General features: G+C 69.5%; 66 protein-coding genes (2 of these 66 running past the window's edge). 15 read left to right on the top strand and 51 right to left on the bottom strand.

Going from position 1 to position 53,483, the window contains the following annotated elements:
• On the top strand, nt 1-22 hold the 3' end of the coding sequence (locus ACXJKD_RS07200) for a pilus assembly protein TadG-related protein (RefSeq protein WP_457253792.1). The gene continues 1,181 nt to the left of window position 1, outside the view; 22 of the gene's 1,203 nt are visible here — the last part of the coding sequence; its start codon lies beyond the left edge, outside the window; it ends in the stop codon at nt 20-22.
• Nucleotide 23: 1 nt separating this feature from the next.
• Here the strand turns inward: ACXJKD_RS07200 and ychF are convergent, their stop codons facing one another.
• The 6 genes from ychF to ACXJKD_RS07230 all read right to left on the bottom strand — a co-directional run bounded on the left by ychF (nt 24) and on the right by ACXJKD_RS07230 (nt 6,407).
• Entirely contained in the window at nt 24-1,109 is a 1,086-nt protein-coding gene (gene ychF / locus ACXJKD_RS07205; RefSeq protein WP_457253793.1) for a redox-regulated ATPase YchF, read from the bottom strand.
• A gap of 12 nt (nt 1,110-1,121) precedes the next feature.
• On the bottom strand, nt 1,122-1,298 hold the full coding sequence (locus ACXJKD_RS07210) for a hypothetical protein (RefSeq protein WP_457253794.1): 177 nt from the start codon (nt 1,296-1,298) through the stop codon (nt 1,122-1,124).
• A gap of 18 nt (nt 1,299-1,316) precedes the next feature.
• Complete coding sequence (locus ACXJKD_RS07215) at nt 1,317-2,189, bottom strand: thioesterase family protein (RefSeq protein WP_457253795.1); 873 nt, start codon at nt 2,187-2,189, stop codon at nt 1,317-1,319.
• Between the two features lie 69 nt (nt 2,190-2,258).
• Nucleotides 2,259-4,649, bottom strand: a complete 2,391-nt coding sequence (locus ACXJKD_RS07220; RefSeq protein WP_457253796.1) for a hypothetical protein — start codon at nt 4,647-4,649, stop codon at nt 2,259-2,261.
• Between the two features lie 21 nt (nt 4,650-4,670).
• A complete protein-coding gene (locus tag ACXJKD_RS07225; protein ID WP_457253797.1) occupies nt 4,671-5,327 on the bottom strand; it encodes a peptidoglycan-binding protein in 657 nt (218 codons plus the stop codon).
• A 189-nt stretch (nt 5,328-5,516) separates the two neighbouring features.
• Entirely contained in the window at nt 5,517-6,407 is an 891-nt protein-coding gene (locus tag ACXJKD_RS07230) for an NUDIX hydrolase (RefSeq protein WP_457253798.1), read from the bottom strand.
• A 49-nt stretch (nt 6,408-6,456) separates the two neighbouring features.
• On the opposite strand from ACXJKD_RS07230, the gene ACXJKD_RS07235 reads away from it, so the two are divergent.
• On the top strand, nt 6,457-7,653 hold the full coding sequence (locus ACXJKD_RS07235; RefSeq protein ID WP_457253799.1) for a DNA recombination protein RmuC: 1,197 nt from the start codon (nt 6,457-6,459) through the stop codon (nt 7,651-7,653).
• Here the strand turns inward: ACXJKD_RS07235 and ACXJKD_RS07240 are convergent.
• Nucleotides 7,590-8,876, bottom strand: a complete 1,287-nt coding sequence (locus ACXJKD_RS07240; protein WP_457253800.1) for a cytochrome P450 — start codon at nt 8,874-8,876, stop codon at nt 7,590-7,592. The two genes, ACXJKD_RS07235 and ACXJKD_RS07240, sit on opposite strands and share 64 nt — an antisense overlap.
• Nucleotides 8,877-9,095: 219 nt before the next feature.
• Nucleotides 9,096-10,121 (bottom strand): 4-hydroxy-3-methylbut-2-enyl diphosphate reductase, encoded by a 1,026-nt coding sequence (locus tag ACXJKD_RS07245; RefSeq protein WP_457253801.1) that lies wholly within the window; start codon nt 10,119-10,121, stop codon nt 9,096-9,098.
• A 146-nt stretch (nt 10,122-10,267) separates the two neighbouring features.
• Here ACXJKD_RS07245 and xseA point away from each other — a divergent pair, with 146 nt between their 5' ends.
• A complete protein-coding gene (xseA, locus tag ACXJKD_RS07250) occupies nt 10,268-11,530 on the top strand; it encodes an exodeoxyribonuclease VII large subunit (protein WP_457253803.1) in 1,263 nt (420 codons plus the stop codon).
• A gap of 11 nt (nt 11,531-11,541) precedes the next feature.
• On the top strand, nt 11,542-11,808 hold the full coding sequence (locus ACXJKD_RS07255) for an exodeoxyribonuclease VII small subunit (protein ID WP_457253804.1): 267 nt from the start codon (nt 11,542-11,544) through the stop codon (nt 11,806-11,808).
• A 64-nt stretch (nt 11,809-11,872) separates the two neighbouring features.
• Here the strand turns inward: ACXJKD_RS07255 and ACXJKD_RS07260 are convergent, their stop codons facing one another.
• Nucleotides 11,873-12,430, bottom strand: a complete 558-nt coding sequence (locus ACXJKD_RS07260) for a DUF4245 domain-containing protein (RefSeq protein ID WP_457253805.1) — start codon at nt 12,428-12,430, stop codon at nt 11,873-11,875.
• 96 nt (nt 12,431-12,526) lie between these two features.
• Between ACXJKD_RS07260 and glpX the strand changes: the two genes are divergently transcribed.
• The 4 genes from glpX to ACXJKD_RS07280 all read left to right on the top strand — a co-directional run bounded on the left by glpX (nt 12,527) and on the right by ACXJKD_RS07280 (nt 16,873).
• Nucleotides 12,527-13,558, top strand: a complete 1,032-nt coding sequence (gene glpX, locus ACXJKD_RS07265) for a class II fructose-bisphosphatase (protein WP_457253806.1) — start codon at nt 12,527-12,529, stop codon at nt 13,556-13,558.
• Nucleotides 13,559-13,666: 108 nt separating this feature from the next.
• Nucleotides 13,667-14,584 carry a carbohydrate kinase family protein gene (locus ACXJKD_RS07270; RefSeq protein ID WP_457253807.1) on the top strand — a complete coding sequence of 306 codons (918 nt, stop codon included), beginning with the start codon at nt 13,667-13,669 and terminating at the stop codon, nt 14,582-14,584.
• A 76-nt stretch (nt 14,585-14,660) separates the two neighbouring features.
• Nucleotides 14,661-16,340, top strand: coding sequence for a fumarate hydratase (locus ACXJKD_RS07275; RefSeq protein WP_457253808.1), 1,680 nt, complete (start codon nt 14,661-14,663; stop codon nt 16,338-16,340).
• 14 nt (nt 16,341-16,354) lie between these two features.
• Nucleotides 16,355-16,873 carry a beta-class carbonic anhydrase gene (locus tag ACXJKD_RS07280; protein WP_457253809.1) on the top strand — a complete coding sequence of 173 codons (519 nt, stop codon included), beginning with the start codon at nt 16,355-16,357 and terminating at the stop codon, nt 16,871-16,873.
• An 81-nt stretch (nt 16,874-16,954) separates the two neighbouring features.
• Here ACXJKD_RS07280 and ACXJKD_RS07285 read toward each other — a convergent pair whose 3' ends face one another.
• Nucleotides 16,955-17,377 (bottom strand): Ohr family peroxiredoxin, encoded by a 423-nt coding sequence (locus tag ACXJKD_RS07285; protein ID WP_056924248.1) that lies wholly within the window; start codon nt 17,375-17,377, stop codon nt 16,955-16,957.
• A gap of 128 nt (nt 17,378-17,505) precedes the next feature.
• Between ACXJKD_RS07285 and lhgO the strand changes: the two genes are divergently transcribed.
• Nucleotides 17,506-18,762, top strand: coding sequence for an L-2-hydroxyglutarate oxidase (lhgO, locus tag ACXJKD_RS07290; RefSeq protein WP_457253811.1), 1,257 nt, complete (start codon nt 17,506-17,508; stop codon nt 18,760-18,762).
• A 150-nt stretch (nt 18,763-18,912) separates the two neighbouring features.
• Here the strand turns inward: lhgO and glmM are convergent, their stop codons facing one another.
• The 3 genes from glmM to rplM all read right to left on the bottom strand — a co-directional run bounded on the left by glmM (nt 18,913) and on the right by rplM (nt 21,379).
• The gene (glmM, locus tag ACXJKD_RS07295) at nt 18,913-20,271 is read right to left on the bottom strand and encodes a phosphoglucosamine mutase (protein ID WP_457253812.1); all 1,359 of its coding nucleotides are present in this window, start codon (nt 20,269-20,271) and stop codon (nt 18,913-18,915) included.
• A 148-nt stretch (nt 20,272-20,419) separates the two neighbouring features.
• The gene (rpsI, locus tag ACXJKD_RS07300) at nt 20,420-20,926 is read right to left on the bottom strand and encodes a 30S ribosomal protein S9 (RefSeq protein ID WP_457253813.1); all 507 of its coding nucleotides are present in this window, start codon (nt 20,924-20,926) and stop codon (nt 20,420-20,422) included.
• 9 nt (nt 20,927-20,935) lie between these two features.
• Complete coding sequence (rplM, locus tag ACXJKD_RS07305) at nt 20,936-21,379, bottom strand: 50S ribosomal protein L13 (RefSeq protein WP_056923968.1); 444 nt, start codon at nt 21,377-21,379, stop codon at nt 20,936-20,938.
• A 270-nt stretch (nt 21,380-21,649) separates the two neighbouring features.
• Between rplM and ACXJKD_RS07310 the strand changes: the two genes are divergently transcribed.
• Nucleotides 21,650-22,261 carry a helix-turn-helix domain-containing protein gene (locus ACXJKD_RS07310; protein WP_457253814.1) on the top strand — a complete coding sequence of 204 codons (612 nt, stop codon included), beginning with the start codon at nt 21,650-21,652 and terminating at the stop codon, nt 22,259-22,261.
• Entirely contained in the window at nt 22,258-23,541 is a 1,284-nt protein-coding gene (locus tag ACXJKD_RS07315; protein ID WP_457253815.1) for an MFS transporter, read from the top strand. The genes ACXJKD_RS07310 and ACXJKD_RS07315 overlap by 4 nt, the downstream gene beginning before the upstream one ends.
• A 118-nt stretch (nt 23,542-23,659) precedes the next feature.
• On the opposite strand, the gene ACXJKD_RS07320 is transcribed toward ACXJKD_RS07315, so the two are convergent.
• Nucleotides 23,660-24,892: an MFS transporter gene (locus ACXJKD_RS07320; RefSeq protein WP_457253816.1), complete on the bottom strand. Its 1,233-nt coding sequence runs from the start codon at nt 24,890-24,892 to the stop codon at nt 23,660-23,662.
• 77 nt (nt 24,893-24,969) lie between these two features.
• Here ACXJKD_RS07320 and ACXJKD_RS07325 point away from each other — a divergent pair, with 77 nt between their 5' ends.
• Nucleotides 24,970-25,473 carry a MarR family winged helix-turn-helix transcriptional regulator gene (locus tag ACXJKD_RS07325; RefSeq protein WP_457253817.1) on the top strand — a complete coding sequence of 168 codons (504 nt, stop codon included), beginning with the start codon at nt 24,970-24,972 and terminating at the stop codon, nt 25,471-25,473.
• Between the two features lie 32 nt (nt 25,474-25,505).
• Here the strand turns inward: ACXJKD_RS07325 and ACXJKD_RS07330 are convergent, their stop codons facing one another.
• Nucleotides 25,506-28,592 (bottom strand): pullulanase X25 domain-containing protein, encoded by a 3,087-nt coding sequence (locus tag ACXJKD_RS07330; RefSeq protein ID WP_457253818.1) that lies wholly within the window; start codon nt 28,590-28,592, stop codon nt 25,506-25,508.
• 115 nt (nt 28,593-28,707) lie between these two features.
• Nucleotides 28,708-30,390 carry an ABC-F family ATP-binding cassette domain-containing protein gene (locus ACXJKD_RS07335; RefSeq protein WP_457253819.1) on the bottom strand — a complete coding sequence of 561 codons (1,683 nt, stop codon included), beginning with the start codon at nt 30,388-30,390 and terminating at the stop codon, nt 28,708-28,710.
• 191 nt (nt 30,391-30,581) lie between these two features.
• On the opposite strand from ACXJKD_RS07335, the gene ACXJKD_RS07340 reads away from it, so the two are divergent.
• Complete coding sequence (locus ACXJKD_RS07340) at nt 30,582-31,448, top strand: hypothetical protein (RefSeq protein ID WP_457253820.1); 867 nt, start codon at nt 30,582-30,584, stop codon at nt 31,446-31,448.
• A gap of 25 nt (nt 31,449-31,473) precedes the next feature.
• On the opposite strand, the gene ACXJKD_RS07345 is transcribed toward ACXJKD_RS07340, so the two are convergent.
• A complete protein-coding gene (locus tag ACXJKD_RS07345; protein ID WP_457253821.1) occupies nt 31,474-32,118 on the bottom strand; it encodes a TetR/AcrR family transcriptional regulator in 645 nt (214 codons plus the stop codon).
• 71 nt (nt 32,119-32,189) lie between these two features.
• Here ACXJKD_RS07345 and ACXJKD_RS07350 point away from each other — a divergent pair, with 71 nt between their 5' ends.
• Nucleotides 32,190-32,735, top strand: coding sequence for a cupin domain-containing protein (locus ACXJKD_RS07350; RefSeq protein WP_457253822.1), 546 nt, complete (start codon nt 32,190-32,192; stop codon nt 32,733-32,735).
• 18 nt (nt 32,736-32,753) lie between these two features.
• On the opposite strand, the gene ACXJKD_RS07355 is transcribed toward ACXJKD_RS07350, so the two are convergent.
• On the bottom strand, nt 32,754-33,623 hold the full coding sequence (locus tag ACXJKD_RS07355) for a tRNA pseudouridine synthase A (RefSeq protein ID WP_457253823.1): 870 nt from the start codon (nt 33,621-33,623) through the stop codon (nt 32,754-32,756).
• Nucleotides 33,624-33,687: 64 nt separating this feature from the next.
• Here ACXJKD_RS07355 and ACXJKD_RS07360 point away from each other — a divergent pair, with 64 nt between their 5' ends.
• Nucleotides 33,688-34,884, top strand: a complete 1,197-nt coding sequence (locus ACXJKD_RS07360; RefSeq protein ID WP_457253824.1) for an MFS transporter — start codon at nt 33,688-33,690, stop codon at nt 34,882-34,884.
• A gap of 194 nt (nt 34,885-35,078) precedes the next feature.
• Here ACXJKD_RS07360 and rplQ read toward each other — a convergent pair whose 3' ends face one another.
• From rplQ to rpsJ, 33 genes are all read right to left on the bottom strand, one after another.
• Nucleotides 35,079-35,819, bottom strand: a complete 741-nt coding sequence (gene rplQ, locus ACXJKD_RS07365) for a 50S ribosomal protein L17, sunset domain variant (protein WP_457253826.1) — start codon at nt 35,817-35,819, stop codon at nt 35,079-35,081.
• Nucleotides 35,820-35,888: 69 nt separating this feature from the next.
• Nucleotides 35,889-36,923: a DNA-directed RNA polymerase subunit alpha gene (locus tag ACXJKD_RS07370; RefSeq protein ID WP_056923978.1), complete on the bottom strand. Its 1,035-nt coding sequence runs from the start codon at nt 36,921-36,923 to the stop codon at nt 35,889-35,891.
• A gap of 142 nt (nt 36,924-37,065) precedes the next feature.
• Nucleotides 37,066-37,674, bottom strand: coding sequence for a 30S ribosomal protein S4 (rpsD, locus tag ACXJKD_RS07375; RefSeq protein ID WP_056923979.1), 609 nt, complete (start codon nt 37,672-37,674; stop codon nt 37,066-37,068).
• Nucleotides 37,675-37,709: 35 nt separating this feature from the next.
• Nucleotides 37,710-38,114 carry a 30S ribosomal protein S11 gene (gene rpsK / locus ACXJKD_RS07380; RefSeq protein ID WP_140743564.1) on the bottom strand — a complete coding sequence of 135 codons (405 nt, stop codon included), beginning with the start codon at nt 38,112-38,114 and terminating at the stop codon, nt 37,710-37,712.
• Complete coding sequence (gene rpsM / locus ACXJKD_RS07385; RefSeq protein ID WP_457254169.1) at nt 38,114-38,491, bottom strand: 30S ribosomal protein S13; 378 nt, start codon at nt 38,489-38,491, stop codon at nt 38,114-38,116. The genes rpsK and rpsM overlap by 1 nt, the downstream gene beginning before the upstream one ends.
• A 236-nt stretch (nt 38,492-38,727) precedes the next feature.
• Nucleotides 38,728-38,841 (bottom strand): 50S ribosomal protein L36, encoded by a 114-nt coding sequence (rpmJ, locus tag ACXJKD_RS07390; protein WP_010148647.1) that lies wholly within the window; start codon nt 38,839-38,841, stop codon nt 38,728-38,730.
• 76 nt (nt 38,842-38,917) lie between these two features.
• A complete protein-coding gene (gene infA / locus ACXJKD_RS07395) occupies nt 38,918-39,139 on the bottom strand; it encodes a translation initiation factor IF-1 (protein ID WP_006946284.1) in 222 nt (73 codons plus the stop codon).
• A gap of 274 nt (nt 39,140-39,413) precedes the next feature.
• The gene (locus ACXJKD_RS07400) at nt 39,414-39,680 is read right to left on the bottom strand and encodes a hypothetical protein (protein WP_457253827.1); all 267 of its coding nucleotides are present in this window, start codon (nt 39,678-39,680) and stop codon (nt 39,414-39,416) included.
• Nucleotides 39,677-40,474, bottom strand: a complete 798-nt coding sequence (locus ACXJKD_RS07405) for a RelA/SpoT domain-containing protein (RefSeq protein ID WP_457253828.1) — start codon at nt 40,472-40,474, stop codon at nt 39,677-39,679. Before ACXJKD_RS07405 ends, ACXJKD_RS07400 begins: the two co-directional genes overlap by 4 nt.
• Nucleotides 40,475-40,528: 54 nt before the next feature.
• Nucleotides 40,529-41,371: a type I methionyl aminopeptidase gene (gene map, locus ACXJKD_RS07410; RefSeq protein ID WP_457253830.1), complete on the bottom strand. Its 843-nt coding sequence runs from the start codon at nt 41,369-41,371 to the stop codon at nt 40,529-40,531.
• The gene (locus ACXJKD_RS07415) at nt 41,371-41,946 is read right to left on the bottom strand and encodes an adenylate kinase (RefSeq protein ID WP_457253831.1); all 576 of its coding nucleotides are present in this window, start codon (nt 41,944-41,946) and stop codon (nt 41,371-41,373) included. The genes map and ACXJKD_RS07415 overlap by 1 nt, the downstream gene beginning before the upstream one ends.
• Nucleotides 41,946-43,259, bottom strand: coding sequence for a preprotein translocase subunit SecY (gene secY, locus ACXJKD_RS07420; protein WP_457253832.1), 1,314 nt, complete (start codon nt 43,257-43,259; stop codon nt 41,946-41,948). The genes ACXJKD_RS07415 and secY overlap by 1 nt, the downstream gene beginning before the upstream one ends.
• Nucleotides 43,260-43,474: 215 nt before the next feature.
• Nucleotides 43,475-43,960, bottom strand: a complete 486-nt coding sequence (rplO, locus tag ACXJKD_RS07425) for a 50S ribosomal protein L15 (protein WP_056923985.1) — start codon at nt 43,958-43,960, stop codon at nt 43,475-43,477.
• Between the two features lie 2 nt (nt 43,961-43,962).
• Nucleotides 43,963-44,145, bottom strand: coding sequence for a 50S ribosomal protein L30 (gene rpmD / locus ACXJKD_RS07430; protein ID WP_056924254.1), 183 nt, complete (start codon nt 44,143-44,145; stop codon nt 43,963-43,965).
• A complete protein-coding gene (gene rpsE, locus ACXJKD_RS07435) occupies nt 44,142-44,798 on the bottom strand; it encodes a 30S ribosomal protein S5 (RefSeq protein WP_457253833.1) in 657 nt (218 codons plus the stop codon). The genes rpmD and rpsE overlap by 4 nt, the downstream gene beginning before the upstream one ends.
• 40 nt (nt 44,799-44,838) lie before the next feature.
• Entirely contained in the window at nt 44,839-45,213 is a 375-nt protein-coding gene (rplR, locus tag ACXJKD_RS07440) for a 50S ribosomal protein L18 (protein WP_457253834.1), read from the bottom strand.
• Nucleotides 45,214-45,216: 3 nt separating this feature from the next.
• Nucleotides 45,217-45,753 carry a 50S ribosomal protein L6 gene (gene rplF / locus ACXJKD_RS07445; RefSeq protein WP_457253835.1) on the bottom strand — a complete coding sequence of 179 codons (537 nt, stop codon included), beginning with the start codon at nt 45,751-45,753 and terminating at the stop codon, nt 45,217-45,219.
• Nucleotides 45,754-45,764: 11 nt separating this feature from the next.
• On the bottom strand, nt 45,765-46,163 hold the full coding sequence (gene rpsH, locus ACXJKD_RS07450) for a 30S ribosomal protein S8 (RefSeq protein ID WP_056923989.1): 399 nt from the start codon (nt 46,161-46,163) through the stop codon (nt 45,765-45,767).
• Nucleotides 46,164-46,241: 78 nt separating this feature from the next.
• Nucleotides 46,242-46,427 carry a type Z 30S ribosomal protein S14 gene (locus tag ACXJKD_RS07455; RefSeq protein WP_035902511.1) on the bottom strand — a complete coding sequence of 62 codons (186 nt, stop codon included), beginning with the start codon at nt 46,425-46,427 and terminating at the stop codon, nt 46,242-46,244.
• Between the two features lies 1 nt (nt 46,428).
• The gene (rplE, locus tag ACXJKD_RS07460; protein WP_457253838.1) at nt 46,429-47,019 is read right to left on the bottom strand and encodes a 50S ribosomal protein L5; all 591 of its coding nucleotides are present in this window, start codon (nt 47,017-47,019) and stop codon (nt 46,429-46,431) included.
• A gap of 5 nt (nt 47,020-47,024) precedes the next feature.
• Nucleotides 47,025-47,384 carry a 50S ribosomal protein L24 gene (rplX, locus tag ACXJKD_RS07465; protein ID WP_056923991.1) on the bottom strand — a complete coding sequence of 120 codons (360 nt, stop codon included), beginning with the start codon at nt 47,382-47,384 and terminating at the stop codon, nt 47,025-47,027.
• 3 nt (nt 47,385-47,387) lie between these two features.
• A complete protein-coding gene (gene rplN, locus ACXJKD_RS07470) occupies nt 47,388-47,756 on the bottom strand; it encodes a 50S ribosomal protein L14 (protein ID WP_056923992.1) in 369 nt (122 codons plus the stop codon).
• Nucleotides 47,757-47,856: 100 nt separating this feature from the next.
• The gene (rpsQ, locus tag ACXJKD_RS07475) at nt 47,857-48,159 is read right to left on the bottom strand and encodes a 30S ribosomal protein S17 (protein WP_457253840.1); all 303 of its coding nucleotides are present in this window, start codon (nt 48,157-48,159) and stop codon (nt 47,857-47,859) included.
• Entirely contained in the window at nt 48,156-48,410 is a 255-nt protein-coding gene (gene rpmC / locus ACXJKD_RS07480; RefSeq protein WP_056923994.1) for a 50S ribosomal protein L29, read from the bottom strand. The genes rpsQ and rpmC overlap by 4 nt, the downstream gene beginning before the upstream one ends.
• Complete coding sequence (rplP, locus tag ACXJKD_RS07485; protein ID WP_457253841.1) at nt 48,410-48,829, bottom strand: 50S ribosomal protein L16; 420 nt, start codon at nt 48,827-48,829, stop codon at nt 48,410-48,412. The genes rpmC and rplP overlap by 1 nt, the downstream gene beginning before the upstream one ends.
• A 1-nt stretch (nt 48,830) precedes the next feature.
• On the bottom strand, nt 48,831-49,649 hold the full coding sequence (gene rpsC / locus ACXJKD_RS07490) for a 30S ribosomal protein S3 (RefSeq protein WP_457253842.1): 819 nt from the start codon (nt 49,647-49,649) through the stop codon (nt 48,831-48,833).
• Nucleotides 49,649-50,017, bottom strand: a complete 369-nt coding sequence (rplV, locus tag ACXJKD_RS07495) for a 50S ribosomal protein L22 (RefSeq protein ID WP_457254171.1) — start codon at nt 50,015-50,017, stop codon at nt 49,649-49,651. The genes rpsC and rplV overlap by 1 nt, the downstream gene beginning before the upstream one ends.
• 32 nt (nt 50,018-50,049) lie before the next feature.
• Nucleotides 50,050-50,331, bottom strand: coding sequence for a 30S ribosomal protein S19 (rpsS, locus tag ACXJKD_RS07500; RefSeq protein WP_056923996.1), 282 nt, complete (start codon nt 50,329-50,331; stop codon nt 50,050-50,052).
• Between the two features lie 18 nt (nt 50,332-50,349).
• Complete coding sequence (gene rplB, locus ACXJKD_RS07505; RefSeq protein ID WP_056923997.1) at nt 50,350-51,186, bottom strand: 50S ribosomal protein L2; 837 nt, start codon at nt 51,184-51,186, stop codon at nt 50,350-50,352.
• A gap of 35 nt (nt 51,187-51,221) precedes the next feature.
• A complete protein-coding gene (rplW, locus tag ACXJKD_RS07510; RefSeq protein WP_056923998.1) occupies nt 51,222-51,527 on the bottom strand; it encodes a 50S ribosomal protein L23 in 306 nt (101 codons plus the stop codon).
• Nucleotides 51,524-52,579 (bottom strand): 50S ribosomal protein L4, sunset domain variant, encoded by a 1,056-nt coding sequence (gene rplD, locus ACXJKD_RS07515; RefSeq protein WP_457253844.1) that lies wholly within the window; start codon nt 52,577-52,579, stop codon nt 51,524-51,526. Before rplD ends, rplW begins: the two co-directional genes overlap by 4 nt.
• 5 nt (nt 52,580-52,584) lie before the next feature.
• A complete protein-coding gene (rplC, locus tag ACXJKD_RS07520; RefSeq protein ID WP_457253846.1) occupies nt 52,585-53,241 on the bottom strand; it encodes a 50S ribosomal protein L3 in 657 nt (218 codons plus the stop codon).
• Between the two features lie 10 nt (nt 53,242-53,251).
• Nucleotides 53,252-53,483: the 3' portion of a 30S ribosomal protein S10 gene (gene rpsJ / locus ACXJKD_RS07525; protein WP_009775966.1), read on the bottom strand. The gene runs 77 nt beyond the window's last position; only the last 232 of its 309 coding nucleotides appear in the window; the start codon falls outside the window, past its right edge — the gene reads right to left on this strand; the stop codon is at nt 53,252-53,254.

Raw genomic sequence — 53,483 nt, forward strand, 5'->3', positions numbered from 1 at the left:
GCAGGTCCACCTCATCGAGTAGGTCAGACGTTGAAGCGGAACTCCACGACGTCGCCGTCGGACATCACGTAGTCCTTGCCCTCCATCCGGACCTTGCCGGCAGCCTTGGCCGCGGCCATCGAGCCCATGGCGTCGAGGTCTTCGTACGACACGATCTCGGCCTTGATGAACCCACGCTGGAAGTCGGTGTGGATGACCCCGGCGGCCTGCGGTGCGGTCCAGCCCCGGCCGATGGTCCACGCGCGCGACTCCTTGGGGCCGGCCGTGAGGTAGGTCTGCAGCCCGAGGGTGTGGAAGCCGGTGCGGGCCAGCTGGTCGAGCCCGGACTCCTCGGCGCCGAACGACTCGAGCAGCTCCATCGCCTCCTCGGGCTCCATCTCCATGAGGTCCATCTCGAGCTTGGCGTTGAGGAACACCGAGTCGGCCGGGGCCACCAGAGCGCGCAGGGAGTCCTGCAGCGCGGCGTCGGACAGCTGGTCCTCGTCGAGGTTGAACACGTAGATGAACGGCTTGGTCGTCAGCAGGCCCAGCCCCCGCGCCTCGGCGAGGTCGACCCCGGCAGCCGCGCCCGCGGCATACAGGGTGTGGCCCTCCTCGAGCACCTTCTGAGCCGCCACGGCGTTGTCCAGGGTGGCCTTCTTCTCCTTCTGGATCCGCGACTCCTTCTCGAGCCGCGGCACGGCCTTCTCGAGGGTCTGCAGGTCGGCGAGGATCAGCTCGGTGTGGATCGTCTCGATGTCGGACTCGGGCGAGACCTTGCCGTCGACATGGACGACGTCGCCATCCTCGAACGCGCGCACCACCTGGCAGATCGCGTCGGCCTCACGGATGTTGGCGAGGAACTTGTTGCCCAGGCCCTCACCCTCCGACGCCCCGCGCACGATGCCGGCGATGTCGACGAACGACACGGTCGCGGGCAGGATGCGCTCGGAGCTGAAGATCTCGGCCAGCCGCTTCAGGCGCGCGTCCGGCAGCGGGACCACCCCGACGTTCGGCTCGATCGTCGCGAACGGGTAGTTCGCGGCGAGCACGTTGTTCTTGGTCAGGGCGTTGAACATCGTGGACTTGCCCACGTTGGGCAGGCCGACGATTCCGATAGTGAGAGCCACAAGGCCGAGAGTCTACCGGCGGTCGCGAGCGCCCACGGACGCGCCGGTCGTCGAGTCAGTGGAGGTCGTGCGTCGCCTCGATGACGTGGTCGAGGAGGCACAGAGGTCGATGCGGGTGTCAACCACCGGGACGCCGGTGAGCCGCCAGTCCTGGGTGACGTGCGCGGAGGAACCGCTCCCTTCGGTCACGGTCAATACCTCGTGGGGTCAGGTTCGTGCCGACGGTGGTGCGGACGCCCGGGCCAGCTGCCGCGACAGGGCCACGAGCCGTCCCTCGCTGTCCCAGACCTCGGCGTCCTCCTCGAGGAAGCCACCGGCCAGCGTGCGGTTGGTGAGGTTGACCCGCAGCCACCCCGGGGCGGGACGGGCGCGCACGTGCGCCGTGAGCTCGAGGGTGGGCGTCCACCCCGGCAGACCCAGCTCGAACGCGACCGGCGGCAGCGCGTCGACGGCCAGGAGCAGCAGGAGCGGGTCGGGCTCGCGGCCGTCGGCCATCCGCAGCCACCCCCGGATGACGCCGTTGCCCGACGGCTTGCCCATCGCCCAGCCGGTGGTGGCCGGTTCGAGGCGCATGTCGAGCCGCTGCAGCAGGGACGCGTGCTTGAGGAAGTCCGGAGGTGCCTGGGCCGCCGAGACACAGCGGTCCGGCGGCGGCAGGTCCGGCGGCTGCGCCGACGTCGTGAGGTCGCTGTCGACCGAGGCGAGGTCGCCGTAGGTCGCGAGGAAGCGCACCCGCTCCACCTCGCCGCCCTGCCCGTCGTCCTGCAGCAGGGAGGCCTGCCCCGTCGACACCGCCCTGCCCCGGCGGACGACGGAGGTGCGCACAGTGGCCGGCCCGGGGACCCCCGGCGTCAGGTAGTAGGCGCTGATCGCCAACGGGTCGGGGTGGGCGGGACGGTCGCCGTCCGCGGTGCCGAACTCCGCGGCGAGCGCCCGACCGGCGATCGCCAGCAGCACTCCGCCGTTGACTCCCCCACCGATCCGCCACCCCTCGCCGAGGGCCGAGTCATAGACGCCCGCCTCGCCGTCTCGTGCCGAAACCGCTGACCCCGTGTCGAACTCGCTGGCCCCGTTGACCACTCGCTGCTCCCATCCGTGCGCTGCGCGGCATACCTGACGTCACTGGAGGGTATGCCGCGCAGCGGCCGATCAGGGCGTGGCCGTGGCCTCCGCCACGTCCTCGGCGGTAGGCGTCGAGGTCTGCGTCGGCTGGGTCGAGGACCCAGTCGGGTCGGTGTTGCTCATTGGATCCGACGCGCTGCTCGAGCTCGACGACGACGCGGAGGCGCTCGACGTCGAGCCGGTCGACGACGCGCCGCCCGTCGCGGATCCGTCGGCGTCCGTCGTGGGCGACGTCGTGCCGGCCGGCCCCGTGGTCGTCGACCCGGTGGGCGTGCTGCCCGTCGTCGGTTCCACCCAGGCGGGGTCCTTCTGCACGATGGCCAGGATCTGGCGCTCGAACTCGGTCAGCCGCTCCTGGAGCTCGCTGAGGGGGACACCCTGGACGGAGTCCCCGAAGGCCGAGATCTCCTTCCACAGCGCCGCGAGCTCGGCAGAGCTCTCCGCGCTGAGGGGGCCGGACAACGTCACCACGAGCTGCGTCGCGAGCGCCTGGGTGACGCACTGGACGCAGCCGTAGTTGACGGCCGCGGCGACGTTCTCGGGGACCACGACGTTGGCCTTGCCCAGGATGAGGACGACCTGGAAGGCCACCGCCACGGTCTGGCACCCCGTGCAGGACGCCAGGGCATAGGCCTCGTTGGTGTTCGCGACCGTGTCACCGTCCGCCCAGACCAGGGCGAAGGCCACGTCATAGAGCGCGGACCCGTCCTTGGTGTTGACGGCCATCGCCTGGTTGCCCCCCTCACCCGGCGGAAGCGGACGGTTGAACGGGAAGACCCAGGTGGGCAGCTCCTTGCCCGCGGCGGCCGTCTGGCCCCTTCGGGGCACCATGACGACCGCCAGCTGCGGCGACTCCGCGGTCGGCAGCGCGGCGTCGCGGGGCCACACCGCTCGGCCGGCACCCTGCCGACCCTCCTGCAGCGTGCTCGGGGTGGCAGAGCGCAGCGCGCTGGAGACCCCGTCGGCCAGCGTCCCGCGCTCGTACGCCTGGATCGGCCGGTAGGTGCCCGGCTGCGGCCACCAGGACCAGGCCAGCCCGGCCACCACCGCGAGCGCGAGCACGCCGGCCAGCGCCCGGCGCACCGGGCGGTCCTCGGTGGCCCGCCAGGTGCCCGTGACGACCTGCTTGGCGACGCGGCTGACGATGAACACGACGCCCAGCACCGGCAGGGCGATGGCCACGATCGACAGCACCCGCACCAGGACAGCGAGCACGTCACCGTCGGCGAGCTGCAGCTCGAGCCGCGCCCACTGCCGGCCGACGGAGGCCCACGCCGTCCCCGCCACGCGGGGAAAGCTCAGGATCATCATCCCGAGGGAGAACAGCAGGACGGGCACCACGACGACGACCCAGACGGTGACCACGGCCCTGGCCCACGGCTTGAGCACCTTGACGTCCGGGTCGTTCCAGTGCCGGGGAAGCAGACCCACGAGGGTCGGCTTGATCCGGTGGTAGAGGTCGGGCACACCGGTGACGTCGGCCAGGACGTGGTAGCCGTCGAACCGCACGAGCGGGGCCAGCTGACGGACCATCTGGAGCACCTGGGTCGCGATGATCAGCAGGATCGCGTCCCAGCCCGTGCCCCACCAGACGCCGAACATCGCCACCGCGACGATGGCGTTGAAGTAGAGACCACCGAGGTCGGTGCGCACCCGTCCGGCCCGACCGAGCCGGTAGCTGTCGGTGACGTCGGTGTAGAACGCCGGCCAGACGAGGTAGAGGCCGGTGCCCATCGCCCCTGGCGTCGACCCTCCGTAGCGAGCCGCCGCCGCGTGCCCGAACTCGTGGAAACCCGCCGAGACGACCGTCAACGCGAACACGGTGAGCAGCAGCGCCGGCTGGTCGAACGCCTGGTGGGTGGCCGACCCCAGTCCCTTGTGGAGCAGCACCCAGCCGCACACGGCGAAGAACGCAGCCACCAGGACCACCACCACGACGGGCGCGAAGAGCCAGGCGAAGGGTGCGGTGATCCGCCTGGTGGCCTCCGGATCGGACACGACGTACCTGAACCTCAGTGCCAGCAACGGGTTCGAGCGCCGGACCTCGGGTTCCGAACCGTCCGCCTTCGTGAGGACGCCAAGGGTGCGCAGCTTGTCGCACAGCGTCTCCACGTCGGCCTCGGCCACCTGGCGTCCCAGGGCGGCACCCATGGCCTCGGCCACCTCGGCATGGGTGCGCTGCCCGTCCACCTGCTCCAGCACGGCGTAGAGCAGGGGGGTCAGCTGGATCGCCTGGCCGTCGCCCCGGCGCACGAGCGCAGGCGCCACGCGGTAACCCGACCCGGGCACCTCTCCGAGGAGCTGCACCCCGTCGGCCCGCACGGGTGCCGCACCCCCACCGGTCGGTGGGGGTGCGGTCGCCTCGTCGTGGGCGAATCTGGGCGCGTCGGGGGCGCCCGGCCCCTCGAAGGGAGTCACGTCAGCGACAGCTCGCGCCGACTACTGGGAGATGTCGGACGACTGGTCGGTCGTCGCGTTGGCGTCGGCGTCGATGTCCTGGACGATGATCGCGTCCTGCTGGGCCAGGGCCACGGCGTCGGAGTCGATCGACCCGATGTTCGCAGCGACCGCGGCGTCGATGGGTGCCGCCACGTTGGCGTTGGCCGCCACCGCACCGGCGATCGGCGCGGCGAGGTCGAGGTCGGCCGCGAGGTCGACATCGACGTTGAGCAGGTTGCCGTCCACCGCACCGTTGCTGGTGACCGCGTCGGTCGCGCCGCCGGTCGGAGTCGTCGAGGCGTCGGCGGGCGCATCCGTGGCGACGGGCGCCTCGGCGGCCTGGTCGATGGTGGAGTCCTGGCCGGCGTCGGCCACGGCCTCGCCAGTGATGCCCTGGTCGATCACGACGCCCTGGTCTGCCATGGCCTGTGCCTCGGAGCCGACGGACAGGATGTTCGCACCGACCGCAGCGTCGATCGGCGCCGCCACGTTGGCGTTCGCCGCCACCGCGAGGTCGATGGGCGCAGCGGCGTCCAGGCCGATGTCGAGGTCCGCGTTCAGGTCGAGGAGGCTGATGACCTCCTTGTCGGGCAGGGCGGTGCCGCCCTCGGCGGCCAGCTCGTCCGCGGTCAGCGGCGGCATGCTCTGGTCAGTCATGGTGCACTCCGTGTCTACGGTTTCCCCCGGCCCAATGACACCGCGATGGTACCCGTCGCCTGCCCGCGATGCACATCGGCCAGCCCTCTGACCTGCGACGATGCCACACAGGGGGCTGGAATGGCCCGGCTCACCACGGAGCCGGCGTCGATGTCGGGCCGCCACGCGGCATACCTCGGCGACCTCACCTCACAGCGCCGGGAGCCCGTCCTCGAGGTATGCCGTGGGGCCGGCATGGGCGGCGAGGAAGGCGAGCAGGCGCTGGTTGTAGGGCGCCACGCGCTGCTCCCACTCCTCCTCGCGGGCGAAGTGCAGCGAGCGGATCTCCCTGCGCTCGAGGGTGGTCCGCGTGATGAGGTCGTCGTCGGCAACCCCGAGGTCGAAGACGAAGACGGTCGCGTCGCTCCACCCGCGCCACGGCGGCAGCCAGTTGACCGCGAGCAGGGCGCGGACCTCGACGTCGATCGCGAGCTCCTCCCTGACCTCGCGGACCACGCACTCGGCCGGTGACTCCGAGGGGTCGACGACACCGCCGGGCAGGTCCCACTCGGCCTTGTACGTGAGCTCGCACAGCAGCACCCGACCAGCAGGGTCGCGCAACACGCCCTGGGCGATGGCGCGCTTGGTGGGCAGCGAGGAGTTGAGGAGTGCGATGAAGCCGTCGCGGCTGTCGGGCTCGGCGTCCTCGCGCAGCCGGGCGAGCACCATCGTGTCGGCGCGCTCGTCGCGGCCAACCAGGGCGCCGCGGGCGACACCCTCCTTGCGCATCCCGGCGCGCAGCGCCGCCCGGACCCCGGACCGGTCGGCGTCGGGCACCCGTGCCTCGATGCGGTCCACGTCGAGCGTCGCGAACGTCCAGGCGACGACCAGCCGCAGCGCCCGCTCGACGATGCCCACCTCGCGGTACTCGGCGACGACCGCCCAGATCAGGTCGGCGTCACCGGACCCGTCGTCGATCACCTCGACGCGCCCCACCTGTTCGCCCTCCCACACGACCCCGAAGGCAGAGGTGCCGTCGTCCTCGACCGGAAGACCTCGCAGGACGAGGTCGTCACCGTCCGTCAGCTCTGGGGTGGGCACGCGGCCAGCCTAGACACGGCTGTCGGCGCCAGGTGGGATGGTCCTGTCCATGGAACTCGTGGGCATCCTCATCCTCGGTCTGGTCGTCGGAGGCGCCGCCGGCTGGTGGAGCGCGCGCGGTTCCGCCTCCGCCGCCCTGGCGTCGGCGCGCACCGAGGCCGACCTCCTGCGCGAGCGCGTGGTCGACCTCGAGGCAGCGGTCTCCGACGACGCCCAGACCGCAGCGGCCCTGGTGCCCCTGCGCGACGCCCTGGTGCGGGTCGAGCAGCAGGTCGGCACGCTCGAGCGTGACCGCACCAGCCAGTTCGCGGCGCTCGAGACGACCATGGCCGCGGTCCACGAGTCCACCACCGCCCTGGGCCGCCAGACGCAGTCGTTGGCCGGCTCGCTCAACTCCTCGACCGTGCGAGGAGCCTGGGGTGAGGTCCAGCTGCGACGCGTGCTCGAGCACGCCGGCATGCTCGCGCGGTGCGACTTCGACGAGCAGGTGTGCCGGGTGAGCCGGCACCAGCGGCAGGTGCGCCCTGACGTCGTGGTTCGACTGCCCGGAGACAAGTTCCTCGTCATCGACTCCAAGGCCCCGATGGGCGCCTTCCTCGGCGCGCAGGCCGAGGACCTTCCAGCTGGCCAGCGCAAGGAGCTGCTTCGATCGCACGCGTCCTCGCTCAAGTCGCACGTGACGTCCTTGGCGGCCAAGGACTACTGGACCGCCTTCGAGAACTCACCCGAGATGGTGGTCTGCTTCGTCCCGAGCGACGCCATGCTCGCCGCGGCCCTGTCGGCCGACCCGGCCCTGCACGAGGACGCCATGTCCCGCCGCGTCGTGCTCGTCGGCCCGGGCGCACTGCTCGCGCTGCTGCGGACCGTCGCGTTCACCTGGCAGCAGGATGCGCTGACGGCGCACGCCCGCGAGGTCATGACCCTCGGGCGCGACCTCTACGACCGGCTGGGCACGCTGGGCAGCCACACGATGCGCATGGGCACCGCCCTGCAGCGCTCGGTCGAGGCGTACAACCAGATGGTCGGGGCCCTCGAGTCACGGGTGCTGGTCTCAGCGCGGCGGATGCACGAGGCGGGGATCGTCGAGCGGCCGCTGCCCAGCCCGCTGCCGCTCGAGACCGGCCCGCGGGTGCTGACGGCGATGGAGCTCATCGAGGCGGCCACGGCCGACGCGGAGCGCCCTCAGCTGGACTTCGACGACGCCGAGATCCCGCCGAGGTGGACCGGCAGGGAGTCGACCGCGTAGACGATCGACTGGTCGCGGAACTGCAGGCTCTCCGGAGCCGCGGCGAGCGCCAGCTCCGGGAAGCGGCGGGCCAGTCGGGGGTAGGCGATCCGCAGCTCGAGCCGGGCCAGCTCGGCCCCGACGCAGCGGTGGAACCCGTAGCCGAACGCCACGTGCGGCGACGGTGGCCGGGCCGGGTCGAACGTGCCGAGGTCGGGACCGATCCGGTGGTCGCGGTCCGCCCGGCTGAGGGCCGCGATGACGACGTCGCCCTTGTGGACGGTCTTGCCGAACAGGTCGAGGTCCTCCTTCGCGAACCGCGGGAAGGCGATCTGCACGACGCTGAGGTAGCGCAGCATCTCCTCCACGACTCGATCGATGGAGCTGTCGTCGTCGCGGACGAGGTCGAAGTGCTTGCGGTCGCGCAGGAGCACGAGCGCTCCCAGCGCCAGCATGCTGGCGGTCGTCTCGTAGCCGCCGGTGAAGACGCCGTCGGCGAGACCCGCGACCTCCTCGTCGCTGACCTCGTCGCCGACCGCCGCGAGGATCCGGCCCAGGAGGCCGTCGCCCGGGTCGATCCGCTGCTTGCGGGTGGCCTCGAGCAGGAAGAGCTGGCTCTGCGAGATGGCACCGAAGGCGCCCGTGCCCCCGGCCGTGACGTCGAAGCGCGCGTGGCTCAGCGTGCGGAACCGTTCACGGTCCTCCACTGGGAGCCCCAGCAGCTCGCAGATGACCAGGAACGGGATGGGGAAGGCGAAGTGCTCGACGAGGTCGACCACCGGGCCGTGCGCCTCCATCCGGTCGAGCTGGTCATCGACGATGGCCTCGATCCTCGGGGCCAGCCGGTTGATCCGACGCATGGTGAACTCGGGCGTGAGCAAGGCTCGCAGCCGGGTGTGCTCAGGCGGGTCGGTGAACCCCAGTCCCGCGACGCTGGCTCCAGCCGCGCCGACGTAGGGCCGGATGTCGTTGCTGAACCTGCGCTGGTCGGCGAGGACGGCCTTGGCCTCCTCGTGGCCCGAAACCAGCCAGATGTTCATGCCGAACATGTGCGCGAGCCGGTGCACCGGCTCCGGGGCGGTGGTGCCGATCCGGTGCACGGGGTCGAGGCCGGAGCGCCGCAGCGGACGGAGCAGGCGCCGCGGGACGGCGTCGAGGCTCGACAGGTCGACCGGGCCGCCGCCCGTGACACGCACGATGAGCCGCTGCGTCAGGCGCGCCCGCGCAGAGGTCAAGCCGATCATGGGTCTGACGGTACCCGCGTGGCGTCGTCCCGACGGGCAGGCTCGGGAGATCCGGGTGCGCGTCGTGACCGACGCCTCCCACGCCACCCCCGACTTCTGGCCACCCAACCCTCGCCAAACCCCCAGATCACCCGGCCCGTGAGCCACCAGTGGCCACCAGTCGGTCCCCCCTGCGACTTCTGGCCACCCAACCGTCACCGAACCCCGAGCACCCCACCGTCAGTGCAGCGAGCCGGCCTCTTCGAACGCACCGTCGTGGCGCATCTTGTCGCTCAGCCCGCGAGCCTTGAGGTCGCGCCGGATCTCGTTGGGCAGCGAGAAGAGCAGGCTCTCCTCGGCGGCCACGACGGGCTTCACGTCGGCATAGCCACGCTCGCCGAGGTAGGTGAGCACGTCACGGACCAACAGCTCGGGCACCGAGGCGCCGGAGGTCACGCCCACCGTCGAGACGCCCTCGAGCCAGGCCTCGTCGATCTCGTCGGCGTAGTCGACGAGGTGGCCGGCGCGGGAGCCGTGCTCGATCGCGACCTCGACCAGCCGCACCGAGTTGGACGAGTTGCGCGAGCCCACGACGATCATCAGGTCGCACTCCGGCGCCATCTGCTTCACGGCGAGCTGGCGGTTCTGGGTGGCGTAGCAGATGTCGTCGCTGGGCGGGTCCTGCAGTGACGGGAACCGCTCACGCAGCCGCCGCACGGTCTCCATCGTCTCGTCCACGGACAGCGTGGTCTGCGAGAGCCAGACCACCTTCTCCGGGTCGCGGACGGTCACGTTGGCGACGTCGTCGGGGCCGTCGACCAGCGTGATGTGCTCGGGGGCCTCGCCCGAGGTGCCGACGACCTCTTCGTGCCCCTCGTGGCCGATCAACAGGATGTCGAAGTCGTCACTGGCGAAGCGGACCGCCTCGCGGTGCACCTTGGTGACCAGCGGGCAGGTCGCGTCGATCGTCGTGAGGTTGAGGGCCTTGGCCTCCTCGTGCACGACCGGGGCGACCCCGTGGGCGGAGAAGATGACGGTCGCACCCTCGGGCACCTCGTCGGTCTCCTCCACGAAGATCGCGCCACGCTTCTCCAGCGTCGTGACGACGTGCTTGTTGTGCACGATCTCCTTGCGCACGTATACCGGCGGCCCATAGAGCTCGAGGGCCTTCTCGACGGTCACGACGGCCCGGTCGACGCCCGCGCAGTACCCGCGCGGGGCGGCCAGCAGCACGCGCTTGGTGGCCTGGTCTGTCGTCTGGGTCATGACCCCATCGTAGGTGGCCGTCGTCGGCCACCCCAATCCGCAGGCGAGGTATGCCGCGTGGTCACCACGCGGCATACCTCGCCCACGGGGGTGGCGGAGAGGCGTGGCCGCGCTCCGGTGACGGGCCCACCTCCTAGAGTGGGCGCGTGAGCGGCCCAGACCAGCGACCGGCGCTGCCCGAGAAGGCCGCCGACACCTCGGCGGAGTCCCCGTGGCCCGTGCGGCTGCTGAGCATGCGCATCGCCGAGTACGTCGAGAAGATGTCGGTGCTCTGGGTCGAGGGCCAGGTCGTCCAGCTGACCCGCCGCCCCGGCCAGCGCACCGCCTACCTCACGCTGCGTGACCCCGACGTCGACATGTCCCTCTCGGTCGCGATCCAGGTCAACGCCCTCGACGCCATGGCGACGCCCCTCACCCAGGGCGCGCGGGTCGTTCTCCAGGCCAAGCCGGTCTTCTGGACGCAGCGCGGTTCGCTGATGCTCGACGCCCGCCAGATCCGCCCCGTGGGCGTGGGCGAGCTCCTCGCCCGGGTCGAGCACCTCAAACGCACCCTCGCGTCCGAGGGCCTGTTCGACGCCGAGCGCAAGAAGCCGTTGCCGTTCCTGCCCCGCACCGTCGGGCTGGTCTGTGGACGCGCCGGCGCCGCCGAGAAGGACGTCGTCGAGAACGCCCGCCGGCGCTGGCCCACGGTCCGCTTCGAGATCCGTGAGGTCGCCGTGCAGGGCGGCAACGCCGTGCAGGAGGTGATGGCCGCGCTCCAGGAGCTGGACGCCCAGCCCGAGGTCGACGTCATCGTCATCGCCCGCGGGGGCGGCTCGGTCGAGGACCTCCTGCCGTTCAGCAACGAGGCCCTGGTCCGTGCGGTCGCGGCCGCTCGGACCCCTGTCGTCTCGGCGATCGGCCATGACGTCGACACTCCCCTGCTCGACCACGTCGCCGACTGGCGGGCTTCGACGCCCACCGACGCGGGCAAGCGGGTGGTGCCTGACGCCCAGGCCGAGCGACACGGCGTCCGGCACTCGCGCGACCGGGGGCGGCGTGCGCTGCACGCGCGGATCGCCAGCGAGCGCCGCCACCTCATCGCCCTGCGGTCGCGGCCGGTGATGGCTCGCCCGACGGCGATGATCGACGCCCGTCGCCAGGAGCTCGACGCCCTGACCGACCGCGCCCACCGCCGGGTCCTCGCGTCCGTGCACCGGGCGGCCGACCAGGTCGCCCACCTGCGTGCGCAGGTCAGCACCCTCTCGCCGTTGTCCACCCTCGAGCGTGGGTATGCCGTGGTGCAGCACCGCGACGGGCGGGTGGTCATGGACCAGGCCGACGTCACGGTCGACGAGGTGCTCCGGGTGCGCGTGGCGCGCGGTGACTTCGCCGCGACGGTCGTCGGCCTCCCCGGCGCCTCCGGTTAGGCTCCTGCACCATGGCCAAGGGAGCAGACAAGCCGACGCCCGCCGTCGAGACCGCCAGCACCGTGGAGCCCGACGGCGCGTTCGACGACGTCGCGGAGCTGTCCTACGAGCAGGCCCGCGACGAGCTGATCGGCGTGGTCGCCCAGCTCGAGGGTGGCCAGCTCGGGCTCGAGGAGAGCATGCGCCTGTGGCAGCGCGGTGAGGCGCTGGCCGCGCACTGCAGCACGTGGCTCGACGGAGCCGAGGCCGCCCTCACCCAGGACGACGGCGAGGACTGAGGCCGGTCCGACCGACCCACCCCGGGGTCAGGGCTGCCAGCCCGTCGGCCGGCCCACGCGCTGGTCAGCTGGTCGGGACGGGGCGGAGCGTCTCGGCGAAGGCCATCAGCTCGTCGAAGGTGCCCGTGCCCGTCACGATCGTCGTGAGCTCTGCGGCGGATTCGGCGCGGTGGACGAGGCTGTTCTGCACCTTGCCGCTGCGCACGTACGTGCCCCACGTCGTGCCGGCCGCCTGCACCTCACCGGTCTTGGCGGCGCGGTTGGTCTGCGCGGACACCCACTCGTCGGTGGCGTCCTTGGTCTGCTCGATCGCGACGTAGTTGCCCGTGGGCGACTGGTAGCCGGCGTGCCAGGTCATCAGGCCACCGGTGGAGCGCACGTAGCGCACGCTGGTGGCCTTCCACCCGTCCGGCAGCGACTCGGGGCGGTCGATCGGCCACCCGCTCGTCCTGGCCACCTCGACCGAGGTCCCGGCGACGTCGACGGGGGGCTGCGAGACGCTGTTGACTCGGGGCACGATGGCGATGAGGGCGGCCACGATCACGCCGATCACCAACAGCGACCGGACCATGTTGGCCGTGGAGCCGTTGGCGTAGGAACTGCGGGGGGCGGGCGTGCTCACACCCCCATCGTCCACGACCGGGCCACCCCGGCGCCAACTGCCCCCACCACCGATAGGCTGCGGGCGCTCACCCGCCGTCGCGTGAAGGATCGATGCATGTCCGAGCAGCACCTCCCCTCGTCCCTGCGCGTCGGCGTCGAGGCGCCCGACCGCAACCTCGCCCTGGAGCTGGTGCGGGTGACCGAGGCGGCCGCGATGGCCGGCGGTCGCTGGGTCGGCCGCGGCGACAAGAACGGCGCCGACGGGGCCGCGGTCGAGGCCATGCGCGCGCTGATCAGCACTGTCTCCATGAAGGGCGTCGTCGTCATCGGCGAGGGCGGGAAGGACGACGCGCCGATGCTCTACAACGGCGAGGAGGTCGGCGACGGCATCGGGCCCGAGTGCGACGTCGCAGTGGACCCGATCGACGGCACGACGCTGACCGCCAAGGGTCAGTCCAACGCCGTGTCGGTGCTCGCGGTGTCCGACCGCGGCAGCATGTACGACCCGTCCGCGGTGTTCTACATGGACAAGCTCGTGACCGGCCCGGAGGCGGCCGACGTCGTCGACATCCGGCTGCCCGTCGCCGAGAACATCAAGCGGATCGCCAAGGCCAAGAAGGAGACCGTCGAGGACGTCACGGTCGTCATGCTCGACCGCCCGCGTCACCAGAAGCTCGCCGAGGAGGTGCGCGACGCCGGAGCGCGGCTGCGCTTCATCTCCGACGGTGACGTCGCGGGTGCGATCATGGCGGCCCGCGACGACACGGGCATCGACCTGCTGCTGGGGATCGGCGGCACCCCCGAGGGGATCATCACCGCCTGCGCCATCAAGTGCCTCGGCGGGGTCATCCAGGGTCGGCTGTGGCCGCAGGACGACGACGAGCGCCAGCGCGCGGTCGACGCCGGGCACGACCTCGACCGCGTGCTGTCGACCAACGACCTCGTCACCGGCGAGAACTGCTTCTTCGTGGCTACCGGCATCACCGACGGCGAGCTGCTCAAGGGAGTCCGCTACCGCGCGGGCGGCGCCACCACGCACTCCCTCGTGATGCGCTCCAAGTCGGGCACGATCCGGCTGATCGAGAGCCACCACCAGCTGGCCAAGCTGCGCGCCTACTCCTCCGTGGACTTCGACCACGCCGGCTGAGCGCACCCGACCACCCCGACCACCCAAAGCACCTCGACCACCCCGAGCACCACCAGCCCCGAGCACCACCAGACCCGACCCAGCCACATCCCGAAGGAAGGCAGCTCCGTGAACGTCAGGAACCTCGTCATCGGAGAGGCGCTCGTCGACATCGTCCTCGACAGCGCGGGGACCACGGCTGAGCACGTCGGGGGCAGCCCCGCCAACGTCGCGATCGGGCTCGCCATGCTCGGCCACGACGTCGACTTCGCATGCCGGGTCGGGCGCGACGAGCGGGGTGAGCGGATCGCGGCCCATCTGCGCTCGCACGGGGTGACGGTGCTGCCCGAGAGCTTCGGCGACCTGCCGACCTCGACCGCGCTGGCCACGCTCGACGAGCACGCCACCGCCACCTACACGTTCGACCTGCACTGGGACCTGCCGACCATCCCGATCCCGGCAGGGACCGGCCACGTCCACACGGGGTCGCTGGGCACCATCCTGCAGCCCGGGGCACAGAGCGTCACCGACGCCCTGGTCGCGGGCCGCGAGCACGGCACGGTGTCCTACGACCCCAACATCCGCCCCGGCATCATGGGCGAGCTGGAGCCGGTGCGGGCACGGGTCGAGGAGCTCGTGCGGCTCAGCGACGTGGTCAAGGCCTCGGGTGACGACCTGGCCTACCTCTACCCCGACGAGAGCGCGGAGGCGGTGATGTCGCGGTGGCTGGGCGAGGGCCCCAGCGTCGTGGTCGTCACCCTCGGCGCCGACGGCGTCGCCTACCGCGTCGCCACCGATCCGGGCGAGGGCCGGGCGCCGACAGCCGCCCTCACCGTCGTCGACACGGTGGGCGCCGGCGACTCCTTCATGGCCGGGCTGCTTTCCGGCCTGCTCGCCTGGGGGCTGCTCGGGGACCCGGGTGCGCGCGAGCGCCTGCGCACCGCGACACTGGAAGACGTCGGACCGGCCGTCGCGCGTGGCATCGCCACGAGTGGCATCACGGTCGGGAAGGCCGGGGCCTACGCCCCCGCACTGGACGAGCTGTAGCACCACCGCGAGACACCGCCGGGCCGACCAGGACCAGCGCAGCCGCGAGACCCGAGGACAGGAGCACGACGACCCGATGGCCGAGTTCGAGTACGAAGACCTGCTGCCGATCGGTCCGGACCAGACCGAGTACCGGCTGCTGACCACCGAGGGCGTCTCCACCGTCGAGGGTCCCGGGGGCCGCACCTTCCTCCAGGTCGAGCCCGAGGCGCTGCGCACGCTCACCGAGACGGCCATGCACGACATCGCGCACTACCTGCGTCCGGCGCACCTGGCCCAGCTCCGCCGGATCATCGACGACCCCGAGGCCAGCAACAACGACAAGTTCGTGGCGCTCGACCTGCTGAAGAACGCCAACATCGCGGCGGGTGGGGTGCTGCCGATGTGCCAGGACACCGGCACCGCGATCGTCATGGGCAAGCGCGGACAGCAGGTCCTGACGTCGGGCTCCGACGAGCGTGCCCTCGCCGAGGGCGTCTACGACGCCTACACCCGCCTCAACCTGCGCTACTCCCAGATGGCCCCCCTCACGACGTGGGAGGAGCAGAACACCGGCTCCAACCTGCCGGCCCAGATCGAGCTCTACGCCGACACCGCCGAGGGGCACGAGACGGCATACAAGTTCCTGTTCATGGCCAAGGGCGGCGGCAGCGCCAACAAGTCGTTCCTCTACCAGGAGACCAAGGCGGTCCTGAACCCCGAGCGGATGCTGGCCTTCCTCGACGAGAAGCTGCGCAGCCTCGGCACGTCCGCCTGCCCGCCCTACCACCTGGCCATCGTCATCGGTGGCACCAGCGCCGAGTTCGCCCTGAAGACGGCGAAGTACGCGTCGGCCAAGTACCTCGACGAGCTGCCCCGCGAGGGCTCCATCACCGCGCACGGCTTCCGCGACACCGAGCTCGAGGAGCAGGTCCTCGAGCTGACCCGCAACTTCGGGATCGGGGCGCAGTTCGGCGGCAAGTACTTCTGCCATGACGTGCGGGTGGTCCGCCTCCCCCGGCACGGCGCCTCGCTCCCGATCGCCATCGCGGTCTCCTGCTCGGCCGACCGGCAGGCCCTCGGCAAGATCACCCCCGATGGCGTCTTCATCGAGGTGCTCGAGAAGGACCCCGCGCGGTTCCTGCCGGAGACCACCGACGCGCACCTCGAGGACGACGGTGACGACGTCGTGCGCATCGACCTCAACCGGCCGATGGACGAGATCCGCGCTGAGCTCACCAAGTACCCCGTGAAGACCAGGCTGTCGCTCTCCGGACCGCTGGTGGTCGCCCGCGACATCGCGCACGCCAAGATCAAGGAACGCCTCGACGCCGGCGACGGCATGCCGCAGTACCTCAAGGACCACGCCGTCTACTACGCCGGCCCGGCCAAGACACCCGAGGGCTACGCGAGCGGGTCGTTCGGCCCGACCACGGCCGGACGGATGGACTCCTACGTCGACCAGTTCCAGGCGGCCGGGGGCTCGATGGTGATGCTGGCCAAGGGCAACCGCTCCACGCAGGTCACCCAGGCCTGTGCCGCCCACGGCGGGTTCTACCTCGGGTCGATCGGCGGTCCCGCGGCCCGACTCGCCCGGGACTGCATCAAGTCGGTCGAGGTGCTCGAGTACCCCGAGCTCGGCATGGAGGCGGTGTGGAAGATCGAGGTCGAGGACTTCCCCGCGTTCATCGTCGTCGACGACAAGGGCAACGACTTCTTCGCCTCCACGATCAAGCCAATGGCCATGTCCATCCCGAAGCGACCAGGACTACTGTGAGCGAGAACCCAGCCGTGAACGAAAGTCCAACCACCGCAGGCGATTTCGACGACCTGCTCGAGGCCAACCGCACCTACGCGGCGACCGACTTCGCGACGGGCGGCTTCGACGGCATCGCCCACGCCGGCGTCGCCATCGTCACGTGCATGGACTCCCGGATCGACCCGCTGAGGCTGCTCGGGCTGGCGCCCGGAGACGCCAAGATCTTCCGCAACCCCGGTGGTCGCGTCACCGCGAACGCCCTCGAGGCCCTCGTCCTCGGCGTGCACCTGCTCGGGGTCGAGCGCATCCTCATCGTCCCCCACACCCGCTGCGCCATGGCGAGCAACACCGAGGCCGAACTGCGCGAGCGGGTCGGCGCCTCGGCCGGCCAGGACGCGTCGTGGCAGGGTTTCCACGTCATCGAGGACCAGCGCGGGGCCCTGATGGCCGACGTGCGCGCGGTGCGTTCACACCCCCTGATCGGCGACCAGGTCGCCGTCGGCGGCTTCCTGTACGACGTCGACACCGGGCTGCTCGAGCAGCTGGTCTGAGCGACCGCCGCACCGCACGACGACGCGGGGTATGCCGGGTGGTGACCACCCGGCATACCCCGCGTCTGGCTGGTCTCGCCGTCAGGCGAGGGCGACGGTGACGTCGATGTTGCCGCGGGTGGCCTTGGAGTAGGGGCAGCGCTCGTGGGCGGCGTCGACCAGCTGCTGGGCGGTGCCGCGGTCGAGGCCCGGTACCTCCGCGACCAGCGCGACCGCGAGACCGACACCCGTGTCGGTCTTCCCGAGGGTCACGGTGGCGGTGACGGTGGAGTCGGAGGTGTCCAGGCCCATGGCGGTGGCCACCGAGTTGAGCGCGTTGCCGAAGCACGCGGCGTAGCCGGCGGCGAAGAGCGTCTCGGGGTTGGCCTTGGGGTTCGCCTTGCTGCCGGGCTTGCCCAGCTTGAGGTGGACGACGCCATCCGCGCTCGTGACGTGGCCGGCGCGGCCGCCCTGGGCGGTGGCGGCGATCGAGTAGAGCGGTTCGGTCAGGGACTCGTGGGGCATCGGTGGGGCTCGCATTCGGTGTGACGACGGATGAGGACATCCTCGGGGCGGATGCCGCAGAGGACAACGGGGGCGGCGCATCCGTGATTCCGGACCGGGCGCTGCACCAGCCGTCCTAGGCTGTGACGATGCCGACACCGGTGCGCCACCTCGTCATCGGTGGCGGGATCATCGGGCTGGCCGTCGCCGCTCGGCTGTGCAGCGAGCATCCCGGCGCAGCGGTCACCGTGGCCGAGAAGGAGTCGACCTGGGCCACCCACCAGACCGGTCGCAACAGCGGGGTCATCCACTCGGGCCTCTACTACCCGCCGGGCTCGCTCAAGGCCGCCTTCTGCCGGGCCGGGGCAGCCTCCCTCACCGCGTTCGCCAGGCAGGAGGGCGTCCCCCACGAGATCTGCGGCAAGCTCGTCGTGGCGACCAGGACCGACGAGCTGCCCGGACTCGAACGGTTGCACCAGCGTGGTCTGGCGCACGGACTCGCGGTCACCCGGCTCACTCGTGACGAGGCGCGAGAGCACGAACCGCACGTCGAGGCGGTGGCCGCGCTGCACGTCCCCGAGACCGGCATCATCGACTACCCGGCCGTGTGTGCAGCGCTCGTGCGCCGCCTCGAGCGAGCCGGCGCGACCCTGCTGCTGGACACGGAGGTCCTGGGGCTCGGCGGCGCTCGCGGCGCGAGCGGCACGAGCGGCACGAGCGGCGCTCGCGGCGCGAGCGCGCGGGCGTCCGGGGGCCTCGTGGTGCGGACCAGCCGTGGCGACCTCGAGGCCGACCTCGTCGTCTCGTGCGCAGGTCTGCAGGCCGACCTGGTGGCGCGCCGGCTCGGCCACCGACCCTCCGCGCGGATCGTCCCCTTCCGGGGCGAGTACTTCGAGCTGCGTCCCGAGGCGACGCACCTCGTCCGGCACCTGGTCTACCCCGTGCCGGACCCCGACTTCCCGTTCCTCGGCGTCCACCTCACCCGCGGCACCGACGGGCACGTCCACGCCGGGCCCAACGCGGTGCTCGCCCTGGCCCGCGAGGGCTACGACTGGCGCACGGTGCGCTGGTCCGACCTGCGGGAAACCGTGACCCACCCGGGCTTCTGGCGCCTCGCCGCTCGCCACCACCGGGCCGGCGTGGCCGAGGTGGCGCGCTCCCTCTCGCGGCACCGGTTCGGCGAGAGCCTGCGCCGACTGGTGCCGGACCTGCGGGACGACGACCTCGTGCCGGCGGCGGCCGGGGTGCGCGCGCAGGCCCTGCGGGCCGACGGTTCGTTGGTCGACGACTTCCTGATCGAGCGCGACGGGCCGGTGGTGCACGTCCTCAACGCGCCGTCCCCGGCGGCCACGAGCGCCTTCGAGATCGCTCGCCACATCGTGCACCTGCTCGACGAAACCGCCTGAGCCGCAACAACTTTATCGGGTCTAGGGGGAACGTTGACCTTCACCCCAGTTGCGAAGTCGGGCGAAGGTCAACCTTCTTGCTAGACCCGATAAAGCTGGGGTATGCCGGGTGGTGGCCACCCGGCATACCTCGCCTCGGCGTGGGGCGGGTCAGAGGGAGAGGCGCGCCTTGACGACGTCGACCAGGCGGTCGGCGACGGCCTGGGCCTGCTCCTGCTCGCCCGCCTCGACCATGACGCGCACGACCGGCTCGGTGCCGGACTTGCGCAACAGCACCCGGCCGCTCCCGGCGAGGGCCTCCTCCTCGGCCTTGACGGCCGCCTGGAGCTCGTCGTCCGACTCGACCCGGGCCTTGTCGACACCCTTGACGTTGATGAGCACCTGCGGCAGCCGGCGCATCACGGTGGCCAGCTCCGACAGGGGCTTCCCGGTCTCGGCCACGCGGGCGGCGAGCATCAGGCCGGTCAGCACGCCGTCGCCGGTCGTGCCGTGGTCGAGGAAGATCACGTGCCCGCTCTGCTCGCCGCCGAGCGAGTAGGAGGAGGCGCGCATGTCCTCGAGCACATAGCGGTCGCCGACCGCGGTCTGTCGCACGGCGACGCCCTCGCGCTCCATCGCCTGCAACAGGCCGAGGTTGCTCATGACCGTGGCCACGAGGGTGTCCTGGGCCAACGCGCCGCGGGACTTCAGCGACACCGCGAGGATCGCCATGATCTGGTCGCCGTCGACCTCGGTGCCGGTGTGGTCGATCGCGAGGCAGCGGTCGGCGTCACCGTCGTGGGCGATGCCGAGGTCGGCGCCACGGGCCACGACGGCGGCCTTGAGGTGGTCGAGGTGCGTCGAGCCGTAGCCGTCGTTGATGTTGAGGCCGTCGGGCTCGGTGCCGATCTCGAAGACCTCCGCCCCGGCCAGCCGGAACACCTCGGGCGAGACCAGGCTGGCCGCACCGTGGGCACCGTCGATCACGACCTTGATGCCGTTGAGGCGATTGGGCAGGACCGTGAGGAGGTGGGAGATGTAGCGCGTGTGGCCGTCGGGCATGGTCACGACCCGGCCCACGTCGGGGCCGGTCGGGCGCTCCCAGTCCTGGTCGAGGCGCGCGGCGATCTCGTCCTCGATCTGGTCGTCGAGCTTGTGCCCTCCAGCGGCGAAGAACTTGATTCCGTTGTCCGGCATGGCGTTGTGCGACGCCGACAGCATCACGCCGAAGTCGGCGTGGGTGTCATCGGTGAGGAAGGCGATCGCGGGCGTCGGCAGGACGTTGGCGTGGTAGACGTCGACCCCCGCCGAGGCCAGCCCCGCGATCACGGCGGCGGAGAGGAACTCCCCCGACGCCCGGGGGTCGCGCCCGACGACTGCCTTCGGGCGCCGCCCGGCTCGTCGTGCGTCATCCCCGAGGACGTGGGCGGCAGCCACGCTGAGGCGCAGGGCCAGCTCGGCCGTGATGTCGACGTTCGCGAGCCCGCGAACGCCGTCGGTACCGAAGAGTCGAGCCGTGGTGGTGGCCATGAAGAGGAAGCCTTTCGATCAGGTGCGCGAACGGCCGCCGCGTGGGCAGAGCCGGACGCACGGGCATCTGGCGTGAACCTACCCCCAAAGACGCCGGAGGCGGCACCCACGTTGGGCGCCGCCTCCGGACGGGTACTGCAGGGGCAGATCAGCGCTTGCTGTACTGCGGAGCCTTGCGGGCCTTCTTGAGACCAGCCTTCTTGCGCTCCGGGACGCGGGCGTCACGGGTGAGGAAGCCGGCCTTCTTGAGTGCGGGACGGTTCAGCTCCTCGTCGATCCCGTTGAGCGAGCGGGCCACGCCGAGGCGGACCGCACCGGCCTGGCCGGAGGGGCCACCACCGTGGACGCGCACGAGCACGTCGTAGGCACCGTCGAGCTCGAGCAGCGTGAACGGCTCGTTGACGATCTGCTGGTGGACCTTGTTCGGGAAGTACTGCTCGAGCGTGCGCCCGTTGATCTTCCACTCGCCGTTGCCGGGGACGATGCGCACGCGGGCAATGGCCTGCTTGCGTCGACCGGTCGCGGCACCGGGCACCGTGGCGCTCGCGCGCCGGGTGGGCTCGTCGGAGGAGACGGGGCCCTCGGACTCGGAGGTGTACTCGGTCAGCTCGACCTCGTCACCCTCGACAGGGGTCTCAGTGTTGATGTCAGTCACAAGAAATCCTTACTGGGAGACCTGGGTGATCTCGAACGGGACGGGCTTCTGGGCGCTGTGCGGGTGCTCGGAGCCGGCGTAGACCTTGAGGTGGGTCAGCTGCTCACGACCGAGCGTGGTGTGCGGGAGCATGCCGCGAACGGCCTTCTCCACGGCCTTGGCGGGGCTCTTGGCGAGCAGCTCGGTGTAGGAGGTGCTCTTGAGGCCGCCCGGGAAGCCGGAGTGGCGGTAGGCCTTCTTCTGCTCGAGCTTGGCGCCGGTGAGGGCGACCTTCTCGGCGTTGATGATGATGACGAAGTCGCCACCGTCGACGTGCGGGGCGAACGTGGTCTTGTGCTTGCCGCGCAGGAGGATCGCGGTCTGGCTCGCCAGGCGACCCAGGACAACGTCCGTGGCGTCGATGACGTGCCAGGTGCGAGTGACCTCGGCCGGCTTCGGGGTGAAGGTGCGCAAAGTTCTGAACCTTTACATCGGAATTACATGAGGAAATGCGATGGTTCGGTATGCCGCGTGCGCCCGAGGCGCACGACCCGCCGGGCGGATCGGTGGTGTCGCCTTACGAGGGCGCACGGCACAACAGTGCTCAAGTTTACGGGTTACCCGCTGTGCACCCAAATCGCCCCTGCGGCCGCCTCAAACAGGGCCTGACCTGCGGTGATACCCGTGCACCTTTCCTGTGCACAATACTTGTGCAAACGAAGTGTGCAAAGGTATTGTGCACGCATGGCTCCTTCCCCCACCCAGATCGGTGACCTGACCGGGTTGCGCCTCGACGCCGCCGCCCTCAAGGTGCTGGCCCACCCGCTGCGCTCGCGGCTGCTCAGCGCGCTGCGCGTCGACGGTCCCGCGACCGCCACCGCCCTCGCCGCGCGGCTCTCGACCAACTCCGGGGCCACCTCCTACCACCTGCGCAAGCTCGAGTCGGTGGGGCTGGTCTCGGACACCGGTGAGGGCGAGGGCAAGCGACGGCTCTGGCAGGCGGCCACCGACTTCCACACCTGGGAGGCCAGCGACTTCGCCGGCGACGAGGACTCCGAGACCGCGCTCAACTGGCTGGTCCGCGACTACGCCCGCCACTTCGCCGAGCAGTTCGAGCGGTGGCTCGATGTGCAGGACACCTGGCCCCTCGAGTGGCGCGACGCAGCGGGGATGAGCGACAACTTCATCGTCGCGACGCCCGAGCAGGTCGAGGCCCTCAAGGCCGAGCTCGACGAGCTCCTCCTGAAGTACCGCCGCGTCGGGCAGGGCAACCCGAAGGCACGGCGGATGGCGGCCTACAGCGCCATCTACCCCCTGGACCTCGCCCGGGTCCCCACCGGCAAGGACCAGTCATGACCAGCCTCTCCCCCACCGCGGCCAAACGGGTCTTCCTCATCCTCAGCACGACCCGCTGGCTCCCCGTCGGCTTCGTCGTCGGCCTCTTCACCCTCGTGGCCCGCGAGCGCGGCCTGACGATCCAGCAGATCACCCTCTACATGACCGCGCAGGGGATCATGGTCTTCCTGCTCGAGCTGCCGACCAGCGGGTTCGCCGACGCGCTGGGCCGGCGTCCACTGCTGCTGCTCGCCGGCGTGGTGAACATCGGCGCGGGAGTGGCCTTCCTCCTCGCCCAGTCGTTCTGGCAGTTCGCCCTGTCCGCTGGTCTGATGGGGGTCTACCGGGCGCTCGACTCCGGCCCCCTCGAGGCCTGGTACGTCGACACCGTGCACGAGCGCGAGCCCGGCGCCGACGTGCACCGCGCCATGTCGGCGCAGGGCGTCCTGGTCGGGATCGGCATGGGTGGTGGCGCCCTGGTGTCCGGTGGCCTCGTCGCGTGGCACCCGTTCCGGGACTCGAGCGCGCTGCTCCTGCCGATCCAGGTCTTCGTGGCGCTGTGTGTCGTGCACCTGATCGCGACCATCGTGCTGCTGCGGGAGACCCCACGCAGCGACCACAGGATGCGGGCTCGGCTGGCCGACTCCGTGCGCGAGACCCCCGTGGTGGTCCGCGACGGGATCCGCCTGGTGACCCGCAACCGTGTGCTGGCCGGGCTGGTGGCGGTCGAGCTGTTCTGGGTCATCGGCATGATGGCCTACGAGACCCTGATGCCCCTGCGGCTGTCCGACCTCCTCGGCTCGGAGGCCAAGGCCGGCGCGTGGATGGGCCCCGCCGCGGCCGGTGGCTGGGCGCTGTTCGCGGTCGGGTCGTGGCTCGGTGGCCGCGCGGCCGACCGATTCGGGCTGGTGCAGGCCGCCGTGCTCGGACGGGTGCTCAACGGCCTGGGCGTCGTGGCGATGGGTCTCGTCCTGGGACCGGCCGCCCTGATCGCGGCCTACCTCGTGACCTACTCCCTGCACGGCGCTGCCAGCCCTGCCTACATGGGGCTGATGCACCGCGAGGCGAGCGCGAAGAACCGCGCGACGATCCTGTCGCTGGGGTCGCTGGTCATGCAGGCCGGTGGCGCGGTGGCCGGCCCCCTCCTGGGGCTGCTGGCCGCGCACACGTCGATCGCGACCGCGGTGGTCGTCGCCGGAGCCATCAGCACCGTGGGGTTCGTGTGCTTCATCCCGGCCTGGCGCCGTGGCCGTCTCCAGCCGGTCGAGGAGCTCGAGGTCGAGGACGCAGCCACCGCCTAGGGCCCAGCCTCCGGCCCGTCAGCGGACGACCACGGTCACCTGCCGGCTCCCGCTCCTCGCTCGCCGTGAGCAGCACGAGCGAGGAGCAGGTCGCGACCACGGTCGTCCCCTCACGACCTCATCCCGCGGTCGCGAGGGCCGGTTCGGGCGCCAGAACACTGGTCGACCGACGCAGCTCGCGGGACCCGCGGACCAGCATCGGGGCGAACGACGCGAGCGCCATCACGACGGCGGCCACGAGGATGACCCTGCCGGTGCCGTAGGTGTGCGCGAGCGGCCCGGCGAGGGCGTTGCCGGCCGGGATCGCGACGAACGACGTGAGGATGTCCCACGACGACACCCGTGCGAGCACCGAGTGCGGCACGCCGTCCTGGAGCGCGGTGTCCCAGCAGACCGAGAAGTACATCAACCCACCGAAGGCGACCACAGCCGCGCCGATGACCACGCCCAGGTGACCCGGCCACGCGAACGCTGCTGCGAACAGCGACATCAGCGCCACGCAGGGCCAGCCGACGAAGAGCGGGCGGCTCGGCGGCATACGCAGCGCCAGCAGGCCACCGACCAGGCCACCAGCGCCGGACGCCGCGGAGATCCACCCGAGGGCCGTGGGCCCGCCCAGGTCGCGCACGGCGATGACGTCGACCAGCACGGTCACCGCACCAAAAGCTGCGTGGTATGCCGTGGCGGCCAGCAGGCCGGCCAGCAACCAGCTGCGACTGGTCACCTCGCGCCACCCCTCGCGCAGCTCCGCGAGCAAGCCCACCCGCGGGGCGCGGGGCGCGTCCACGCGGATGGCGGCCACCGTGCCCGCCGACGCGAGGAAGGAGGCGGCGTTGACCACGAAGGCCCACGGGGCGCCCGCCCAGGCGACGAACACACCGGCCGCGGCGGGGCCGAGGATGAAGGCGGAGTTCTGGAGGATGTTCAGGGTGGCGTTCGCCGCGTGACGGCGGTCCACCGTGACCAGCAACGGTCGCAGTGACACGAAGGCCGGGCCGAAGAAGGCCGCGGCCCCACCAGTCACGGCAGCCAGCCCGCAGAGCAGCGGCACGCTGTCCTGGCCAGTGGCGAAGTAGCCCGCCGTGGCGAGGGTGCTCAGCGCCCGCACGACGTCGCTGGCGACCATGATGCGTCCGGGCGACACCCGGTCGGCCCAGACCCCGCCGACCAGCGTGCCCGCCAGCCGAGCCGCCATGGTGGCCGCGAGGACGAGACCGAGCTCGCTGGCGCTGCCGCCCCCCGCGAGGACGGCGACGGCCAGGGCGATGGGCGCGAAGGCGTCGCCGAACCACGACAGGCCCTGGCCGACGGCCAGGAGGCGAAATCCCGTAGGAGCTGGGGTGGAGGTCATGCGAAGGATATTAGTACACCGTCTAACTATCTGTCATCTAACTTTCAGACGGTATCCAGACCTGTCACACTGGCTCCATGGCGAAGCAGCAGGAGCAGGACTGGGTGGACCAGCACGTCGAGCGCTGGCGACGGACCTTCCGGGGTTTCGACCCCGAGGTCGAGGGAGCCGTCGTCCGCATCGGGGCGATCAACCGCCACGTGAAGCGCGCCAACGCCGCAGCCTTCGGCGAGCTCGGCCTGGGCCCGGCCGAGTACGACACCCTCCACACGCTGTTGGTCCAGCCTGAGCCCAACGAGACCACGCCCGCCCAGCTCGCGGAGGCGTGCCACGTCACGCGCGCGGCCATGACCTCGCGCCTCGACCGGCTGGTGGAGCTGGCCTACGTCACCCGCGAGAGCGACCCGCTCGACCGTCGGCGCATCATCGTCCGCCCCACCCAGGCCGGTCGGGCCGTCTGGAAGCAGGCGCTCGAGCTGGCCGTGGTCCGCGAGAAGCAGACCCTCGCCGTCCTGAGCGAGCCCGAGAAGGTCCAGCTCAACACCCTCCTACGCCGGATCGTCCTGGGTCTCGAGACCTGACCCCCGGTCGTCGGATCGGGCCGCTCAGGTCCTCACTCGCTGGTCACCGTGGTGAGGTGTGTCACCGAGTCGAAGCTGAAGGTCGTCGTCGCACCCGTCGCGGGCACGGTGAGAGCGATGTTCGCCGGCCCACCGCCGTCGCCGAAGCTCTCGGTCATCGACAGTCCGTAGGCCACCTTGAACTCGTAGCTGCCAGCCGGGATCTTGGTCGTCGACCACGTGAAGACACCATCACCGTCCTTGTCCTGCAACCACGGACGCATGCAGGCGGGCTGCCAGTCGCCGGGGCACCCCAACTCGGACTGGAAGGTGCCGGGCGCCGTGACGATCAGCCCCTCCTCATCCGAGGTCGCCCAGTGGGTCGTCGGGTCGTAGTAGAAGGTCACGGTGCCGTCATCGGTGTCGTAGGAGATGTTCGCCCCGTCGCGAATCCCCTTCGCGCCGTAGTTCTCGGACCAGGTGCCGTTGAGGGCAGCCTTGTAGGAGTAGGAGCCCGCGGGGAGGGTGAACGCCTTCTTCCAGATGCCGTCATTGGCGTCGAGCCCCAGCCAGGCCTGCGTGCACGCGGGCATCCAGTCCTCGGAACAACCCATCTCGGAGTTGTGGGTGCCGGCGACCGCGACACTGGTCGGCTGGGTGGCGGGCGGGTCACCGTTGTCGATCACCGGCCGTGGCGGGTTGGCGACGACGGCCCAGGTGGAGTCGGCAGCCACGCGCCCCGACGCGTCCTTCGTGACGGCGCGGTACTCGAGGTAGGTGTCGACCGGGAAGCCGGACACGTCGTGGAACACCCGGAACGGCGCGTTGTCGTCGGTGCCCAAGGTCGTCCAGGCCGAGGTCCCGACCGGACGGTAGAGGAAGGTCGTCTGGGCGAAGGTGCTGGCCTGGACGTTCGCGGTGACCTCGGCGCGGCCGTAGATGCCGTGCCCACCGTCTGCGCCGACGACCTCGGTCTGGACGGTCGGGCCTGCGCCAGAGGTCGCGATGGCCTTGTTGGCCCGCCACACGCTCACGGTGAGGGGCGGGACCGTGACCGTGACCGACCCGTCGGCCTTCGGCTTGGCCGAGGTGTCGGTGCCGAAGACCGGGGTGAACACGACGCCGGTGCCCTTGCTCCACGTCGGGAACGTGGCCGTCGCCGCCTTGGTGTCGTTGTTGGCCGCGACGACGTACTCGACCTTCTGCCCAGCATCGATGCGGGACACCGCGAAGATGCCGGCGCCCTCGGCGGCATACCGGTTGATCTGGGCACCGTCGGCGAGCGCGGGGTGCTTGGCACGGACCTGCGAGAGCGCGGCGATGTGCTGGTAGATCGGGTTGGTGGTGCCGTAGCGGTCCATCGAGCCGTCGGGTCCGCCGAGCACGGTCTCGTCGTTGTACAGGTCGACCTTGCTCGCGAACATGTCCTCGCGCGCCGCCTGGTCACCGCCGGTGCTCACGAAGCCCTGCTCGTCTCCGTAGTACGTGACCGGGTTGCCCCGCGTCGTGAACATCAGCGAGTCCGCGAACTGCACCCGCTTGAGGTGCTCGGCCTCGGTGGTCGCGGCCTCCTTGAGGAACATCGCCACTCGGCCCATGTCGTGGTTCCCGAGGAACGTCGGCAGCTGGTAGGCGTTGCTGTCGGCATCGGTGTACCAGTCGTCCTTGGCGAAGAACTCGGCGAGGGTCCTGGCGGACCTGCCCTTGGCGAAGTCGACGCCCTGCTGCTGGAAGCCGAAGTCGAGCGTGGCCTGGAGCTTGCCCGCAGTCGTGTACTCCGACATCACTGCCGGGTTGCCGTCGAAAACCTCACCGAAGGCGAAGAAGTCCTCCTTGCCGGCTTGCTTGGCGGCGCCGAGGATGTCGGGGATGAACTTCTGCCAGAACTCGAGGTTCACGTGCTTGACGGTGTCGATGCGGAACCCGTCGATGCCGAAGTCGACCCACTGCTTGTAGATGTCACCCATGCCCTTGACGACCTCGGGTCGCTCGGTGAACAGGTCGTCCAGGCCGGAGAAGTCGCCATAGGTCGAGGACTCTCCGGCGAACGTCGAGTCGCCACGGTTGTGGTACATCTTCACGTCGTTGAGCCACGACGGGACCTTCGCGGTCGCTCCACCTGGGTGGAAGTAGGGGACGTACGGGAAGGACGTCGCGGGATCCATGGCCGGGAACGTCTTGTCGATGAAGGCGCGGTCGTCGAAGGTCGTGCCGTTCGCGTCCTCGTAGGGGAACCTGCTCTTGGAGCGGTAGGTGTACTTGGCGCCCTCGTAGTCGATGACGTCCGCCGTGTGGTTGGTGATGATGTCGAAGAAGACCTTCATGCCCTTGGCGTGGGCTGCGGCGATCAGCGCCTTCATGTCCTCGTTGGTGCCGAGGTGGGGGTCGATCTGGGTGAAGTCGGTGACCCAGTAGCCGTGGTAGCCAGCGCTCTCCTGCCCGGGCCCACCCTGCACCGGGCGGTTCTTGAAGCTCGGCGTGAGCCAGATGGCCGTGGTGCCGAGGCCCTTGATGTAGTCCAGCTTGCTCTGGACCCCCTTGAGGTCGCCACCGTGGTAGAAGCCCTTGCTGGTCGGGTCGAGACCGGTCGTGAGGCGTCCGCCGGTCAGTCCTCCGGCGTCGTTGGCCGTCGATCCGTTGGCGAACCTGTCGGCCATGACGAAGTAGAAGCGCTCACGGGTCAGCGACTCGCGCAAGGAGCTCTTCGCGTATGCCGCGTCGGCGGCCGTGGTGCCCCCGGCCAGGTCCGCCGGGGCGAACGAGACCCGGTGGCTCGTGTCGTCGTAGCTGAAGGCCACCCGCATGGGGCTGAGCAGGGTGAGCGACAGGTTCGCTCCGTCGGGCTTGCCGTCGACGCCGTAGTTGATCGCCCACGAGTCGTTGATGGCGACCTTGAACGCCCACGTCCCGGCGGGCACGGTGAAGGTGCTCGCATACGTGTCCGTGCTGCCCACCCGCGCGAGCTTGGAGGCGTCGCAGGGGGGCTGCCAGTCCTCCGAGCAGCCCAGCTCGAGCTGGAGGTCGCCGACCAGCGTCACCGTCTCGGTGGCCGCCACCGCGGGCAACCCGGTCGCCACGCCCGTTCCGGTGGCTAGAGCCACACCCAGCAGGACGGCATACAGACGGCGTGGACCTCGCATGACTGCTCCTCCGAGAACACCTGCGCGACCCCTTCGGCGCGCGGCGTGCCCTCAGCACGGTAGTTCCGAAACCCGTCTCACGCATCCCCACGGGCCGTCCCGCGCAGGCTCCGGCTCAGCGGGCGCGGGCCACCCGTCCCTCGTCCCAGACCGGCTCGTCGGACTCGTAGACCCGGCCGTCGGAGCCGAACACCAGGAACCGGTCGAACCCCCGGGCGAACCACCGGTCGTGCGTCACGGCGATGACGGTGCCCTCGAACGCCTCGAGGCCCTCCTCCAGCGCCTCGGCCGAGTGCAGGTCGAGGTTGTCGGTGGGCTCGTCGAGCAGCAGGCAGGTCGCGCCCGACAGCTCGAGCAGCAGGATCTGGAACCGCGCCTGCTGGCCACCGGAGAGCGAGTCGAAGGTCTGCTCGCTGGCTCGCGCCAGGCCGTAGCGGTCCAGCACCCGGGCCGCCTCCTCACGCGGCCGTCCGGTCCGGTGCTCGTCACCCCGGTGCAGGATCTCGAGGAGGGTCCGGCCGACGAGGGCGGGCTGCTCGTGCGTCTGGGCGAACCAGCCCGGCCGCACCCTCGACCCGAGCCGCAGCCGACCGGTGTGCGTCACCGACACCGGCTGGATGTCGCCGACCGGCCGGTGCTCGGCGTCGGGGTCGCTCCCACCAGCAGCCACGAGGCGCAGGAAGTGCGACTTCCCCGAGCCGTTGCTGCCGAGGACGGCGACCCGCTCCCCGAACCAGATCTCGAGGTCGAACGGCTTCATCAGGCCGGTCAGCTCGAGCCGCTCGGCGATCACTGCTCGCTTGGCGGTGCGCCCACCCTTGAGCCGCATGTTCACGTTCTGGCGCAGGGGCGTCTCCTGCGGCGGCCCCACCTCCTCGAACTTGCGCAGTCGCGTCTGGGCGGCGTGGTACCGCGGCGCCATGCCGTCGTTGTACTTCGCCTTGACCTTGAGCATCTGCACGAGGTCCTTGATCTTCTGGTGCTCCTCGTCCCAGCGCCGACGCAGCTCCTCGAGGCGGGAGTTCCGGTCCTCGCGGGCCTGGTGGTAGGTCTCGAAGCGCCCCGGGTGGACCCACAGGGTCGAGCCGGCACCGCCGGGCTCGAGGGTGGCGACCCGGGTCGCGACACGGTTGAGCAGCTCCCGGTCGTGGCTGACGAAGAGCACCGTCTTCGGGGAGGCGATGAGCTGGTCCTCGAGCCACCGCTTGGCCGGCACGTCGAGGTAGTTGTCCGGCTCGTCGAGCAGCAGCACCTCCTCCGGCCCGCGCAGCAGCGCCTCGAGGACGACCCGCTTCTGCTCGCCACCGGAGAGGGTGCTGACCTTGCGCCACTGGGCCTTGTCGAACGACATACCGAGGGCTGCGACGGTGCAGACGTCCCACAGCGTCTCGTAGTCGTAGCCGCCCACGTCTCCCCACGCCACGAGGGCGCGGGCGTAGGCCATCTGGTCGGCCTCGCTGTCGTGCTCCATCATCAGCAGCTCGGTGCGGTCGATCTCGGCCGCCGCCTCGCGCACCGGCTCCGGCGCGACCGAGAGCAGCAGGTCGCGCACCGTCGAGTCGTCGCGCACCGAACCCACGAACTGGCGCATCACCCCGAGGCCGCCCGAGCGGGTCACCGCCCCGTCGTGCGCCGCGAGGTCTCCGGCGATGATCCGGCCCAGCGTCGTCTTGCCCGTGCCGTTGGGTCCGATCAGGGCCACCTTCGCCCCCTCGCCCACGCGGAGGGAGACCTCGCTCAGCAGGGGTCGGCCGTCCGGCAGCACGAAGTTCACGGTGTTGATGTCGAGGTGTCCCACGGGGTCAAGGGTGCTGCACGCGACCCCCGCGCGTCATCTCAGTTGTCTGGACAGCCGAGCCAGGACGAAGGGACTAGACAAAGGTAAAGGCTTGTCAAAGTTGGCAAGGAGCACTGGTCTCGACCCCTGACCATGGACAAGTCACCCCGAAAGGACATCCCGTGCGCCGCTCCGCCTCTCCCCTTCGCCTCATGGCTATGGTCGCCCTCGTGGCGATCGTCGGTGCCGTGGGCGTGACGGTGGCAGGCCAGGCCATGGCTGCCCCGGAGGTGGACCGCACCGGCCGGCAAGCCAGCGCGCGCGCCATGTGGGTCTGGGACACCTCCGACCCGCAGGCGGTCGTCAGCCTCGCGACGGCGCGCGGCATCGGCCAGCTGTATGCCGCCGTGCCCCCGAACGTGGACAGCTCTCCGAAGCTCGCCGAGCTCCAGCAGCTCGTCGCCCTGGCCGACGCGGCGGGGCTGCGGGTCGACGCCCTCGGCGGCGACCCGGGCTGGGTCGACAACCCCGCGTGGGTGGTCACCAACTGGCTCCAGCCGGCGCTCGCCACCGGGCTGTTCACCGGGGTGCACGTCGACATCGAGCCCTACACGACCCCCGCGTGGACGAAGAACCGCAAGGCCGTCATCAAGAAGTACCTCACCACCCTCGACACGCTCAGCACCGCCGCGGCGGCAACCCCGATCGAGGCGGACATCCCGTTCTGGTTCGACGAGGTCGCCGCCAACGGCTCGACGCTGGACCGCGAGATCATGCGTCGCGCCGATGCGGTCACGGTGATGGCCTACCGCAACACTGCCGCCGGACCCGACGGCACGATCGCCCTCGCGTCGGCCGAGGTGGCGGCGGGCGCGCTGCTCGGACGCCCGGTGCGGGTCGGCCAGGAGACGAACTTCCTCGGCACCGACCCGACGGAGGTCAAGCAGACCTTCCACGGCCTGACGCTCGCCCAGATGGACAGCCAGCTCGCCCTGGTGCGCGACGCCTTCTCGGGCTCCCCGGCCTTCGCGGGTCTGGCGATCCACGACTCCCTCGGCTACGCCGCCATCACCGGCTGACCGACCCCTCGGGGTCTTGGGGCTCTCATGGCGCCAGGAGCAGGCGGCACCAGAGGTCCTGCAGCAGCTCGGCATACCGCTTCGCCGACCAGCCCCGCGAGCGGAGCAGCAGCCAGTACTCGGGTGAGTTGGTCGACCAGAGGAGGTCGGCCACCTCGCGGTCGGTGAGGTCTGCCCGCAGGTCGCCCGAGGCCCGCAGCTCGGCCGCCAGCAGCAGCATGTTGGCCGCCCGGCGGTCCATCACCATCGACCAGGCCGACGCCGACGCGGGATCGGACTCCCCTGCCCTGCGCAGCGCCTCGAGCAGCGGGGCGGTGCGCGGCACCACCGTCCGCACCGCCGCGGCATACACCTCGAGCTTTTCCCGGCCGGTGCGGGCAGCCTGCACGGCCCGCACGTAGTCGCGCTCCTGTGCGGGCACCGGCTCGTCGGCCGAAGCCAGCACCATGTCGACCACCGCGACCGCCAGCTCGGGCTTGCGCCCCACGCTGGTGTAGACCGTGTCGACGGAGACGCCGGCCGCCGCCGCGACCATCGCGACGGTCGTCGCCTCGTAGCCGTGCTCGGTCAACAGGTCGCGCGCCGCGCGCAGGACGGCGAGCCGGGTCTGCCGCGCCTGCTCGGCGCGCACGGTCGACCGGTAGGGGCGGGTCTTGACTGGCTTGGACATCGGGCCTACCTTAGCAATATTCGTCCGAAGATGGTTCGGGTGAATATGGGGTCGGAGCAGAGGAGCGCCAGATGAGCGACGTCGGGACGACCGCCACCACCGCCAGCACCGACGACGACGGTGCCCTCGGGGTCGTCCACCGGCCCGCGGGCACGGGCCGGGGGACGTGGGCGATGGGCTCGTTGTTCGAGCACCTGCTCAGCGCCGACGAGTCGGGCGGACGCCTCGGCGTGGCCCTGGTGACCCAGCCACCCGGCACCGCGACCCCCTTGCACCGGCACACCCGTGAGGCAGAGGCGTTCTACCTCCTCGACGGCACGATGACCTACCGCGCCGGCGAGGAGGTCTTCCACCTCGGCGCGGGCGACTTCATCTGGCTGCCGGCGATGCTGCCCCACGCCTTCCGGGTGACCGGCGACGAGCCGGTCCGGTTCCTGGGCCTCTCCGACCCCGGGCACCTGTTCGACCTCTACGACGAGGTGGGGCTCCCTGCGCTCCAGCACCGGCTGCCCGGATCCGACGGTCGCCCGATGCCCGAGGAGATCGCCCGGTGGAACGTCGTCGGGCCGAGGTTCGGGCTCCAGGTGGTCGGACCGCCGCTGCCCGAGGATGCCTAGGCCGGCAGCGCCCCCGGATCAGTCGAGGGTTCGCCGGACGCGCGACTCCTTGGCGCGGGCGGCCAGCCCTTCGTCGTCGGGATAGACGACCTCCTCGAGCGAGAGGCCCTGCGGAGGCATCACGACGACGGCGGCGTCTCGCACCGCAGCACGCATCACCTCGGCGGGCCAGTCGACCCCCCTTCGTCCCTCGCCGACGGGCACGACCGCACCGACCAGCGAGCGCACCATCGAGTGGCAGAACGCGTCAGCGACCACGGTCGCCTCGAGGGTGCCGTCGTCGGCGCGTCGCCAGGAGTAGTCGAGCAGCGTGCGCACTGTCGTCGCACCCTCGCGCCTCTTGCAGAAGGCTCCGAAGTCGTTCAGCCCCAACAGTTTCTGCGCAGCCGCGTGCATGGCGTCGACGTCGAGGGAGCGCTTGGTGAGCACGGTCTCGCGGCGACGCAACGGGTCGGCCCGCTCCGGTCGATCGGCCAGTCGGTAGAGGTACCGGCGCTGCAGCGCCGCGAAGCGTGCCTCGAAGCCCTCGGGGGCGACGGTCACGGCCCGCATGCTGAGGTCCGCAGGGAGTATGCCGCGCAGCCGGCTCAGCGCCGCGTCGGCGGGAGAGCGCGCGGAACGACCGGGCAGCGCCGCCCAGGCCACCGGGTCAGGGTCGAAATGGGCCACCTGCCCCCGCGCGTGGACACCGGCGTCGGTGCGGCCGGCCACGGTCAGCCGCACCGGTGCCTCGGCCCGCAGGATGGTGGTCAGTGCGGCCGAGAGCGTGCCCTCCACCGTCCGTAGGCCCGGCTGGGCGGCCCAGCCGGAGAAGTCGGTCCCGTCGTAGCCGAGGTCGAGGCGGATCCGCAGGGGCACAGTCGGCTGCTCCCCCTGCTCCTGGTCCATGTGGCAAGCCTAGCCACGCGCACGGCTCCGACGATGCGGGCCGGCGGTCTGCCAGAGTGAGCGGGTGAGGATCGCCACCACCGCGGCGCCGACCGCTGCCGGGCTGGCCCGGCACCGCGCGGCGGTCGCCGCCGCCTTCGCCGTCCAGGGCCTGCTGTTCATCTCCCTGACCACCCGGCTGCCCAGGTTCCAGGATCGATGGGACCTGTCCGAGCTGTTCGTCTCCGGGCTCCTGCTCATGGTCGTGCTCCTTGCCGGCGCGGGGTCGGCCCTCGCCGAGCTGGCTGCGACCCGCCGGGGCAGTGCCACGACGCTGCGGGTCGGATTCGTCCTGCAGGCCCTCGGCCTGGCCGCTGTCGCGGGGGCGCCGCAGCGGGGCGTCTTCGTGGGTGGGCTGGCCGTCTACGGCCTGGGGCTGGGCGTCGTGGATGCGGCCTCGAACATGCAGGCGGTGGCGGTGGAGCACCGCTACGGCCGCACCATCCTGCCGTCCTTCCACGGCGCCTGGACGGCCGGCGGGATCGTCGCGACCGTCGTCACGATCGCGGTGACGCAGGCGGGCCTGCTCGCCGGGTTGCTGCCGCTGTGCGTCGTCGCCCTCATCCTGCTGGCCGCCCCCCTCCTGCCCGCGAGCGCCGACCCGCCGGTGGCGGCGACTGCGCCCGGCCTGGACGTCCCGTGGCGCAAGATCCTCCTGCTCGGCGCCGCGATGGTGCTCTTCTACATGGTCGACACCGCCGCGACGACCTGGGGGCCGGTCTTCCTCAAGTCGGTCCACGACGCACCCGACTGGCTGCTCCCCCTGGCCACGCTCCCCTACCTCGTGGCCAGCCTGGCCACCCGGCTCGCCGGTGACGCCGCGGTCGCCAGGGTGGGTGCCGTGCCCCTGCTGCGCATCGGTGCGGTCGTGGCCAGCGTCGCCCTGGCCGTCATCGTGTTCTCCCCGTCCTGGTGGGTCGCCGTCCTCGGGTTCACCGTCCTGGGCGGCTCGGTCGCCGTGATCGCGCCGCTGTCCTTCTCTGCGGCAGCGGTGGTTGCGGGCGGCGGGCTCGACCCCGAGGCCCGGCGGGCCAGGGTCGATGCGGTGATCGCCCGGTTCAACCAGTTCAACTACGTCGGTGGGCTGCTCGGAGCAGTCCTGACCGGAGTGGTCGGGTCGCAGTCCCTGCGGCCGGGGTTCGCCGTACCCATGGTGCTCATCCTGGCGATCCTCCCCCTGGCCGGCGCGTTCCGCACGGAGCCGGCAACCCGGCATACCTGATCGGGTCGACGCCGCCCACCTCCCCGCACTTCTGGCCACCCATGCCCCACCAGACCCCCAGAACCACCCTCCCGTGAGGCACCAGTGGCCACACGTCGCGCGCCACCCCTCCGCACCTCAGTCGCTGCCAGACGAGAAACGGGCCGCCCACCCCGAGGGGTGGACGGCCCGTCCCTGCGATCAGGCTGCCTGGGTCAGGCGCCGGCCTTCGTGAAGCCAGCGGCCTCCGCGTCGGCGGCGGACTTGAACCAGAACTCGGCGACCGTCTGGTCGAACCACTGGCCGTCGGCCTCGTGGAACTTGCCCGAGTCGGCGTTGCCCTTGACGGTGTACTCCGCGTCGGGGGACGAGCCGTCCTCGTTCGCGGCGATGGCACCGGCCGGGATCTCCGTGGCAGCAGCCTCGGTGGTCTCGGTCGCCTCGGTGGTCTCCTCGGCCTCGGCCTTGGCCACGTCTTCGGAAGCCTTGGCCTCGTCCTCGGCGGCCTTGGTCTCGACCGCGGCCTCCTTGGCCTCGGCCTGCTTGGCGGAACGCTTGGTGGCGGCCTCCGCCTCCTTGACCGTCGCCTTCTTGGCCAGCGGCTCGCGGACGAGCTCGATCACGGCCATGGGGGCGTTGTCACCCTTGCGGGCACCGATCTTGGTGATGCGGGTGTAGCCGCCGGGACGCTCGGCCATGTCGGGCGCGATCTCGGTGAAGAGACGGTGCACGACGCCCTTGTCGGAGATGACCGACAGGACCCGACGACGGGCGTGGAGGTCACCGCGCTTGGCGAACGTCACGAGACGCTCGGCCAGCGGGCGCAGGCGCTTGGCCTTGGCCTCGGTGGTGGTGATCGAGTCGTGCTCGAACAGCGACTGGGCCAGGTTGGCCAGGATCAGGCGTTCGTGAGCCGGACCGCCGCCGAGACGGGGACCCTTGGTGGGGGTAGGCATGGTTCAGGTTCTCCTTGGTGTGTGACCGTTCGGCACCGCGGGCGGTGCCGAACAGTCAGCGGCGGTTGGTCAGAGCTGCTCGTCTTCGGCCAGCGCGCGGCCGTCGTCAACGAAGTCGTCGTCGTAGTCGCCGTAGTTGTCGGCGATGGCGGACGGGTCGAACCCGGGCGGGCTGTCCTTGAGGGCCAGGCCCATGCCGACGAGCTTGGCCTTGACCTCGTCGATCGACTTCGCACCGAAGTTGCGGATGTCGAGCAGGTCGGCCTCGCTGCGCCCGACGAGCTCACCCACGGTGTGGATGCCCTCGCGCTTCAGGCAGTTGTAGGACCGGACGGTGAGGTCGAGGTCCTCGATCGGCAGCGCCAGGTCGGCGGCCAGGGCGGCGTCGGTCGGCGACGGGCCCATGTCGATGCCCTCGGCCTCGACGTTGAGCTCGCGGGCCAGGCCGAACAGCTCGACCAGGGTCTTGCCGGCGGAGGCCATGGCGTCACGGGGGGCCATCGAGTTCTTGGTCTCGACGTCGACGATCAGCTTGTCGAAGTCGGTGCGCTGCTCGACACGGGTCGCCTCGACCTTGTAGGTCACGGCGAGCACCGGCGAGTAGATGGAGTCGACCGGGATGCGGCCGATCTCCTGGTCACCGGACTTGTTCTGGTTGGCCGAGACGTAGCCGCGACCGCGCTCGACGGTCAGCTCCATCTCGATCTTGCCCTTGCCGTTGAGCGTGGCGATGTGCAGGTCGGGGTTGTGCACCTCGACACCGGCCGGCGGCGCGATGTCCGCGGCCGTGACGGCGCCCGCACCCTGCTTGCGCAGGTACATGACGACCGGCTCGTCGTGCTCCGAGGAGACGACCAGGCCCTTGATGTTGAGGATGATCTCGGTGACGTCCTCCTTGACCCCGGGGATCGTGGAGAACTCGTGCAGCACGCCGTCGATGCGGATGCTGGTCACGGCTGCGCCGGGGATGCTCGAGAGGAGCGTGCGGCGCATGGAGTTGCCGAGCGTGTAGCCGAAGCCGGGCTCGAGGGGCTCGATGACGAAGCGGCTGCGGTTGTCTGCAACCACGTCTTCGCTGAGGGAGGGGCGCTGTGCAATGAGCACGGGTATTTCCTTTCTCGTCGGCGACCGCTATATGACGCCGATGATGTGCCGGTCCGACCGGCTGCCGTGGTTGTCTCTGTCTGCGACCACGGCCGAAGGCGAGGTATGCCGCGTGGTCACCCACGCGGCATACCCCATGCCGTCAGTTCTTCGAGTAGAGCTCGACGATCAGCTGCTCCGTGAGGATCGTGTCGATCTGCGCACGCTCCGGGAGCTGGTGGATCATGATCTGCAGCGTGCCCGGGACGACCTGGAGCCAGGCCGGGGTGGGGCGCTCGCCGAAGGTCTGGCGAGCCAGCTCGATCGGGAAGGTGTTCACGGACTGCTTGCGAACGGTGATGATGTCGTACTGCTCGACGCGGTAGGACGGGACGTCCACGCGCACGCCGTTGACCTCGAAGTGGCCGTGCGTGACGAGCTGGCGAGCCGCACGACGGGTGCGGGCCAGGCCGGCGCGGTAGACCACGTTGTCCAGGCGGGACTCGAGGATCTGCAGCAGGGTCTCACCGGTCTTGCCAGAGCGGCGCGAGGCCTCCTGGTAGTAGCCGCGGAACTGCTTCTCCATGACGCCGTAGGTGAAGCGAGCCTTCTGCTTCTCCTGCAGCTGGGTGAGGTACTCCTTCTCCTGCATCCGGCGACGGCCGTGCTGGCCGGGCGGGAAGGGACGGAGCTCGAAGTTCTTGTCGCCGCCGACGAGGTCGACCTTGAGGCGACGCGACTTCTTGGTGATGGGGCCGGTGTAACGAGCCATGAGTTTTCTCTATCTCCCTGTTCTTTACCGACGGCTCAGACGCGACGGCGCTTGGGCGGACGGACACCGTTGTGCGGCGAGGGGGTGACGTCGCTGATGGCGCCGACCTCCAGGCCGGTCGCGGTCAGGGAACGGATGGCGGTCTCACGACCGGAGCCGGGGCCCTTGACGAAGACGTCGACCTTGCGCATGCCGTGCTCCATCGCGCGACGGGCGGCAGCCTCGGCGGCCATCTGCGCGGCGAACGGGGTGGACTTGCGCGAACCCTTGAAGCCCACCTGGCCGGCAGAGGCCCAGGCGATGACGGCACCAGCGGGGTCCGTGATCGAGATGATCGTGTTGTTGAAGGTGCTCTTGATGTGAGCGTGCCCGTGGGCGATGTTCTTCTTTTCCTTGCGGCGCACCTTCTTGGCGCCGGCAGTGCGAGCCTTGGGAGGCATTACTTACCAACCTTCTTCTTGCCGGCGACGGTGCGCTTGGGGCCCTTGCGGGTGCGCGCGTTGGTCTTGGTGCGCTGACCGCGCACGGGCAGGCCACGGCGGTGGCGCAGGCCCTCGTAGGAGCCGATCTCGACCTTGCGGCGGATGTCGGCGGCGATCTCGCGACGGAGGTCACCCTCGATCTTGACGTTCGCCTCGAGGTGGTCGCGGAGGGCGACGAGCTCGGTGTCGGACAGGTCGCGGACGCGCGTGTTCGGGTTGACACCCGTCGCGGCCAGGGCCTGCTGGGAGCGGGTACGACCCACTCCGAAGATGTAGGTGAGAGCGATCTCGACGCGCTTCTCGCGCGGGAGATCCACACCAACAAGACGTGCCATCTTGTGTGTTTCCTTTGTTTCACCGGAGGTCTGGAGCAGTACCGTTCCGGGCTGCTTCCCGAAGCTTTCCTCGGGGCACCGGTCCTCGGCCTCCGGGCCGGGGGTGACGTCCTGGGCTGCGTCGACGACGCTGCTCTCAGGGGCCGGGTACTGCGGTCGATTCACTTGTCTGCGCTTCTCGAAGAGATGCGAGTCGTGCTGGGCGAGTCCCGCTTCCGGGGCTCAGGTGGAGCTGGTCAGCCCTGGCGCTGCTTGTGGCGCAGGTTCTCGCAGATCACCATGACCCGGCCGTGACGGCGGATCACCTTGCACTTGTCGCAGATCTTCTTGACGCTCGGCTGAACCTTCATAGCCTCTGCTTCAGTCGATCTGGCACTGTCGCTCCGGGCGGACCGACAGGTCTTACGGGTGGTGCTGGTCGTGCGTCTAGCGGTAGCGGAAGACGATCCGGCCACGGGTCAGGTCGTACGGGCTGAGCTCAACCACCACGCGGTCCTCAGGGAGGATCCGGATGTAGTGCTGTCGCATCTTGCCCGAGATGTGAGCGAGAACCTTGTGACCGTTCGTGAGCTCGACCCTGAACATCGCGTTCGGGAGAGCCTCGACGATCGTGCCCTCGATCTCGATGACACCGTCCTTCTTGGCCATATCCTCCACAATCTGTCGTCGTGGCGCCCCCGGCTGGGGCGCACACACGAATACGGCACGCGAGGTCGCGCACCGACAGATCAGTCTACGCCAGGACTGCGTGAGCACGAAATCGTGCTCACGCAGTCCACAGATGGCCGCGATTTTCGTTGCGCACGTGTGGCGACCCGTTCGTCACCGAGGCCCCACCAGGCGGTTCGGTGACCACCGCACACTGAGAGGCGATTGCTTGAGCTGACCCTTCCCGACGATGGCCTGGGTTCGCGGCTCACACTCAGTAGTGACTTGGCTCTGATGCCTCAGCGACGCGCCCCACTGCACCCCTTACCAATTCGCGGCCAGTACTGAAGTAGCGCGAGTGCGTGCGACGGAGGTCCTCCAGTGACTTGGCACCCAGCACGACGACTTCAACGTCGCGGCTACCGTGGTAAAGGCGCTCCGCCTCAAATCTCCCGCTCAACGCTTTGTCCGCCCGGTCGAACTCTCGAATATCGAGCAACTGACCTTGGAGGCGTTCGAACACGATCAAGAAGTGATTCACGAGGCCTCCATCTGGTCCAGAAGTTCACCGAGGGTATCGAGTTGGCCCACCACGCGAGATCGGAGGCCGTGTATTTCCGCTGCCAGCTCAGAATAACTCAGGCGCAAGCTCTCATTCTCGAGAATGCCCTCACGATGGGGTGCTGATAGCCATCGCAGCACGCCCTCGTTTGTCTCGAGTCGATCCAGGGACTCGCTGAGATTCATCAGGCTGCGTACGAAGTCGGACCTGTTGACCCGTCCACCAGCAAACAAGGGACGCATCGGCTCGTTGACTGGAGTGCCGTATCGCAACCCTCTCCCCCAAGCATCCCCAACCCGCTCGACGAGCTGGGCCCACGAGTCTTGGAGTTCTGTTCGCACTTGGAGTTCCACGGGTAGTCCATTGTGATGCGCGATGACGTGCACCGCGCGGTATCCATGGGTGGGGTTGGCTCGTCGGTCCACCGTTCTCGGCGCCGCCTCCCCCTCGCCTCCGAGAAGCATGCGCACCTTGACTACCACCGCGTCTTGCGCTGGCCTACCGCCGGACACAACCACCCGAGCTCCAGCGATGTCCTGGATACTCTTCATCGACGTTCCTCGTTGAAGTTTCTCGATCAGAGTGCCGGTGGACTTGACACGTGTCGTCGGCTGAAGGCCGGCGTCCGAAAGGATTACCTGGGCGCTGTCGAGTGAGTCCTGGTATGCCGACAGAACATCCTCAAGCCGTTGCCAGTCCTCGGGAGCCATGGTCCCAGACATCAGCTTCTTGCCCAGCTTGTCCATGGCACTTCGACTGATGGGAAGGGCCATTTGGCGACCATACCGGGCGCCCCCGACCGTTCAAGGCGCACCGCTGCTTTCAGCTCAGGCGAGAGGGGCGTATGCCGCGCCGGCGGCTTCCAGCCGCTCCTTGCCGCCGTCGAGGGCAGTCAGCACCCAGAGCCCGGCGTCGGTGACGGCCACGGTGTTCTCCCAGTGGGCCGCCCTGGACTTGTCGTTGGTCACGACGGTCCAGTCGTCCTCGAGCACGGTCGTGTCGGCGCTGCCGAGGGTCACCATCGGCTCGATCGCGACCGTCACGCCGGAGCGCACCGTGGGACCCCGGTCGCGGACGCGGTAGTTCGGCACCTGCGGGTCCATGTGCATCTCGGTGCCGATGCCGTGGCCGACGTAGTCCTCGATGATCCCGTAGTCGTGTCCGTCGCGCTCGCCCGAGGCGACGATGCTGTCCTCGACCCCGGCACCCACGGCATACAGCGACTCCCCCACGGCGAGCGCGGCGATGCCGGCCCACATGGAGTCCTCGGTGGCGTCGATGAGCGCGAGGTCCTCGGGACGCCCGGCGTCGCGGCCCCCCACGATGACCGAGATGGCGGCGTCGCCGTGCCAGCCGTCGACGATCGCGCCGCAGTCGATCGAGATGAGGTCGCCCTCGGCCAGCACCCGCGAGCCGGGGATGCCGTGCACGACCTCGTCGTTGACCGACGTGCACAGCGACCCGGTGAACCCGTGGTAGCCGAGGAACGACGGGGTCGCCCCGCAGCCGCGGATGTGCTCCTCGGCCAGCTCGTCGAGCTGCTTGGTGGTCATTCCCGGACGGACCGTCTGGGCCATCAGCTGGAGGGTCTGACCGACCACCAGGCCAGCCTTGCGCATGCGCAGGATCTGGTCAGGGGTCTTGGTCTCGATGCGGGACCTGCCGAACATCAGGATCGAGCAACCCCTTCGAGGGCTTCGGAGATGCGGGTGAAGACGTCGTCGACCGACCCCATGCCGTCGACCTGCACGAGCAGGCCGCGGGCGGAGTAGACCTCGGTCAGGGGGGCCGTCTCGCGGCGGTAGATCGCCTGGCGCTCGCGGATGACCTCTTCGGTGTCGTCCTCGCGTCCCTCGATCTCGGCCCGCTTGAGCAGCCGCTGGACCACCGCTTCGTTGTCGACCGTCAGCTCGAGGACCGCACTGAGTGCGTGGCCGTGCTCGGCCAGGATCGCGTCGAGGGTCTCGACCTGGGCGGCCGTGCGCGGGAAGCCGTCGAGCAGGAAGCCCTGCTCGGCGTCGTCCTCGAACAGCCGGTCGCGCACGATCGCGTTGGTGATCTCGTCGGTGACGTAGCCACCGGACGCGAGCACCTCCTTGACCTGCAGGCCGAGCGGGGTCTCGTTCTTGATGTTGGCCCGGAAGATGTCGCCGGTGGAGATCGCGGGGATGCCGAACTTCTCGGCGATCTTGGCCGCCTGCGTGCCCTTACCGGCACCGGGCGGCCCGAGGATGATCAGACGCATTACCGAAGGAACCCTTCGTAGTGCCGCTGCTGCAGCTGCGACTCGATCTGCTTCACCGTCTCGAGGCCGACACCGACGATGATCAGGATGGAGGTGCCACCGAACGGGAAGTTCTGGTTGGCGCCGACGAGTACCAGTGCGATGAGCGGGATCAGCGAGACGAGGCCGAGGTAGATGGCCCCTGGAACCGTGATGCGGGTGAGCACGTAGTCGAGGTACTCGGCCGTGGGTCGCCCGGCGCGGATACCTGGGATGAAGCCGCCGTAGCGCTTCATGTTGTCGGCCACCTCCACCGGGTTGAACGTGATCGACACGTAGAAGAACGTGAAGAACAGGATCAGCGCGATGTAGATGATCATGTAGATCGGGTGGTCACCACGGACCAGGTGAGCGTCGACCCAGTTCACCCAGCCCGCAGAGCTTCCATCCGCCTTGCGGTTGAACTGTGCCAGCAAAGAGGGCAGCGCGAGCAGGGACGAGGCGAAGATCACGGGGATGACGCCGGCCATGTTGACCTTGAGCGGGATGTAGGTCGAGGTGCCGCCGTACATCTGGCGGCCGACCTGGCGCTTGGCGTACTGCACCGGGATGCGGCGCTGGCTCTGCTCGACGAAGACGACGAGCGCGATGATGAGGAAGCCGAGCAGGATGACGCCGATGAAGACGTCCCACCGGCCGTCCTGCTGCTGGATCGCCCAGAGCGAGCTCGGGAACGAGCTGGCGATCGAGGTGAAGATCAGCAGGGACATACCGTTGCCGATGCCCTTGTCGGTGACGAGCTCACCGAGCCACATGACGACACCGGTGCCGGCGGTCATGGTGAGCACCATGATGACCAGGGTCGGGATCGACTCGTCAGGCAGGATGCTCGTGCACTTCGGCCCGAAGAGCGCCGACGGGTTCTGCGCGAACGTGATGAGGGTGGAGGACTGCAGGACCGCCAGGCCGATGGTCAGGTAACGGGTGTACTGCGTCATCTTCGTCTGGCCCTGTTGGCCCTCCTTCTTGAGGGCCTCGAACCGCGGGATGACCACGGTGAGGAGCTGCACGATGATGCTCGCCGTGATGTACGGCATGATCCCGAGCGCGAAGATCGACAGCTGCAGGAGCGCGCCACCACTGAAGAGGTTGGCCAGGCCCAGCACACCTGTCGTCGAGTCGGCGCCCTTGATGCACGCCTGGACGGCGGTGTAGCTCACGCCGGGGACGGGCACGTGCGAGCCGAGCCGGAAGACGACGACGATCGCGAGGGTGAACAGCAGCTTCCTGCGCAGGTCCGGCGTCTTGAACGCACGGGTGAAGGCGGTGAGCACAGGTCCTCCTGGTGACGCGGGCCGGTGGGGCCACGCGGTAATGATGGTCAGGCAATCCTAGGAAGGTTACCCCGAGCGCCAGCGAGGGGTATCACACGGCACGACCTCGAGGCTTGGCCCGGGACGCGCTCACACGTGCTGGAGACCACAAACGGGGTATGCCGCGCGCTCACCTGAGCGGTGAGCCCGCGGCATACCCTGTTGTTCTGGCTTGGTCAGGCGGAGGTGACCGAGCCGCCAGCGGCCTCGATCTTCTCCTTGGCGGTCGCCGAGAACTTGTCAGCGGTCACGTTGACCTTGACGGTGATCTCGCCGGTGCCGAGCACCTTGACCGGGGAGTTGTCGCGAACCGCACCCTTGGCCACGAGGTCGGCGATGGTCACATCGCCACCCTCGGGGAACAGGGCGGACAGCTTGTCCAGGTTGACGACCTGGAACTCCACACGGAACGGGTTCTTGAAGCCACGCAGCTTCGGCAGACGCATGTGCAGCGGCATGGCGCCACCCTCGAAGCGCTCCGGAACCTGGTAGCGGGCCTTGGTGCCCTTGGTGCCACGACCGGCGGTCTTGCCCTTGGAGCCCTCGCCGCGACCCACGCGGGTCTTGGCGGTCTTGGCACCCGGGGCGGGACGCAGGTGGTGCACCTTGAGGGCAGTGCCCTCAGGGGCGGCAGCGGCCTTGGCGGCCTTCTTCTCTGCCATGGTCAGTCAACCTCCTCGACGGCGACCAGGTGGGTCACCGTCTTGACCATCCCGCGGATCTCGGGACGGTCCTCCTTGACGACGACGTCGCCAATGCGCTTCAGACCGAGGCTGCGCAGCGTGTCACGCTGGTTCTGCTTGCCACCGATCTCGGAACGGGTCTGGGTCACCTTGAGACGCATCAGGCACCTGCCTTCGCAGCTTCGCGACCGGCAGCCTGGGCACGCAGCATGGCGGCCGGGGCCACCCGGTCGACCGGGAGTCCGCGGCGGGCAGCCACTTCCTCCGGACGCTCGAGACCCCGGAGGGCCGCGACCGTCGCGTGGACGACGTTGATGGCGTTGTCGGAGCCGAGCGACTTGCTCAGCACGTCGTGGATGCCGGCGCACTCGAGCACCGCGCGCACCGGACCACCGGCGATGACACCGGTACCGGGAGCGGCGGGACGGAGCATGACGACACCGGCAGCGGCCTCACCCTGCACGGGGTGCGGGATGGTGCCCTGGATGCGCGGGACCTTGAAGAACTCCTTCTTGGCCTCCTCGACACCCTTGGCGATCGCCGCGGGGACTTCCTTGGCCTTGCCGTAGCCGACGCCGACGGTTCCGTCGCCGTCGCCCACGACCACGAGGGCGGTGAAGCTGAAGCGACGACCACCCTTGACGACCTTGGACACGCGGTTGATGGTCACGACGCGCTCGACGTAGGCGCTCTTCTCGGCCTGGTCGCGGCCGCCTTCACGACGGTTGTCGCGGCCACCGCGGCGGTCGCCGCGCTCGCCACGAGCTGCGTCGCCGCCAGCAGCGGCACCAGTGCCTCGACGCTGGGGTCCGGGCATCAGATGTTCCTCATCTCAATAACGGTTTCGGTCACGGTGCTCACAGGGCCAGTCCGCCCTCGCGGGCGCCCTCGGCGATGGCCGCGACGCGGCCGTGGTACTTGTTGCCACCACGGTCGAACACGACGGCCTCGACGCCGGCGCTCTTGGCACGCTCGGCGAGCAGCTCGCCCACCTTGCGGGCCTTGGCGGTCTTGTCACCCTCGAACGAACGCAGGTCCGCCTCCATGGTGGAGGCCGACGCCACGGTCTTGCCGATGGTGTCGTCGACGATCTGCACGAAGACGTGGCGCGAGGAGCGCGACACGACCAGGCGCGGACGCACGGTCGTACCGGTCACCTTCTTGCGCAGGCGCAGGTGGCGACGGCCGCGTGCAGCGGACTTGCCCTTGGAGCGCTTGACGATCATTGCCATGGCTTACTTACCGGCCTTTCCGACCTTGCGACGGATCTGCTCGCCCGCATAGCGAACGCCCTTGCCCTTGTACGGGTCGGGCTTGCGCAGCTTGCGGATGTTCGCAGCAACCTCGCCAACGAGCTGCTTGTCGATGCCCTGGACCGCGAAGCGGGTCGGGTTCTCGACGGCGAAGGAGATGCCCTCGGGGGCCTTGACGGTGATCGAGTGGCTGTAGCCGAGCGCGAACTCGAGGTCGCCACCCTTGTTGGCCACGCGGTAACCCGTGCCGTGGATCTCCAGCTTCTTCTCATAGCCCTCGGTCACACCGAGCACCATGTTGTTGATGAGCGAGCGGGTCAGGCCGTGCAGGGCACGGGACTGGCGCTCGTCGTTGGGGCGCTTGACCTCGAGGTCAGCGTCGCCCTTCTCGACCGTGATCGGCTCGGCCACGACGTGGCTGAGCTCGCCCTTGGGGCCCTTCACCGTGACGGACTGGCCGTCGATGGTGACCTCGACACCGCTCGGGATGGCAACTGGGAGTCGTCCGATACGCGACATGTCGAATCCCCTTACCAGACGTAGGCGAGGACTTCCCCGCCCACGCCCTTGGCTTTGGCCTGGCGGTCCGTGAGGAGACCAGACGAGGTGGAAAGGATGGCCACACCGAGACCGCCGAGAACCTTGGGCAGGTTCGTCGACTTGGCGTAGACACGCAGACCGGGCTTGGAGACACGGCGCACGCCAGCGATGGAACGCTCGCGGTTGGGGCCGTACTTCAGCTCGATGGTCAGCGTCTTGCCGACCTCGGCGTCCTCGACCTTCCAGGAGGCGATGTAGCCCTCGGCCTGGAGGATCTCGGCGATGTGGGACTTCAGCTTGGAAAACGGCATGGAGACTGCGTCGTGGTGCGCCGAGTTGGCGTTCCGGACGCGGGTCAGCATGTCCGCAATCGGGTCAGTCATGGTCATGGGCTTCTCCGGCCCTCTCTCACCGTGGTTTCACTGCGTCTGCAGCGACCTGCGATGTAAGGATGAAATCGGTGGGTATTACCAGGAGCTCTTGGTGACGCCGGGCAGCTCGCCGCGGTGTGCCATCTCGCGAAGGCAGATGCGGCAGAGCCCGAACTTGCGGTAGACCGAGTGCGGTCGGCCGCAGCGCTGGCAACGGGTGTAGCCACGCACCTTGAACTTCGGCTTCTTGTTGGCCTTGTTGACCAGGGCGGTCTTCGCCATGTCAGTTCTCCTTGAAGGGGAAGCCGAGCGCCTTGAGCAGTGCGCGGCCCTCGTCGTCGTTGGTGGCGGTCGTCACGACGGTGATGTCCATGCCACGCACGCGGTCGATCCGGTCCTGGTCGATCTCGTGGAACATGGACTGCTCCGTGAGGCCGAAGGTGTAGTTGCCCTTGCCGTCGAACTGCTTGGGCGACAGGCCGCGGAAGTCACGGATACGGGGCAGGCCCACCGACACGAGGCGGTCGAGGAACTCCCACATCCGGTCGCCGCGCAGCGTGGTGTGCGCACCGATCGGCATACCCTCGCGGAGCTTGAACTGCGCGATGGACTTGCGGGCCTTGGTGACCAGGGGCTTCTGGCCGGTGATGGCCGAGAGGTCCTTGATCGCGCCCTCGATGAGCTTGGCGTCCTTGGCGGCGTCACCGACACCCATGTTGACGACGACCTTGACCACGCCGGGCACCTGCATGACGTTCTCGTAGCCGAACTGCGTGAACAGCTGGCCCTTGATCTCGTCCGCGTAGCGCTGCTTGAGGCGCGGGGTCACCGCTGCGGAAACCTGGGTCTGGGTGATGGTTTCAGTTTCGGTCATGTCTCTCACAGGTCCTTGCCCGAGCGCACCGCGACACGGGTGCGGACGGTCTTGGTGCGGCCGTTGCGCTCGACGGTCTCGACGCGGGTCTTGATCCGGGTGCCGACCTTCTTGTCGTCCGGGTCGACGACCGCGACGTTGCTGACGTGGATCGCAGCTTCCTGGACGACCAGGCCACCGGTGCGGCTGCCGCGAGCGGTCTGGCCGGCCTTGGTGTGGCGGGTCACGCGGTTGACACCCTCGACGAGCACGCGCTCGGTCTCGGGGTAGACGGCGATGACCTTGCCGATGCTGTTGCGGTCCTTGCCGGTGAGCACCTTGACGGTGTCACCCTTCTTGATCTTCATCTTCTTCTTGTCAGCCATGGGTCAGAGCACCTCCGGCGCCAACGAGATGATCTTCATGAACTTCTTCTCACGCAGCTCGCGGCCCACGGGGCCGAAGATGCGCGTGCCACGGGGGTCCCCGTCGGCCTTGAGGATGACGGCGGCGTTCTCGTCGAACTTGATGTACGACCCGTCACCGCGACGGCGCTCCTTGGTGGTGCGCACGATGACAGCCTTGACGACGTCGCCCTTCTTGACGTTGCCGCCAGGGATGGCGTCCTTGACTGCGGCGACGATGACGTCACCGATGCCGGCGTAACGACGACCCGAGCCACCGAGGACACGGATGCAGAGGATTTCCTTTGCACCAGTGTTGTCGGCGACACGCAGTCGCGACTCCTGCTGGATCACTTCTCACTCCTACTCGTCGTGCTGGTTCTCACCCTTGCGGGCGAGCCTGGCCGAACTTGACTGTCTGATGACAGATGGGCTTGCCGAGGCGGCAGGTGGCTTACTTGGCCTTCTCGAGGATCTCCACCACGCGCCAGCGCTTGGTGGCCGAGAGGGGACGGGTCTCCATGATCGAGACGCGGTCGCCGATACCGGCAGCGTTGTCCTCGTCGTGGGCCTTGACCTTGCTCGAGCGCCGCAGGACCTTGCCGTAGAGCGCGTGCTTCACGCGGTCCTCGACCTCGACCACGACGGTCTTGTCCATCTTGTCGCTCACCACGTAACCCTGACGGGTCTTGCGGTAGTTGCGGTCCTGCGCCGTCACGGCGTCATCCACGGCCTTGTCCTTCGTGTTCTTGGTCATGCCGACTCCTCCTTGGCCGATGCACTCGGGCTCTGCCCGATACCCAGCTCACGCTCACGCAGCTCGGTGTAGATGCGGGCGATGTCCTTGCGGACGGCGCGCAGACGGCCGTGGTTGTCCAGCTGGCCGGTGGCCGACTGGAAGCGGAGGTTGAAGAGCTCCTCCTTGGCCTTGCGGAGCTCGTCGACCAGACGGTCGTCGTCGAGACCACGCAGGTTCTCCGACACCAGGTCCTTGGATCCGACTGCCATCAGATGTCACCACCCTCACGCCGAACGAAGCGGCACTTCATGGGGAGCTTGTGCATCGCCAGACGCATGGCCTCACGGGCGACCTCTTCGGACACACCGGACACCTCGAACATCACGCGACCAGGCTTGATGTTGGCGATCCACCACTCGGGGGAGCCCTTACCGGAACCCATGCGGGTCTCGGCAGGCTTCTTGGTCAGCGGGCGGTCGGGGTAGATGTTGATCCACACCTTTCCACCACGCTTCATGTAACGCGTCATCGCAATACGAGCGGACTCGATCTGACGGTTGGTGACGTAGGCGGGCTCGAGGGCCTGGATGCCGAAGTCACCGAACGCGATCTTGGTGCCGCCCTTCGCAGCGCCCGAGCGACCCGGGTGGTGCTGCTTGCGGTGCTTGACTCGACGAGGAATCAACATGTCAGGACTGCTCTCCCTCAGTGCTGGCTGCGGTCGCCTCAGTGGCGGGAGCCTCAGCAGCGGTCTCGGTGGCGGCGGCCTCCGGACGCTCGCGACGAGCGCGGGCGGGGCGATCGGCGCCGTCACGACGGGGGCCACGGCTCGGGCGCGGCGCAGCAGCCTGCTGCTGGGCCAGCTCACGAGCGGTGACGTCACCCTTGTAGATCCACACCTTGACGCCGATGCGCCCGAAGGTGGTGCGGGCCTCGTAGAAGCCGTAGTCGATCTGCGCACGCAGGGTGTGCAGCGGGACGCGACCCTCGCGGTAGAACTCGGTGCGAGACATCTCGGCGCCGCCGAGGCGACCGGAGACCTGGACACGGATGCCCTTGGCGCCGGCGCGGGTGGCGGACTGCATGCCCTTGCGCATCGCGCGACGGAACGACACGCGAGCAGACAGCTGCTCGGCGATGCCCTGCGCGACGAGCTGGCTGTCGACCTCGGGGTTCTTGACCTCGAGGATGTTCAGCTGGACCTGCTTGCCGGTGAGCTTCTCGAGCTCGCCACGGATGCGGTCGGCCTCGGCGCCGCGGCGACCGATCACGATGCCGGGACGCGCGGTGTGGATGTCCACACGGACGCGGTCACGGGTGCGCTCGATCTCGACGCGGGAGATGCCGGCCCGCTCCATGCCCTCGGACATGAGCTTGCGGATGGCGACGTCTTCCTTGACGTAGTCGCGGTACCGCTGACCCTCCTTGGTGGAGTCAGCGAACCAGCGGCTCTTGTGCTCGGTGGTGATACCGAGGCGGAAGCCGTGCGGGTTGACCTTCTGACCCATTAGCGGGTGCCTCCCTTGGTGGTCTTCGGCGTGACGACCACGGTGATGTGGCTGGTCCGCTTGTTGATGCGTGCCGCGCGGCCCTGGGCCCGCGGGCGGAAACGCTTCATGGTCGGACCCTCGTCGACGAAGGCGGAGCTGATGACCAGGTCGCGCTCGTCGAAGGCCTCGGAGGCCTTGTCAGCCTTGACCCGGGCGTTGGCGATGGCGCTCTCGAGCACCTTCTGGACCGGGTCGGACGCAGACTGCGGGGCGAACCGCAGCACGGCAATCGCCTCGACGGCCTGCTTCCCGCGGATCAGGTCCACGATGCGGCGCGCCTTCTGGGGCGTGACGCGGATGTTGCGTCCGCTCGCCTTGGCTTCCATCACGTTGTCCTTGTTGTCGGTGGAGGCAGCCATCAGCGACGCCGCCCCTTCTTGTCGTCCTTCACGTGACCCTTGAACGTGCGGGTCGGCGCGAACTCACCGAGCTTGTGGCCGACCATCGACTCGGTGACGAACACCGGGACGTGCTTGCGGCCGTCGTGCACGGCGAGGGTGTGACCCAGCATGTCCGGGCTCACGACCGAACGACGTGACCAGGTCTTGATGACGTTCTTGGTGCCCGCTTCGTTCTGGACGTCGACCTTCTTCTGAAGGTGGCCGTCGATGAAGGGGCCCTTCTTCAAGCTACGAGGCATGGTTTCTCAGGCTCCTTCTCAGCGCTTCTTGCCAGTACGGCGGCGGCGAACGATCATCTTGTCGCTCGGCTTGCCGGGGCGACGGGTGCGGCCCTCGGCCTGACCCCACGGGCTGACGGGGTGACGTCCACCGGACGTCTTGCCCTCGCCACCACCGTGCGGGTGGTCGACCGGGTTCATGGCGACACCACGGACGGTCGGGCGCTTGCCCTTCCACCGCATGCGGCCGGCCTTGCCCCAGTTGATGTTGGACTGCTCGGCGTTGCCCACCTCGCCGACCGTGGCGCGGCAGCGCAGGTCGACGTTGCGGATCTCACCGGACGGCATACGCAGCTGGGCGTAGGGGCCGTCCTTGGCGACGAGCTGCACGCGCACACCAGCCGAACGGGCGATCTTCGCGCCGCCACCGGGCTTGAGCTCGACGGCGTGGATGACCGTACCGGTCGGGATGTTGCGCAGCGGCAGGCTGTTGCCCGGCTTGATGTCAGCCGAGGGGCCGTTCTCGATGTTGGCGCCCTGCTCCAGGCCCTTGGGGGCCAGGATGTAGCGCTTCTCACCGTCGGCGTAGTGCAGCAGCGCGATGCGCGCCGTGCGGTTGGGGTCGTACTCGATGTGAGCGACCTTGGCCGGCACACCGTCCTTGTCATGGCGACGGAAGTCGATGACGCGGTAGGCGCGCTTGTGTCCACCACCGATGTGACGGGTGGTGATGCGGCCGTTGCTGTTGCGGCCACCGGACTTCGTGAGGGGGCGCACCAGCGACTTCTCAGGCGTGGAGCGCGTGACCTCGACGAAGTCGGCGACGCTGGAGCCTCGGCGGCCAGGCGTGGTCGGCTTGTACTTGCGGATACCCATTGTTCGTAATCCCTTACGTCTCTTCAGCGATTCCGTCAGGCGCCGGCACCGAAGATGTCGATCGAGCCCTCGCGGAGGGTGACGATCGCACGCTTGGTGTCCTTGCGCTTGCCGATGCCGAACCGGGTGCGGCGGGTCTTGCCGACACGGTTGAGGGTGTGGACGGAGTCAACCTTGACGTTGAAGACGCGCTCGACGGCGATCTTGATCTCCGTCTTGTTCGCCCGCGGGTCGACGATGAAGGTGTACTTGCCCTGGTCGAGCAGCGAGTACGACTTCTCGGAAACGACCGGTGCGATCAGGATGTCGCGCGGGTCCTTGCCTGCAGCGAGGGTGCTCACTTGGTCTCCTCCTCGGCCACGTCAGTGGTCTCCTGGGCGGCAGCGCCACCAGCGGGGACGAAGCCGGCGGCCGCGGCTGCATCCGCAGTGCGGAACCAGACCTCGGCGTCGGTCGCGTCGTACCAGCGGGAGCCGGGGACGTGGTACTTCATCGAGTCCTTGTTGCCCTTGACCTCGAAGCCCTCCGGCGCGGAGCCGTCCTCGAGGGCGGCGGCCGAGTCGGGACCGAAGTCCGTCTCGGGCGCGTCCACGAGCGTGGCGGGCTGGTCGGCCTTGGCAGCCTTCTCAGCCTTGGCCGGCTTCTCAGCCTTCTCAGCCTTGGCGGGCTTGTCAGCCTTCTCAGCCTTCGCGGGCTTCTCAGCCTTGACGGGCTTGTCAGCCTTGGCCGGCTTCTCAGCCTTCGCGGCCTTGGCAGGCGTCTCGTCGACGATCGTGACCTCGACGCCACCCACCGGCTGTGCCTTGGTGACGAAAGCCTCCAGGGCGGCCTTGGTGAAGACGACGTCGTCCGAGCACAGCACGTCGTACGTGTTGAGCTGGTCGGCGGCGAGCACGTGCACGCCCTCGAGGTTGCGCACCGACTTCAGCGACACGAGGTCACTGCGGTCGAGCACCACGAGCAGGTTGGGACGGTCGGTCAGACCGGCGAGCAGGGCGAGCGCGTCCTTGGTGGACGGGGCGGAGCCCGTCACCAGCGACTCGACGACGTGCACGCGGTCGTGGCGGGCCCGGTCGGAGAGGGCGCCACGCAGGGCAGCGGCCTTCATCTTCTTGGGGGTCCGCTGGGCGTAGTCACGCGGCTGCGGGCCGTGGACGACGCCACCACCGGCGAACTGCGGGGCGCGGGTCGAGCCCTGACGGGCGCGGCCGGTGCCCTTCTGGCGGTAAGGCTTGCGGCCACCACCGCGGACTTCGCCGCGGGTCTTGGTGGAGTGCGTGCCCTGACGCGCAGCAGCCAGCTGGGCCACGACGACCTGGTGGATCAGCGGGACGTTGACCTGGACGTCGAAGATCTCGGCGGGCAGGTCGGCAACGACAGTCTTGGTAGCCATCTGGGTCAGGCTCCCTTCGCGGCCGTGCGGACGAGGACCGTGCCGTTGCGGGGGCCGGGAACGGCACCCTTCACCAGCAGCAGGCCCCGCTCAACGTCCACGGCGTGGATCGTGAGGTTCTGGGTGGTCTGGCGCTCGCCGCCCATCCGGCCGGCCATGCGCATGCCCTTGAAGACGCGACCCGGGGTGGCGCAGCCACCGATCGAGCCCGGCTTGCGGTGGTTCTTGTGGGAACCGTGGGAAGAGCTGACGCCGTGGAAGCCGTGACGCTTCATGACGCCGGCAAAGCCCTTGCCCTTGGTGGTGCCGGTGACGTCGATGTCCTGGCCGGCCTCGAAGGTCTCGACCGTGACTTCCTGGCCGAGCGTGTACTCGGCGGCGTCAGCGGTACGGAGCTCCACGAGGTGGCGACGCGGGGTCACGCCGGCCTTCTCGAAGTGCCCGGTCAGGGGCTTGGTCACCTTGCGGGGGTCGATGGCGCCGAACGCGATCTGGACGGCGTCGTAGCCGTCCGTCGCGGCGTCGCGCACCTGCGTGACGACGCAGGGGCCCGCCTCGATGACGGTGACGGGGATGAGCCGGTTCTCGGCATCCCACACCTGGGTCATGCCGAGCTTCTTGCCCAGCACACCCTTCACGGTCTTGGTAGCAGTGGTGGTCATATCGCCAGCCTCAGAGCTTGATCTCGATGTTGACGTCAGCCGGCAGGTCGAGACGCATCAGCGAGTCGACGGCCTTCGGCGTCGGGTCGATGATGTCGATCAAGCGCTTGTGGGTGCGCATCTCGAAGTGCTCGCGGCTGTCCTTGTACTTGTGGGGCGAACGGATGACCACGAAGACGTTCTTCTCCGTGGGCAGCGGCACAGGGCCGACCACCGTCGCGCCAGCACGGGTCACCGTGTCG

The sequence above is a fragment of the Pedococcus sp. P5_B7 genome (assembly GCF_054049895.1).

What these genes read in the sequence shown, in the direction of transcription:
- ACXJKD_RS07225 (WP_457253797.1), bottom strand. Translation starts at nt 5,327, where the DNA reads ATGACTGACCAGAGCATGCCGCCGCTGACCGCGGACGAGCTGGCCGCC.
- ACXJKD_RS07235 (WP_457253799.1), top strand. Translation starts at nt 6,457, where the DNA reads ATGGAACTCGTGGGCATCCTCATCCTCGGTCTGGTCGTCGGAGGCGCC.
- ACXJKD_RS07240 (WP_457253800.1), bottom strand. Translation starts at nt 8,876, where the DNA reads ATGATCGGCTTGACCTCTGCGCGGGCGCGCCTGACGCAGCGGCTCATC.
- ACXJKD_RS07245 (WP_457253801.1), bottom strand. Translation starts at nt 10,121, where the DNA reads ATGACCCAGACGACAGACCAGGCCACCAAGCGCGTGCTGCTGGCCGCC.
- ACXJKD_RS07255 (WP_457253804.1), top strand. Translation starts at nt 11,542, where the DNA reads ATGGCCAAGGGAGCAGACAAGCCGACGCCCGCCGTCGAGACCGCCAGC.
- glpX (WP_457253806.1), top strand. Translation starts at nt 12,527, where the DNA reads ATGTCCGAGCAGCACCTCCCCTCGTCCCTGCGCGTCGGCGTCGAGGCG.
- ACXJKD_RS07275 (WP_457253808.1), top strand. Translation starts at nt 14,661, where the DNA reads ATGGCCGAGTTCGAGTACGAAGACCTGCTGCCGATCGGTCCGGACCAG.
- ACXJKD_RS07285 (WP_056924248.1), bottom strand. Translation starts at nt 17,377, where the DNA reads ATGCCCCACGAGTCCCTGACCGAACCGCTCTACTCGATCGCCGCCACC.
- lhgO (WP_457253811.1), top strand. Translation starts at nt 17,506, where the DNA reads ATGCCGACACCGGTGCGCCACCTCGTCATCGGTGGCGGGATCATCGGG.
- glmM (WP_457253812.1), bottom strand. Translation starts at nt 20,271, where the DNA reads ATGGCCACCACCACGGCTCGACTCTTCGGTACCGACGGCGTTCGCGGG.
- ACXJKD_RS07310 (WP_457253814.1), top strand. Translation starts at nt 21,650, where the DNA reads ATGGCTCCTTCCCCCACCCAGATCGGTGACCTGACCGGGTTGCGCCTC.
- ACXJKD_RS07315 (WP_457253815.1), top strand. Translation starts at nt 22,258, where the DNA reads ATGACCAGCCTCTCCCCCACCGCGGCCAAACGGGTCTTCCTCATCCTC.
- ACXJKD_RS07320 (WP_457253816.1), bottom strand. Translation starts at nt 24,892, where the DNA reads ATGACCTCCACCCCAGCTCCTACGGGATTTCGCCTCCTGGCCGTCGGC.
- ACXJKD_RS07325 (WP_457253817.1), top strand. Translation starts at nt 24,970, where the DNA reads ATGGCGAAGCAGCAGGAGCAGGACTGGGTGGACCAGCACGTCGAGCGC.
- ACXJKD_RS07330 (WP_457253818.1), bottom strand. Translation starts at nt 28,592, where the DNA reads ATGCGAGGTCCACGCCGTCTGTATGCCGTCCTGCTGGGTGTGGCTCTA.
- ACXJKD_RS07340 (WP_457253820.1), top strand. Translation starts at nt 30,582, where the DNA reads ATGGCTATGGTCGCCCTCGTGGCGATCGTCGGTGCCGTGGGCGTGACG.
- ACXJKD_RS07345 (WP_457253821.1), bottom strand. Translation starts at nt 32,118, where the DNA reads ATGTCCAAGCCAGTCAAGACCCGCCCCTACCGGTCGACCGTGCGCGCC.
- ACXJKD_RS07350 (WP_457253822.1), top strand. Translation starts at nt 32,190, where the DNA reads ATGAGCGACGTCGGGACGACCGCCACCACCGCCAGCACCGACGACGAC.
- ACXJKD_RS07355 (WP_457253823.1), bottom strand. Translation starts at nt 33,623, where the DNA reads ATGGACCAGGAGCAGGGGGAGCAGCCGACTGTGCCCCTGCGGATCCGC.
- rplQ (WP_457253826.1), bottom strand. Translation starts at nt 35,819, where the DNA reads ATGCCTACCCCCACCAAGGGTCCCCGTCTCGGCGGCGGTCCGGCTCAC.
- rpsD (WP_056923979.1), bottom strand. Translation starts at nt 37,674, where the DNA reads ATGGCTCGTTACACCGGCCCCATCACCAAGAAGTCGCGTCGCCTCAAG.
- rpsK (WP_140743564.1), bottom strand. Translation starts at nt 38,114, where the DNA reads ATGCCTCCCAAGGCTCGCACTGCCGGCGCCAAGAAGGTGCGCCGCAAG.
- rpsM (WP_457254169.1), bottom strand. Translation starts at nt 38,491, where the DNA reads ATGGCACGTCTTGTTGGTGTGGATCTCCCGCGCGAGAAGCGCGTCGAG.
- rpmJ (WP_010148647.1), bottom strand. Translation starts at nt 38,841, where the DNA reads ATGAAGGTTCAGCCGAGCGTCAAGAAGATCTGCGACAAGTGCAAGGTG.
- infA (WP_006946284.1), bottom strand. Translation starts at nt 39,139, where the DNA reads ATGGCCAAGAAGGACGGTGTCATCGAGATCGAGGGCACGATCGTCGAG.
- ACXJKD_RS07405 (WP_457253828.1), bottom strand. Translation starts at nt 40,474, where the DNA reads ATGGCCCTTCCCATCAGTCGAAGTGCCATGGACAAGCTGGGCAAGAAG.
- map (WP_457253830.1), bottom strand. Translation starts at nt 41,371, where the DNA reads ATGTTCGGCAGGTCCCGCATCGAGACCAAGACCCCTGACCAGATCCTG.
- ACXJKD_RS07415 (WP_457253831.1), bottom strand. Translation starts at nt 41,946, where the DNA reads ATGCGTCTGATCATCCTCGGGCCGCCCGGTGCCGGTAAGGGCACGCAG.
- rplO (WP_056923985.1), bottom strand. Translation starts at nt 43,960, where the DNA reads ATGGCAGAGAAGAAGGCCGCCAAGGCCGCTGCCGCCCCTGAGGGCACT.
- rpsE (WP_457253833.1), bottom strand. Translation starts at nt 44,798, where the DNA reads ATGCCCGGACCCCAGCGTCGAGGCACTGGTGCCGCTGCTGGCGGCGAC.
- rplR (WP_457253834.1), bottom strand. Translation starts at nt 45,213, where the DNA reads ATGGCAATGATCGTCAAGCGCTCCAAGGGCAAGTCCGCTGCACGCGGC.
- rplF (WP_457253835.1), bottom strand. Translation starts at nt 45,753, where the DNA reads ATGTCGCGTATCGGACGACTCCCAGTTGCCATCCCGAGCGGTGTCGAG.
- rpsH (WP_056923989.1), bottom strand. Translation starts at nt 46,163, where the DNA reads ATGACCATGACTGACCCGATTGCGGACATGCTGACCCGCGTCCGGAAC.
- ACXJKD_RS07455 (WP_035902511.1), bottom strand. Translation starts at nt 46,427, where the DNA reads ATGGCGAAGACCGCCCTGGTCAACAAGGCCAACAAGAAGCCGAAGTTC.
- rplE (WP_457253838.1), bottom strand. Translation starts at nt 47,019, where the DNA reads ATGACCGAAACTGAAACCATCACCCAGACCCAGGTTTCCGCAGCGGTG.
- rplX (WP_056923991.1), bottom strand. Translation starts at nt 47,384, where the DNA reads ATGGCTGACAAGAAGAAGATGAAGATCAAGAAGGGTGACACCGTCAAG.
- rpsQ (WP_457253840.1), bottom strand. Translation starts at nt 48,159, where the DNA reads ATGACCAAGAACACGAAGGACAAGGCCGTGGATGACGCCGTGACGGCG.
- rpmC (WP_056923994.1), bottom strand. Translation starts at nt 48,410, where the DNA reads ATGGCAGTCGGATCCAAGGACCTGGTGTCGGAGAACCTGCGTGGTCTC.
- rplP (WP_457253841.1), bottom strand. Translation starts at nt 48,829, where the DNA reads ATGTTGATTCCTCGTCGAGTCAAGCACCGCAAGCAGCACCACCCGGGT.
- rpsC (WP_457253842.1), bottom strand. Translation starts at nt 49,649, where the DNA reads ATGGGTCAGAAGGTCAACCCGCACGGCTTCCGCCTCGGTATCACCACC.
- rplV (WP_457254171.1), bottom strand. Translation starts at nt 50,017, where the DNA reads ATGGAAGCCAAGGCGAGCGGACGCAACATCCGCGTCACGCCCCAGAAG.
- rpsS (WP_056923996.1), bottom strand. Translation starts at nt 50,331, where the DNA reads ATGCCTCGTAGCTTGAAGAAGGGCCCCTTCATCGACGGCCACCTTCAG.
- rplB (WP_056923997.1), bottom strand. Translation starts at nt 51,186, where the DNA reads ATGGGTATCCGCAAGTACAAGCCGACCACGCCTGGCCGCCGAGGCTCC.
- rplD (WP_457253844.1), bottom strand. Translation starts at nt 52,579, where the DNA reads ATGGCTACCAAGACTGTCGTTGCCGACCTGCCCGCCGAGATCTTCGAC.
- rplC (WP_457253846.1), bottom strand. Translation starts at nt 53,241, where the DNA reads ATGACCACCACTGCTACCAAGACCGTGAAGGGTGTGCTGGGCAAGAAG.